Below are 56,737 nucleotides of genomic sequence, written 5' to 3' on the forward strand. Positions count from 1 at the left end.
GATGGGGCGGACGGCGCACCTTGGACCATTCGGAGCGCCCGGCGCGCGGGATCGGGCCGCGGCGGCACGGTCCCTCGACCGCCTTGGCCTCCAGGATCTAGCTGAGCATCCGTTCACACGCCTGTCGGGCGGGCAGCGGCAGATGGTGCTGATCGCCCGGGCGCTGGCGCAGGAGACGCCCTACATTGTGATGGACGAGCCGACCGCCAGCCTGGACTTCGGCAATCAGGTTCGGGTGTTGGCGCAGGTGCGTGCGCTCAAGGCCAGCGGCACCGGCCTGATCCTGGCCAGCCACGACCCAGATCAGGCGTTGCGTCTGGCCGACCGGGTGCTGGTGATGGCCGGCGGACGGATCGCGGCGTCCGGGCCGCCAACAAACGTGTTGACCGGTGATCTGCTCAAGCAGGTCTACGGTGTCGATGCGGCAGTCGCGGAGGTCGTCGCAGAAGGGCGGACGCTCGGGCGCACCTGCTTTCCGCTCCCCGGCGGTTGATCAGACCAGCGTCCAGGCGGCCCGTGCCATCAGGTAAAGTCCTACCAGCAGGAGCGCGGTCAGCAACACCTGTCGGAAGCGCGCTTCCGACAACCGGCGGCGCAATCCTTCGCCAAGCCGCATGCCGGCGAAGGCCGGTATCACTGCCAGCACCGACAAGAGGGCAAGGTCGGTCGACAGCAGGTGATTGCCGCCCAAAGTCAGGCCAAGCGTGATCGTCGCGGAGAGGAACAGGATACCCATTGCTTGGATCAGCTGGTCGCGCGGCAGTTGGATCGCCTGCAGGTAGATCACGCACGGCACCAGGAACGCCCCGGTCATGCCGGTTAGAATGCCGTTGATCCCGCCCACCAGCGGTGCGGTCCAGCGTTCGTGCCGCCGGGCCAGGACCGGCCGCCAGCCCGCCAGCGCCGATCCGGCGTAGACCACCAGCAGTAGGCCGAGCAATCCGGACAGCAGGTCCATATCCACGCGCGTCAGGGCGGTTGCACCAAGCGGCACTAGCGCAACGGCCGCGATCAGATAGGGCCATAGACGCCTGAGAATGGTACGCGCCTGGCCACCGCGCAGGGCTTGGCGGGCATTGCTGGCGAAGGCCGGCACTAACACCAGCGCCATCGCGGTATGCAGATCGCTCGCAAGTGTCAGCGCGGCGAGGCCAATGGTCGGCATGCCCAGCCCCACCAAGCCCTTCACGATCCCCGCGCAGACGAAGACCAGGACGGCAACAAGAAGCAGGTCAGGATCGGTCATGGGAGTCTTGTTGTTCGCAGGCTAGTTTGCCTGCTCCAGAAGCCGCAGAATCTCGGTGTCGCCTAGCATCTGCGCAGCCTTCTGCGGGGTCCAGCCGTCTTTCGCCTGGGCCGTTGGGCTGGCGCCGGCGTCCAGTAGCCGGTGTACCGCACCGGCCGCGCCGCGGTTGGCCGCCCACATCAGCGCGGTCGACCCATCAGCCCCCGGCTGGTCGGGATCGACGCCGGCGGCGAGCAAGCGGTCGACCAGCTGCGCGTCGCCCAGCTTCGCCGCGCGGGCGATCGGCGGCAGGCCATCGCGGCAGCGCGTGGTCAACACCTCGTCTTCGCCGGTCGCGATCAGCTGGTCGACGCTCTGCCGCGCGCGGCTGTCGATCGCCAGGCAGATCGCTGTGTTGCCCTTGGCGTTTTGGATCGATGGATCGGCTCCTGCTTCAAGCAGCCGATCGAGGGCGGCCGTCTGGCCGCTGGCGGCGGCCAGCATCAACGCGGTCTCGCCGGAGGTGTTTTGCCGGTCCACCCTGGCTTCGGCCGCGAGCAACTGGTCCACCATCGCGAGCGAGCCGGTGCGGGCGGCCGCCATCAGGGGCGTGAAACCGTCATGTGCCGCAACGTCCGGGGCGGCGCCGGCCTGAAGCAGCGTGTCGGCGATGCTGGCGGCCAAGCCGAACGGCGCGCTCGCCGCATTGATCAGCGGCGTGTTGCCATCGGCGTGGTCCTGGACGTTCGGGTCGGCACCGTGGTCGAGCAGAGCGACCACCGTGCGGTCGGCGCCCCGGCGTGTGGCAATCAGGAGGGCTGTGTTTCCGTACTTGTCCTCGCGCAAATCGGTCGCGGCGCTGGCATCAAGCAGGACCCTCGCAACGTCGCCGTGCCGACCGTAGGCTGCCTGCATCAGCGCGCTCCAGCCGTCGCCGCTGCGCCCGTTTACATCGGCTCCGGCCTTCAGCAACAGGGATGCCAACTTGGCGTGACCATGGTCCGCGGCGACCATTAGCGCCGTACGCCCGTCGGGGCGGACGCGCGCGTTCGGGCTTGCCCCGGCCTTGAGCGCTGCGGCGGCCCTACCGGGTTTGCCGGCCGCGACAGCTTCGATCAGGTCACGGTCGATCTGTGCTTCGAACGACGTTGCGCTATCGTCTCCGAGCACGGGCGTCGCAAGCGCTATGAGGAAGGTGATCAGCAATAGGATAAGACCGCGCCGCGCGGGCGCGGGTCCGCGTGCGCTCGGATGGGTCGCGGTCGAAGTCAGGAAGGCTGGCGACGTCATGTTGTTGGGCACGGCTTCACCAAACAGGTCTGGGATCATGTTCCTGGTGAAGCCATAGCAGGAACGCCAACCGTTTTGGGACTTTCTATGAGCCCATTTGTACGGCGGGCTATGCTTGCCGCGAACGCCAACTGGGATGGCTCCCAGTGCGGGGGCTTCACCGATCGTCCGGAGACCCTGAGCAACGACTTCTTCGCGAACCTGCTGGACCTTGGCACGAAGTGGCAGGCCGCCGACGAGAACCGGGATGTGTTCGAGGTCCACGGCGCCAACGACGGCGAGGAGAAGTTCGTTCAGGACTTCGTGGCGGCGTGGAACAAGGTCATGAATCTGGACCGTTACGACCTCAAGCAGGTGTAGTCGCTTGCACCCCATGGCATGCGCAAAGCAGCCGTTGGGGCGGATGAGCTGACCGAAAACCCGATAGGGGCCTGCGCTCTACCGGGCTTTTCTTACCTGTGATGCCGCGATCGAGAGCGTTCGTACCCTGGCGACGGCTAGGCGCTCATCGGCCCTGATCCAGCCAGGGTTCAAGCGCGTCGATGCTGGGCAAGACGGTGTGCGCTTTGGTAGCCAGTTCCGCCTCGCTGCCCGTACCGGTCAGCACGCCAAGCGCCGCGGCGCAGCCGGCGGCTGTGGCCATCTCCATGTCATGCAGGTTGTCGCCGACCACGATCACCTCGGTGGGGGCGAGCCCGGTGGCCGCGCAGAAGCCCCAGACCATCCCCGGTTCCGGCTTGCCGCCGAAACCGCTGTCATAGCCGGCAACGAACAGCCCGTCCGTGTCAATGTCGAGCCGGGCGAGGGTGGCACGGGCAGCCTGGGCACCGTCGCTGGTCGCCACCCCGAGCGCGAACCCCCGAGCGCGCAGCCGATCGAACAGGCCGGCCACGTTGGTTACCGGAACGGCATTGCGTGCGCCTTCGGCGAACGCGGAATCCATCTGCTGGCTCAGGTCGTCGAGGGCAAAGTCCGCCCCCGCCTCGATCCAGGCCTGCGCGATCTCACGCGTGTGGGAGGCGGCGAGTAAACTACCGCCACGCACCCGGTCAGCGGCCGGATCGTGCCCGCCGATTTCGAGCAACCGGTGGGCAAGCGTCGGGTCGCCGCGCGCGGCGATCTCGGCGACCCGGCGGTTGATCGGTGCCCAGGTCGCTTCGTAATCGACCAGGGTGCCGTCCTTATCAAAAAGAATGCCGCGAAGCGCGGTCCGGTCGGGCGTCATATAGCTCAGCCAACGACCTGCAGAACCAGCGCGCGGCTGGTGGACTGACCTTCCTGGTTGGGCATCGACAGGTAGCTTGGCGTGGTTTCGATCACATGGCAGCGGCCGTCCTTGACCAGCTGCTCCAGATGGTCCTTGAAACCGCTGTCCCAGAGCTTGTCCTTCACCGTCGTAATGATGTGGCCTCCCTTGCGCACCACGCGCAGCAGGTCGTCCAGACCATGGGGATCGGCATGGCCGATCGTGAAGACGCCCGCGCACACGCAGGCGGCGAAACGGGCGTCGGGGTAGGGCAACGGTTCGCCGCCCAGCGCCGCCTTTTGAAGGTCGTCGTAGACGCCGCGTTGTTCGGCCCGGTCCAGCATGCCCTGCGAGACGTCGCAGCCGAACACTTCTTTGTAGCCCAGGATCTTCAGCCATTCGCCGACCAGGCCCGTGCCCTGACCGGCATCCAGGACGCCGCCGGCGTGCGCCGGAACGTGCCGGGTTAGCAATCCGACGCAGATCATCGGATGACGGTAACCAGCCTGCAGCATGCTGGAATCGTAGTCGGCAGCCCAGTCATCGTAGGTTTTCGCAATCTGATCGACCGACTGTGCACTGTAAACGTCGTTGAGCTGGTCGACTTGATTGGTATTGGCCATGATTCTCTCCTGGTCGATACAGGACGATCCGGGCCGTGCGGCAGCTCCGCAGCCGCCGGATCGGAACCTGTAAAGTGTGGGGTTGCCGATGAAGCTTCCATAGAGTACCACAAAAAACCACAAAAACCTACATCGGATCGGCCAAAAGCCGAAACCGAAGCCCTGAAAATGGCCCTCACGCGCCGCTGACGGCTATCAGGATCGCATATTTTGGACAGGGAGTGCAGACGGCCATGGATGATCTCGCCGGCTATTTTGCTCGGATTCCCGAACTCAAAGACCTGCCCGCAAGCAAGATCCAGGCGGAGCGTCTGGGCGGGCTGACCAATCTGGTCTACCGGATCCAGACACCTGATCGGGACTATGTGCTGCGGGTCGCGGGGCCGGGTACGGAGAGCTTCATTGACCGCAAGGTGGAGGCGCACAACGCGCGTGCCGCGGCAGCCGCCGGCGTGTCACCGGAGGTGTTGTTCGTCGACGAGTCTGACGGATTGATGCTGATGCCGCACATCCCGGCGACCACGATGAGCCCGGAGTCGTTCCGCACCACCGAGGGGGCGCCGGCCCGCGCCGGGGCAGCGTTCGCCCGGCTGCACGACAGCGGCCAGACATTCGAATTCCGCTTCGAGCTGTTCCAGATGATCGATGGCTACCTGAAGCTGCTGGGGGATCTCGGTGCGACCCTGCCGGAGGGCTACCATGACGTTGTGCGGGAGGCTGAAGCGGTCCGCGAGGTGCTAGATGCCAAGCCGGCCGAGCTCGCGCCCTGTCACTGCGATCCGCTGTGCGAAAACTTCCTGGATAGCGGGGAGGCGATGTGGATCGTCGACTGGGAATACTCGGGCATGAACGATCCCCTGTGGGATCTGGGCGACCTCTCGGTCGAGGCCGGCTTCACCCCGGAACAGGATCTGGAGATGATGCGTGCCTACCGCGGCGGCGAGGTTTCGGAGGCCGACTTCGGCCGCATGGTCGTCTACAAGGCGATGTGCGACCTGCTGTGGACCCTGTGGGGGCTGATCCAACACGCGCAGGGCAATCCGGCGGAAGACTTCTGGGCCTACTCGATCGAACGGTTTGAGCGCTGCAAGATTCTGATGGGTCAAGCCGAATTTGCCGAGCGTCTGGCGGCCGTGCGGGCCGGGTGAGCTGACCCGATTAGTCCGGCGCCGTCAGAGAATCATCGCCGGCATCGAGATCCGTGCCGTCGTTCTGGTCAAGCGGAGGACGGCCGGTCTCGTCGGCGACCAGCAAGCGGACCTCGTTCTCGCGCAGACGCTTGAGGAAGGGTTCCGGTGGCCGACGATCGGTGATCAGGGTGTCGATGCGCTGCAGGTCGCAGACCTTAACCGGCGCCTGATGTCGGAACTTGCTGGCGTCGGCGACCGCGACCACCTGGGCGGCCTGATCCAACACGGTCTGGCAGAACTCCGCCTCCTGCAGGTGAAAGTCCATCACGCCGCCGTCGCTGTGCAGCGCGCCGACCGAGATGACGGCGTAGCGGGTGCGGAACCGGCGGACGAAGTCATAGGCTGTCTGCCCGAAGGTTGCGCCGTCATCGCCGCGTAGCTCGCCGCCGGCAAGGTAGATCTTGTTGCCCTTCTTGGCATTGGCGAGCGTGCGCGCGATGTCGGCGCTATTGGTGACGACGAACAGGTCGGTGTGATCCTTCAGCGCCCGCGCTACATAGGCGGTCGTGCTGCCGGTATCGAGCATCAGAGAATCGCCGTTGGCAATCAGTTCCGCGGTCTTGCGGGCGATCGCCCGCTTGGCCGTGGCGTTCTGTTGCATGCGGCTCTGGAAACCCGGTTCGCGGTTGAGGTCCGGCAGCATGACACCGCCGTGCACGCGCTCGACCAGTCCCTTGCTGGCCATCGCCTTGACGTCACGGCGTACGGTTTCGTCGGAGACCCTCATGCTGCGTGTCAGCTCGCTGACAGTGGCGGAGCCATGGGTGCGCAACACTTCCAATATGGCGTTCTGTCGGGCGGCGCGGTGCACAGCGGCAATCTCCTTCAACCTCGAGTCGTCGCGCAATTATAGCTGCCTGCATGTGTGCACAACAGCCCGAAACTGTGGAGTTTTGTGGAAATCAGTTGACAGCTAGGCCTGCTTGCCCGCTTACTGGCCTGGGGCGTGCGCCGACCTATCGGGCGATGCGATCAGATCGCGGCCAACTAAAACTTTCGGCAGCGCAAATCCGTCGCCCCCGACATTGGGGTGACGCTCAATCGTACCAACGCCTTGCGACGTACGCCAAAAGACAGCGCGCCAAACGACACCCGCCGGGCGCATCCTGATCGAATGGCCGGCTGTTCCGGCCGCATAAGACCCGACGCATCGTAGCCGATCGGGCATCAACACAAAGACAAGCAGTTACAGGGAGACCGGAAAGACATGCACTCCGCTTTCAGCAAGCTGGCCGGCCGCACGGCGATGCTCGCCGGGGCCACGGCGATTGCCCTGTCGGCCGCGCCGATTTCGGCGGACGCCGCAGACTATCCGGAGTCCGACGATCCGATCCGGATGACCATCCACGACTGGACCGGCCAATACCTGACCACCCACATCATGGGCAGTGTGCTGGAGGAAATGGGCTACAACGTGGAGTACGTGCAGGCCGACTATCTTGCCCAGTTTGCCGGGCTTGAATCCGGTGACCTGCATGTCGCCATGGAGATCTGGGAAACCACTGGCAAGGACGCGCTCCAAGCCTCGCTCAAGACCGGCGACACCGTTGACCTTGGCGAGACCGGCATGAAGGCCATCGAAGAGTGGTGGTATCCCAGCTACGTCAAGGAAGAGTGCCCCGGTCTGCCGGATTGGAAGGCGCTGAACGATTGTGCGGAACTGTTCGCCGCGCCCGAAACTCACCCCAAGGGACGCTACCTGGGTGGCCCGGTCACCTGGGGCGGCAAGGACGACGAGCGGGTCGAGGCGCTTGGCCTGGACTACGAGGTCGTGCACGCCGGCACCGACGCCGCGCTGTTCGCTGAACTGCAGTCCGCGATCCAGCGCAAGGAGCCGATCCTGGCCTGGGTCTATACCCCGCACTGGGCACCGATCAAATTCGAGGGCGAGTGGGTCGAGTTCCCGCGCTACACGAAGGAGTGCTACGAGGACCCGAGTTGGGGCGTGAACCCGGACATGGCCTATGACTGCGGCAAGCCACGCGGTTGGATCAAGGCCGTTGGTTGGGCCGGTGGTGAAGAGAAATGGCCGGCTGCCTACCAGGCGATCCGCAACTTCGAGATCACCAATCAGCAGATGGGCGAGATGATCGGCAAGGTCGATCTCGACGGCATGCCGCCGGAAACGGTGATCGACCAATGGATGCAGGCCAACAAGGATACTTGGCAAGCCTGGATCCCGGCGGAGTAGGCGTCGCTTCCCGCCTACTACCGACCGGTAAGGCGGCGGCCGGACCCCTCGCGCGGTGGGATATCCGGCTCAACCCGGAACGCCTGCTCGCGCCGGCCGCCGCCACTTTAGCTGTTTCGATGTGATCTGCCGCCCAACCTCTGGACGAGTCCGACATGACGCATGGCCCTATCCCTCAGAACGGGCCCACGCCTGTTGCCCAACCGACAAGCGGTGCGCGACGTCCCGCCAAGCTGACCTGTCGCGGCCTGTGGAAACTGTTCGGTCCTGATGCTGAGCGCTTCCTGGCGCGCAGCAACGGCCAGCCGACCGGTCAGCAGATCGCGGACGCTGGCCTGATCGGGGCGGTGCGCGATGCCGAGCTTGAGGTCGGCGAGGGCGAGGTGTTCGTGATTATGGGCCTGTCCGGGTCGGGCAAGTCCACGATCGTCCGTTGCCTGTCCCGGCTGGTCGAGCCGACGGCGGGAGAGCTGGTCTTCGAAGGGCAGGACCTGCTGCAAGCCAACGCGCGCCAGCTGACCGAAATCCGGCGGCACAAGATGGGCATGGTGTTTCAGCACTTCGCGCTGCTGCCGCATCTGTCGGTTTTGGGCAACGTTGCCTTTCCGCTGGAGATCCAGGGCGTCTCCCGGGCCGAACGCGAAGCGCGTGCCATGGAGGTGATCGAACTGGTCGGTCTGAGCGGTCGTGAGACCTATTTCCCGCGCGAGCTGTCCGGTGGTCAGCAGCAGCGTGTCGGCATCGCCCGTTCGCTCGCGGTAAAGCCGGAGATCTGGTTCCTGGACGAGCCGTTCTCCGCGCTCGATCCGCTGATTCGTCGGGAAATGCAGGACGAGTTCCTGCGCCTGCAGCGGGTGCTGCACAAGACGATCGTGTTCATTACCCACGACTTCGACGAGGCCATCCGCCTGGCCGACCGGATCGCCATCATGAAGGACGGCGAGATCGTCCAGATCGGCACGCCGGAAGAGGTCGTGACGGCGCCGGCGACCCAATACGTCGCCGAATTCACCCGCGACGTCCCGCGCGCCAAGGTGATGTCCGTGCGCGCGTTGATGACCCCGGGCGATGCCGACGGTACCGAGGGGCAAGTCCACGCCGATGCGCGCGTTAACGAGGTGGCGCATCAGGCCGTGCATGGCCATAAGCCGGTTGCGGTGGTCGACGATGACGGCACGGTGCTCGGCCGGCTCGAGCGCGCGGCGGTGGTCGAGGTGCTCGCCCCCGACGGTCCGGACCCGGCGACCTCCAAGGCTGCGGCGGCATCATGACGGCCCTTAGCGAGTCCGGTTTGACGGCGCGCCCGCGTCATCTGCGGCCCGCCGGTCTGCTTCCCTGGGCGGGCGCGCTTGCCGTCTTGGCCGCGCTGTGGCTGGCGGGCAGTCAGGCCGGTTGGCTCAACAGCTATCCGGACGCTTGGATCCTGCCGCTGCGCGACTGGATTTCCGAGGCGATGCGCTGGTTGGTCAAGGACGCGACCTTCGGCCTGTTCACCTTCAAGGAACTGACCCGCGCCTTTGCCTGGCTGCTCGATCTGCCACTGCAGGCCTGTCTGATCCTGCTGGCGCGTGGGGTGACGATCCCACTGGGCGGACAGGCGGAGTTGCTGATCCCGCCGCTGTCCTGGCTGGGGGTGACGGGCGCGCTGGTCTGGACCGCCTGGCGTGTGGGCGATGCCAAGCTTGCGGCTCTGATCGTCACCTGCTTTGGCTATCTCGCGGTGTTCGGGCAGTGGCACAGCGCGATGGTGACGCTGTCCTCCATCCTGGTCGCCGTACCAGTCGGCATCCTGGGCGGTGCCGCGTTGGGGATCCTCGGCTATCGCAGCCGGACGGCGGAACGCGCGCTGACGCCGGTGCTCGACCTGATGCAGACGGTGCCGGTGTTCGCCTATCTGGTGCCGGTGTTGTTCCTGTTCGGCTTCGGCCCGGTGTCCGCGATGATCGCGACGATCATCTACGCCATGCCGCCAATGGTGCGGGTTACCATGATGGCGCTGCGCGCCGTTCCGGCGGAGGTCCTGGAATTCGGTCGGATGGCCGGCTGCACGCAGCGGCAGATGCTATGGAAGGTGCTGCTGCCCTCCGCCCGGCACAGCCTGATGGTGGGCGTGAATCAGGTGATCATGCTGTCGCTCAACATGGTCATCATCGCCTCGATGATCGGCGCGGGCGGTCTGGGCCACGACGTCTTGACCTCGTTGCGCCGGTTGCAGATCGGCGATGGACTGGAGGCCGGCGTGGCGATCACGGTGCTGGCGATCTCGCTCGACCGGCTCAGCCAGGCGATCGCCAACCGCACCTCGACCCCGGTACACCTGCAGGCTGGACAGTCGTTCGCCCGTCGCCACGCCACCTGGCTCGGCATCGCCGGCGTCCTGGGCGCCACCTATCTGCTTGCCTTCTTCGTGCCGGCGCTGCGTAGCTATCCGGACTGGTTGACGCTCGATACCGGGCCACTGTTCGACAACCTGGTGCAGTGGATCAACGTTCACGCCTACGCCTATTTGGATGCCGTCAAATCCTGGTTGTTGATCCATGTGCTGATCCCCTTCAAGCGCCTGCTGATCGATGCCCCATGGCCTGGCGTGGCGCTGTTGCTGGCGGTTGCCGGCTGGCGGATCGGGGGGCGGCGCTTAGGCGTCATGGTTGCGTTGCTCGCGGTTTTTATCGCCGTCACCGGCAACTGGGAAAAGGCGATGGTGTCGGCCTACCTGTGCGGCATCTCCGTCTTGCTGGCGATGGCGATCGGGGTCCCGATCGGCGTGCTGGCCGCGACCAGCGACCGGATGCACCGGATCGCCCAAAACGCCGCGGACACGCTGCAGACGCTGCCCAGCTTCGTCTATCTGATCCCCGTGGTGATGCTGTTCCAGGTCGGCGACTTCTCCGCAATGATTGCAATCACCGCCTACGCCCTGGCTCCGGCCGTGCGCTACACCGACCACGGCCTGCGTGGGGTACCTGACGAGGTGATCGAGGCTTCGCGGATGTCCGGCTGCCGTCCTTGGCAACTGCTCTGGAAGGTCCGTCTGCCGCTGGCAATGCCGGAGATCATGCTGGGCGTGAACCAGACGATCATGATGGCGCTGTCGATGCTGGTGATCACCGCCTTGGTGGGCACGCGCGACCTGGGCCAGGAGGTCTACATCGCCCTGACCCGAGCAGACACCGGTCTTGGCCTGGTCGCGGGCGTGTGCGTTGCCTTCCTGGCAATCATCGCGGACCGGCTGATCGGCGCCTGGTCCCACAAGCGCAAGCAGGAACTGGGTCTGGCGTGAGTGATCGCACCAGATCAGGGAGGAAAGGCATGAGCGAGACTGCCGACCAGCCGGCCGCCCGCGTTGCCGGTCTGGACATTTGGCGCGGCCCCGTCGAACCGAAGCCGATCGACGGCGGCATCACCAACACGAACTTTCTGGTCGACGACCGGGGCGAACGCTTCTTCGTCCGGATCGGTGCCGACATCCCGGTCCACGGCGTGATGCGGTTCAACGAGTTGACGGCCGCGCGCGCCGCCGCCGCGGCCGGCGTGTCGCCAGACGTCGTGCACGCCGAACCGGGCGTGCTGGTAACCCGCTTCGTCGAGGGGCGCACGCTGGAAGAAGCCGACGTGCGCGACCCCGCGATGCTGGAACGGATCGTCCCGCTAATCCGGCGCTGTCACGACGACATGCAACAGCATCTGCGTGGGCCGGTGCTGATGTTCTGGGTGTTCCACATCGTCCGCCATTACGCCGGCGTGCTGCGGGACGCGGAAAGCGACTGGATCGGCCAGCTGCCGGATCTGGTCGCGCGTGGAGAGCGGCTGGAACGCGCGGTGGGCGCGATCGAGGTGGCCTTCGGGCACAACGATCTGCTTGCCGCCAACTTCATCGACACCGGCGACCGGCTATGGTTGATCGACTGGGACTACGCCGGCTTCAACACGCCGCTGTTCGATCTGGGCGGGTTGTCCTCCAACAATCAGCTTTCGGGCGCGCAGGAGGATGATCTGCTCACGCTCTACTTCGGCCAAGCGCCGGACGATCGCCAGCGCCGCGGGCTCAAGGCGATGAAGGCCGCCTCGCTGTTGCGCGAGAGCATGTGGTCCATGGTCTCCGAGGCGCATTCCGACCTCGATTTCGACTTCCGGGCCTATACCCAGGAGAACCTGGATCGCTTCGAGCGCGCCTGGGCGGAGTTCGCGCCCTTGGAGACCGCTTGAGGCTTCAGACCACATCCACATAAGACTGGACGGCGCCAAGCCGCCGCCCCAAAGACCGGGGACACCAACATGGGCCAACTTCCGGCGGCTGCGCAGGTCGTCATCATCGGCGGCGGCATCATCGGATGCAGCACTGCCTATCATCTGATGCACGAAGGGGTGCGCGATGTCGTCGTGCTGGAGCAGGGCCGCCTGACCAGCGGCACCACCTTCCATGCCGCTGGGCTGGTCGGCCAGTTGCGGTCCAGTGCGAATATCACCCGACTGCTGAAGTATTCGGTCGACCTGTATGCGCGCCTTGAAGCGGAAACCGGGCAGGCGACCGGCTTTAAGCAGAACGGTGGCCTGCGTCTGGCGTGCAACGCCGAACGCATGACCGAGATCAAGCGTCAGGCGACGACCGCGCATTCCTTCGGTTTGGAGATGCATCTGCTAAGTCCGCAGGAAGCCAGCGACCTCTGGCCCCTGATGAGCCCGCAGGACCTGGTCGGTGCCGCCTATTTGCCAACCGACGGGCAGGCCAATCCTTCCGACCTGACCCAGGCGCTCGCCAAGGGTGCGCGGATGCACGGTGCCCGGTTCGTCGAGGGGGCACGAGTCACCGGCATCCACCAGAAGGACGGTCGCGTCACCGGCGTGACGACCGATCAGGGCACGATCGCTTGCGAGACGGTGGTGAACTGCGCGGGCCAATGGGCGCCGGAGCTAGGCACGCTGGCCGGGGTTTCGGTGCCGCTGAGTTCGATGCAGCACCAGTACATGGTGACCGAGACGATCGACGGCGTCGCATCGGACTTGCCGACGCTGCGCGACCCCGACGGCCTGATCTATTTCAAGGAGGAGGTTGGCGGTCTGGTGATGGGCGGTTACGAGCGTCAGCCGCTGTCCTGGGCCGAGGCCAGTGTTCCTGACGGGTGGAGCTTCTCGCTGCTGGATCCGAACTACGAACAGTTCGAACCGCTGATGGAAAGCGCGCTGCACCGTGTCCCGGCACTGGCTTCCGCGGGCGTGCGGCAACTGATCAACGGTCCGGAATCGTTCACCCCCGATGGCAATTTCATCCTGGGCGAAGCCCCCGAGCTTTCCGGGTTCTTCGTCGGGGCTGGCTTCAACGCCTACGGGATTGCTGCGGCTGGCGGCGCGGGCTGGGCGTTGGCGGCTTGGATCGCCGAAGGGCATCCGCCGATGGACCTGAGCGTGGTCGATATCCGCCGGTTCGGTCGTCCGCACCGCGACCGCGCCTGGGTCCGCGCGCGGACGGTCGAGGCGACCGGCAAGCACTATACCATGGCCTGGCCGGGAGAAGAGCATGACAGCGGCCGCCCCGCGCGGGTCTCGCCGCTCTACGGCCGGCTCCAGGAAGCACGCGCCTGTTTCGGCGAGAAGCTTGGCTGGGAGCGGCCAAACTGGTTCGCGCGGGAGGGGCAGGCGCCGGTCGACGAGTACAGCTACGGCCGGACCAACTGGTTCGACAATGTGGCGGACGAGCATCGGGCGGTACGCGAGCGGGTTGGCCTGTTCGATCAGTCGTCCTTCGCCAAGTTTCTGATGATCGGCCCGGATGCCGTGACTGCGCTGTCCTGGATCTGCGCGGGCGACGTGACCCGACCGGTCGGTCGGATCACTTACACCCAGATGCTGAACGCGCGCGGCGGAATCGAATGTGACCTGACGGTTACTCGGCTGGCCGAGGACCGGTTCTACATCGTCACCGGCACCGGGGCGGCCACGCGCGATTTCGACTGGATCCGTCGGCACATTCCGAAAGGTCTGAACGCGCATCTGGTCGACGTGACCAGCGCCTATGCCACGTTGTCATTGATGGGGCCGTGCGCCCGCGACGTGCTGCAAGCCGTGAGTGAAGCCGACGTTTCGAATGCGGCTTTCCCGTTCGCCACTTGCCAGGAAATTCCGATCGCCGGCGCGCCGGTTCGTGCGTTGCGCGTTACCTACGTCGGTGAACTCGGCTGGGAACTGCACATGCCAAGCGAGACCGCACCGATCGTCTATGATCGGTTGGTCGCCGCCGGTGCAGCACATGGGCTCGCCAATTGCGGCTATCGGGCGATCGAGACGCTGCGCCTGGAAAAGGGTTATCGCGCCTGGGGCAGCGACATCACCGCCGACGATACGCCGTTGGAGGCCGGGCTCGCGTTTGCGGTGAAGCTGAAATCGAACTTACCGTTCCAAGGTCGCGACGCCCTGTTGATGCAGCGTGAGACCGGCGTCCGCAAACGCTTGGTCTGTTTCACCGTGGACGATCCGGATGTCGTTCTGCTGGGGCGCGAGACAGTGTACCGCGATGGCCAGCGCATCGGGTATCTGGCAAGCGCCGGGTACGGCCATACGCTCGAACGGGGAATTGGGTACGGTTACGTCCGTGCCGACCATCCGATCGACAAGTCCTACATCGAGACCGGTCGCTACGAGCTGGAGGTCGCGGGGGCCCATGTACCGTGCCAAGTCCATACGCAGGCGCTCTATGATCCGACAATGGCGCGGGTGAAGGCATGACCTGGTCAGCCGACCTGCAGGAACTGGCCGCTTTCGCAGAACAGCTGGCCGATGGCGCCCGGTCGGTCTCCTGCCGGTATTTCCGTACATCCACCGAGGTCGACACCAAGGCGGACGATAGCCCGGTGACCCGCGCCGACCGGGAGACCGAGACCTTCCTGCGCGAACGCATCCAAGCACGCTATCCCAACGCCGGTCTGTTCGGGGAAGAGCAGGGCGCCGGCGGTCTGGAGGCGGACTTGGTGTTCGTGGTCGATCCGATCGATGGAACCAAGTCCTTCATCACCGGCTCGCCCCTGTTCGGCACGCTGATCGCGGCGCTGCGGCACGGCAAGCCGGTGGTCGGGGTGATCGACATGCCGGTCCTGAAGGAACGTTGGGTGGGCGTTGCCGGACAGCCCACCGTCTACCGCTGGGCCGAGCGTACAGTTCAGTGCCGATCCCAAGGCGCAGCGACACTTGCGCAGGCGAGTGTCTCGACGACCTCGCCAGACATGTTCACAGCCACCGAATGGTCCCGCTTCGAGGCGGTGTCTCAGCGGGCACGGGTGCGCCGTTTCGGCGGCGATTGCTACCAGTACGGCCGTGTTGCCTGCGGCGAGCTGGATCTGGTCGTCGAAAGCGACCTCAAGCCTTACGACTACCTCGCGTTGGTGCCGGTGGTAACGGGGGCGGGTGGTCGGATCACCGACTGGCAGGGCGCCCAACTGAACCTCGACAGCGATGGCTGTGTGCTGGCCACTGCGAACGCAGCGTTGCATGCCGAGGCGGTGGCGATGCTCGGCCGTTAGGACGTGTATCCAGCTTGCTAGATGCTCGCGTGGAACGTGTGCCGCATGATCGGAGCAGCTATGCAGCGTGAGCGGGGCTTGTGCGGCGGTTATGGGCGTTTTGATGTCGCTTTCTGACGGATTGGCGAATCGCCGCGACGACGCTGTTAATGCGCGTGAAACGGGTGACGTGCGATAACGGGGGCATCGTCAACGCCCAGCCTTGGATCTGGCCCCATGAACATGCTCACCGCCCGTGCTGGTGTGGACCTGCGGCAGGTCCACAGCCGTTCTTTCCGGAACGCCTTCGCCCCCGCCGCCGTGACCGGCGTCGTGCACACCGGTCTTTTCGCCCGTTTGATTGATCGGCTGGAAGCGTTTCGCGCCGCCGCAGCCTTCCGCCACCAACTGGAGATGCTCGGCGATACCGCGCTTGCCGATCTCGGTCTGACGCGGGCGGAGATTCCGGCACACGTGCGCCGTGCGATGGCTCGCCGCCGCCATGCCCGCCGGTCGCAGTCCCCCGCACAGTTGAGCGCGCATCTGCTGCAGGATCTCGATGTCCAACTGGATCATGCCGGTACTCGCGTGTACACCGACGTGCCGTTGGGTGTGATTACCCGCGGCCCGATCGCTCGGACCCCGGCCAACGTCGAACGGCTGCGTCGGACCGCCTAAGCGGCTTTCCTTCGCCTGACGGGGATCTTCATCGGCCCCACCGGCTTTCCGGTGGGGCCGATCGCGTTTCGACGTCTCGATCCAGACCAGCTCGACGCTTTCTGCTGCCGGTATGCTGGCAAGCGCGCTATGATCGCGGACATCGTGTGCCTGCGTACCGGCCGGGAGGTCCTGCATGTCGCTCCGCCACGTCGAAACCCGCGAGACCCCGGCGGATTGCCGGGCCGAAAGTCGGCTGGATGTCTGGCGGGCTGGTGACAAGCCATTCTACGTCTTGAGCCAGCGCGGGCGCTTCCGCGACCTCTGCTACGATCATGGTCGTTTGCTCGCCGCCGAGTTGGAGGACGGCGTTTTTCCCGAAATTCTCGCGACCATCGCGGGCGATGTCGACGCCAGCCCGTCGTTGGAGACCGGTTTGGTCGACAGCCTTCAGGGGGCTTTCTTCAACCGATTGAGCGAGGACGTCCTGCGGTCTTGCAGTGACGAGTTCCGGCGCGGCGTGGAGGCGCTGGAGACTGGCTATCTGCGGGGGTGCGACCGGCCACGGTTCGGCGGCAAGGCGGTGCAGCACGCATGTGTCGCGATCGATGGCGGCAACATCGCCACTGGCTTCACCCGCATCCGTAATTACCGTGCGCGCAGCCGGGAATACGCTTTCTGGCGCAACTACGTCACCACCGCGCTTACAGATACGCCAGCGGGTCGATCCTATGCCGACACGGCGGCACACAGTCCGCATGAAGCGGTTCCGTTGGCCGATTGGTTGGCGCGCCATACGGGCGCTCGTGGGCGCCGGGCCGGCATGGGCTGCACTGGCTTCTGGGCCGCGCCGGATCTGACGGCGGATGGCTTGGGTCTGCACGCCCGTAACTTCGACGGCGCGTTCTTCGATTGGAACCGCTATCCCGTCGTGAGCTTGATCGACGAACGGCCGGACGATCCATCCTATCTGCGCTATGCCGCCGTCGGCACCGCTGGTCTAATTTACCCGGGCGGAATCAACGGCATGAACGAGGCCGGTCTCGCCGTATCGCTGCACCAGATGTCGACCGTGAACTTCACTGTCGGCGATGGCAGCGGCGCCTACGACCTGGCGCCCTACGTCCAGCAGCGTATCCTTCGGCAAGCGCGCACACTGGACGAGGCGGTCGATATCGTGCGCGACCGACGGCACTTCGCTTCCTGGACGATCTTCGTCAGCCACGCGCCCAGCGGTCGCGCGCTGCGGATCGAGATCAACGGTGCGGAGAGGCCGGCTGACGAATTCCAACGTCTGTTCGGCGACACCTACGTCAAGCGGATCGAGGCCAGCGCCCCGGCCGAGCGGATGGTGCAGACCAACCACTTCCTGGCCGACAAGTTGAAAGAGCGGCACGCCTTTTTCGACGATGCGCACTTCACCTCCTCGGTCGGCAAATGGCTGGAAACGCGCGCGCGCATGACCACCGCAACGACGCGTTTGACCGAAGCGACGGATGCCAAGACGCTGGATACGCCGAACGCACTGGCACTGCTCGCGGACCACCATGATGCCGCGGCCGGCGGCGCCCAGCGCAGCTTCGGCCGGACGATCTGCAAAGCCTACAGTCTGATGAGTAGCCTGATGCGCGCGCACCCGGACCGAGACGCTGGGGGCGATGAATTGTGGTTCACGGTCGGGGCCACGGGTGGTGTGACACCGGGGCCGCATACCCCGCTGGTCGGCTTCGGCATCGACTGGGAGAAGCTGCAGGTCACCGGTAAGGGCGTGGAGGTCGCGACCACCGCGTCGGAGGGCGAGCTGACAGCGATGCGCGCCTACGTCTCGGCCTTCCAGGCCCATGACCGGCCGCGCCAGCCCGATGGCCAGTTCTTTCGGCGTCAACCGACGGCCGCGGAGATGCAAAAGATTCGTCATGTCGCGCTCGCCGAACTGGACCGCGCGGTGGCCGCGGCCGAGGCTACGGGCCTGAGCGATCCGACTTTCCGTTATATCCGTGCCCGTCTGCGCCACGCGGCCGCGCTGGCGAGTTCTGGCACAGAGCGCACGCAGTTGCTGAACGGCGCGGGCGAGGACTGGGCCCGTTTGCGGGGCATGTCGGCCGACAACGGTGTTGCGATGACGGATTGGGAGCGCGCGCTGATCCACCTGCTGTCCGCCGCAACGGCCGCGGCTGGAGATCGCGGCCAGCAGGACAAGGTGGCGGACTGGCTGGAGGCCGGCGGCGCTTACCTGAAGCAGGTCGCACAGGCGGAATTCGGCGATGGCCCCGTGCACCAGGATATCAAGACCTGGCGTAAGGTCATGGCCAGCATCGATGCGGACGGGCCCGACGCCGAACTGCCGGAGATCGATTTCGTGACAGTGGAGTAGGGGGTGCAACGTCAAATGGTTGCGAGCGCTCGCTCCTCCACCCGGATGCGCCAGGCCAGCATCGCGAGGTTGGCCGCGCCGAACGCGATTGCCAGCGGCCAGAGACCGAAGACCAGCGGCAGCAGCGGAATCTCCAGCGCCACGATCAGGTAGTTGGGATGACGCAGGATGCGGTAGGGGCCGCGCGATACGCGCGCACTTCCCGGGACCACGATCACCCGCGTCGTCCAGAAACGCCCCAGGCTGATCAGGGTCCAGACACGAAAGCCCTGCAACATCAGGAAGAGCACGAGCGGCACGGGATAGATTGGCGCATCTTGCGGCACGCTGACGGCGAGGGTCGCCAGCCAAGCGGCGTGCAGCCCGACGATCAGCGGATAGTGGCGTGCCCCGTATTCCATGCCACCGGCGGCGCGCAGCCGCTGGTCGTTGCGCCGGGCATGAATCAACTCCGCAAGACGCTGCAGGGCGACCAGCAGAAGCAGGGCATGCGGCCAGTCCACGCTCATAGACTGGCCGCTCATGGGTCGGCTGAGCTTGGATCGAGCAGGGCGAAGCCGGCGCTGAAACCGGGGCCGAGCGCGCTCGCCAGGATCGGACCGCGCGTGGCGTCCTGTAGCACCTCGCGCAGTACGAACAGCACGGTCGGCGCGGACATGTTGCCATAGTCCCGCAGCACCCGGCGTTCCGCAGCCATGGCGCCTTCCTGTAGGCCGAAGACCGTCTCGAGTGCCGCGACCACCTTGGCCCCGCCGGGGTGACACGCGGTTGCCGCGATCCCGGCGCGCGTCAGATGGTGGCGCGCCAGAAAGGTATCGAGCACGGATCCGTACGCGGTACCAACCAAGCTTGGGATGTCGCGGGAAAACAGCACGCCCAGGCCGTCGTCCTCGACGGTCCAGCCCATGACGTCGAGGCTGTCCTGCCAAGTGTGCTCGCCCCAGCCTATCAGGCGGGTTCCTACATCACCCGGCACCCCGCTGATCACCGCCCCGGTGGCCCCGTCACCGAACAGCGCCGTGGCGACCAGGTTGCTTTTCGAGAAATCACCGGCGCGGAAGGTCAGGGCACACAGCTCAACGGTCAGCAGCAGGACCCGTTTGCCGCTGCTTGCCAGATCCGCAGCCCGTCCAAGCCCCAGGATGCCACCGCAACAACCGAGGCCGAACACGGGTAGCCGCGCGGTATCGCGCCTGAACGCCAATCGGTTCATCAGCCGGGCGTCCAGGCTCGGGGTGGTGATCCCGGTCGTGGAGACGGTGAGGATCGTGTCGATCTCGCCAGCTCTTAGATCGGCCTGCGCCAGGGCGCGCTCTGCGACATCGGTCAACAGGTCGAGGGCGTGGCGTTCGTAAAGATCGTTTCGCGCTTTCCAACCGATCGACTGCCCGTACCAGTCGATCGGCACGCAGGAGTAGCGTCGACGGATGCCCGCATGGTCATAGACCGGCATCAGCCGATCGAGATCGATGTCGGGGCGGTTGAAGATGCGCCGCGCGCGGGCGCGCACATCCGCCTGATCGAGCGGGTAGGGCGGGACGGCCGTGGTGAGCGCGGTCAAGCGCGGCGGCTCGGACATCCGCGGCTCCGTCGCGGTTTGCTTTTTTAGCAAATGGTGCGGAGCGCGGTGTCAGCAAGCCGCTGACACGGTGTTAGGTGAACTTCTTGAATAGCCGGGCTTCGTCGAACAGGCCTTCGAGCTCGTTGAACCGGTCCCGGGTTGTTTCCCAACGCTGGGTCTGCACCGCGGCGATCAACGCCTCCACCACGAACAGCATGACCATGGTGGAATCCCAGGCCGACGGAACTTCGATCCGACAGGGGAAGACGTACTGCGCGTGCTTCACCGCGGGCGAGCCCCACTGGTCGGTGAACAGCACAATGGTCACCTCGCGCGCCCGCGCCATCTCGACAAAGCGGATCAATTCCGTCTCATAGCGGCGGATGTCGAAGACCACCAGGACATCGCCGGGGCGCATGCTCAGCAGATAGTGCGGCCACGTACTGCTGGTCGATGGCACGAGGGACAGGCCGTCGCGAATCACCTGCATGTGAGTGAAAAGGTAATCGGCGAGCGATCGGGTAATACGCCCGCCCACCATCGCGATCTGCCGGTTCGTATCGGCAAGCAATTCGGCAACCGCATCGAATGACTCGGTGTCGAAGCGGCTGAGCGTCCGGTGCAGGTTATCGATCGCCGCATCCGCGAAACGGTTCAGGATATGCGCTTCAGGCGCTGTGCCGGCCCAGCGTTCATGCTTCGCGACTGGGCTGGAGATCGTCTCCGCCAATTCCGCGCGCAGGCGCGCCTGGAACTGCGGATAGCCGGAGAAGCCGAGCTTCTTGACCAGCCGCACGACCGTCGGCGTGGACACCTGCGCGGTCTCAGCGAGCGCGGTGATCGATGACAGACCGGCGACGGGATAATGCGCTAGCAGGGCGTCGGCCAGCTGTCGTTCAGCCCGGGTGAACTGATCGAACTGGCCACGCAGCGCCTCCGCGACTGTGGGCGTTGCTTCGGCGATGAGCGTGTCCTCCAAGCTGTTACGCGCCGCCTACGCCAGCTACGCGGTTTTATCTTTGATTTAAAGTTTGGGCGTCGGTGCGCAACAGGGTCAAGAAACTTTCTTGACAGCGTGTATCGTTCTGAAAAAATCGCTACGAGGCGAGGCCGGCAGGGGAGCAGGGCGGCACGCCGAAACCGACTGGGGAGGGCGGTACGTGGCCTCGGAACGGACGATCCTGTCGGATGATGACGGGCCACCGGTCGAGACGGTCAATCCGGATGGACAGGCCGATGTCGTGCTGATCTGCGAGCACGCCGCCAACCGGATACCTGAAACGCTCGAAGGTCTGGGCATCGACGCCGATACGCGCACCAGCCACGTCGCCTGGGACCCGGGCGCCGCGGAAGTCGCGCGCGAGATGGCGAAGCGTCTGGACGCGCCTCTGTTCCTGCAGCGCTTCTCTCGGCTGGTTTACGATTGCAATCGGCCTGTCTTCGACGCCAGCTCGGTACCGGCGGTCAGCGAGCGTTACACGATTCCCGGTAATGACGGGCTCGACCGTGCTGCGCGTGCCGATCGCCAAGCGGCGATATACCTGCCGTTCCGTGACACGGTCGCAGCGTTCGTGCGCAAGCGGATCGATGCGGGCCGGCCGCCGGCGATCATCACGGTGCATACCTTTACCCCGGTGTTCCAAGGCAAACAGCGGACCACCGAGCTTGGCGTGTTGCACGATGCCGATGCCCGGCTGGCCGACGCGGCGCTTTCACTCCTGCACGAAACAAGCGACCTGACCGTCCGGCGCAACGAGCCCTACGGCCCGGCGGATGGCGTGACGCATACACTCAAGGTGCAGGCGCTCGGTCACGGATTGCCGAATGCGATGTTCGAGATCCGCAGCGACCTGGTCGCCGATGCCGAGGGCCAATGCGCTATGGCCGACCGGCTAAGCCGGACGGTAACGGCTGCGCTGACGTTGCTGCATCATTGGTTCGGACCAGGGGCCGACGTCGCGCCGGCCGAAGCGATACCGAATGACGTAAACGGGGTGGGCGCGCATGTTTGAAGCGATGCGCTTCTACATCCGCTGGGTCGAGCGGACGAATAAGATCGTGGGCACGATCACCATGTATGGCATCTTCGCGATGCTGTTCGTATTGGGTTGGTCGATCGCCGCCAAGTCACTGGCGTTGCCGGCGCTTTGGACGCTGGATATCTCGCAGTTCCTGATGGTGTCGTACTTCCTGCTGGGCGGCGGCTATTCGCTGCAGCAGGACGGCCACGTCCGGATGGACCTGCTGTGGGGGACGCTGCCACCGCGCAAGCAGAGCTGGGTCGATACGCTCACCGTCTTCTGCATGATCTTCTATATCATCATACTGCTCTACGGCGGGCTTGGCAGCACGATGTACTCGATCGAGTACGGCGAGCGCGGCTTCTCAGCGTGGCGGCCGCTGATGTGGCCGATCAAGGTCACGATGTGCGTGGGCATTACGCTGATGCTGCTTCAGGCCTTTGCGATGTTGTTCCGCGACATCCTGCGTATTTCCGGGCGGGAGACGACCGCGTGAGCTATGACCTGATCGCGATTACGATGTTCGCGTCGATGATGCTGATGCTGCTGACGGGGCAGCGGGTGTTCGGCGCGATCGGCTTCGTGGCGGTGGTTTCGGCGCTGTCGCTGTATGGGGTCGGTGGCTCCGACATGGCCTTTTCGGCGGCGATGAAGGTCATGAAGTGGTATCCGCTCCTGACCCTCCCGCTGTTCGTCTATATGGGCTACATGCTCTCGGAGAGCGGCATCGCCGACGACCTGTACCGGATGTTCCACGTCTGGTTCGGGGGCATGCCAGGCGGATTGGCGATCGGCACGATCATGTTGATGGTCGCGGTCTCCGCGATGAATGGCCTGTCGGTCGCGGGCATGGCGATCGGCGCTTCGATCGCGTTGCCGGAGTTGCTGCGCCGGGGCTACGACAAGATCATGGTGACCGGCGTCATCCAGGCGGGCAGTTCGCTCGGCATCCTGGTGCCGCCCAGCGTCGTCCTGGTGCTCTACGGCATGATCGCCCGGGCGCCGGTTGGGCAACTGTGGATGGCCGGCGTGTTCCCTGGGCTGCTGATGGCCAGCCTATTCGTCATCTACATCTGGGTGCGTTGCCGCCTGCAAGGTCACATGGGCCCGCCGCTGTCGGCCGAGGAGCGGGCGGAGATCACCTGGGGCGAAAAGCTGCGCCTGCTGCAGGCCGGTATCTGGCCGCTGTTGATCTTCTTCTTCATGACCGGGCTGTTCCTGATGGGCGTGACCAGCCTGGTGGAAAGTTCGGCGGTGGGCGCCTTGGCGGCGACGCTGGCGGCGATCTTCAAGCGGCGGCTGAGCTTCTATGTGCTGCACGAGACGTTGCGCAAGACGCTCACCATCACCTGCATGTTCATGTGGATCATCATGGCGGCGCTGTGCTTCGGCGCGGTGTTCGACGGCCTGGGCGCGAGCCGGGCGCTGGAGGGCTTCTTCACCGGCGACCTCGGGCTGGGGCCTTGGGAGATCCTGATCCTGATGCAGCTGTCCTACCTGATCATGGGCACGTTCCTAGACGACACGGCGATGCTGGTGATCGTCGCGCCGCTCTACGTGCCACTGGTGGGCGCGCTCGGCTTCGATCTGGTCTGGTACGGCGTGCTTTATACGATCACCTGCCAGATCGCCTACATGACGCCGCCGTTCGGCTACAATCTCTTCCTGATGCGCGCGATGGCGCCGCCGGAAGTCACGCTTGCCGATATCTATCGATCGATCATTCCTTTCGTCGCGGTCATGGTGCTTGGCCTCGCGCTGGTCATGATCTTCCCCGAGATCGCGCTATGGCTGCCGGAGAATTACTACAAGAACTGAATTTCGACTTACTTATAGCAACGGCTGACTCGGGCGTAAGCTGGCGGAAGATCGGCAACGACGCCCGTAACGGGAGAGGCGCCCTTGGGCGTGCTTTCTAGGGACTGGAACGAAAACCGCCAGGGCTGGCCGTGCCATATGCCGCGCCGGACCCGCATTTAGAGCAGGGAGTTGCCCAATATGACCGATAGCTCGAACACCCCGAAAGCGACCGGCCCGGCCAAGTCGGCCACCCGTCGCCAATTCATCCGTACCGCCGGCGCGACGGCCGCGGTCGCCGGCACGGGCGCGATTGCGGCCCCGGCCATCAAGGCGCAAGAACCGATCCGCTGGCGCTTCCAGACCTATGCCGGTCCGGCCCTGGGCGCCGAGGTGACCAAGCCGATCATCGATCACTTCAACAAGGCGGCGAACGGCGAGATGGAAATCGAGCTGTACTACGCCGATCAGTTGGTGCCGACCAGCGAGCTATTCCGCGCCCTGCAGCGCGGCACGATCGATGGCGTGCACTCCGACGACGACAGCATGTCGGCGCCGACCGACGTGCGCGTGTTCGGTGGCTACTTCCCGCTCGCGACCAAGCACATTCTCGATGTGCCCGTGCTGTTCCAGCAGTACGGCCTGGCCGAGATCTGGAAGGAAGCCTACGACGAGGTCGACGTCGCGTGGCTGTCGGCGGCCGGGCAGGACCCTTGCCACTTCATCACCAAGAAGCCGATCAACTCGCTGGCCGACATGGATGGCCTGCGCCTCTACACCTTCCCGACCGCTGGCCAGTTCCTCGCCAAGTTCGGCGTGATTCCGGTCTCGATCCCTTACGAGGATGCCGAGGTCGCGGTGCAAACCGGCGAACTGGACGGCATGGCCTGGTGCGGCGCGACCGAAGCCTACGCCGTCGGCTGGGCGGACGTTACCGACCACTTCCTGACCAACAACATCTCGGGCGCCTGGATCGGCTCCTTCTATGCCAACAAGAAGAGCCTGGCCGATCTGCCGGATCACCTGCGCGAACTGCTGATGGCCTCGATCGAAGCGGGCCACCAATACCGCAACCAGTGGTACTGGGGCGGCGAAGCGCGGCTGCGTGCCAGCGGCGACAAGCTCAAGCTGACCTCGATCCCGCAATCGGAATGGCGCGAGGTCGAGAAGGAAGCGGATAAGTTCTGGAACGAGATGGAAGAGCGTAGCGAGCGCTCGGCGAAGCTGGTCAAGATCTTCCGCGAATACAACGCGACCCTCGCGAAGGCGGGCACGCCCTATTCCTTCGAGTAGGACGACCCGCTCAATGCACGGCACGGGCCGTCCGGTGCGTAGCGTCCAGAACTGGACACCACCGGATGGTCCGGGCCGCGGCTTTCTTACCTCTCCTGACTTACGGACGGTTCGGTTATGACCGGCAAGCTATCGCTCGACGACTTGCGCCAAGAAGTCCAGACAGGCGCCATCGACACCGTGATCGCCGCCCAGGTCGACATGCAGGGCCGGCTGGTGGGGAAGCGCTTCCACGCCCAGCATTTCGTCGATTCCGCCTGGGAGGAAACGCACAGCTGTAACTACCTGCTGGCCACCGACATGGAGATGGAGACGGTCCCCGGCTACAAGGCGACCAGCTGGGAGACCGGTTACGGCGACTACACGATGTGTCCCGATCTGGAGACACTGCGCCGGATTCCCTGGCTCGAGGGCACCGCGCTCGTGCTGTGCGACACGATCGATCACGACACCCACAAGCCGGTGCCGCATGCCCCGCGCAGCATGCTGAAACGTCAGGTCGAGCGGCTGGAGGGTATGGGCCTGAAGGCCATGATGGCCTCCGAGCTGGAGTTCTTCCTGTTCAAGGAATCCTTCGAGGAGGCGCACGCCAAGGGGTACCGCGACCTCTCCCCGATCAGCCCGTATAACGAGGACTATCACATCTTCCAGACGACCAAGGAAGAGAAGGTGATGCGCGCCATTCGCAACGGGCTGCACGGCGCGGACATACCGGTCGAGAACTCCAAGGGCGAAGCTTGTCAGGGACAGGAGGAGATCAACGTCCGCTATGACGAGGCGTTGGCGATGGCGGATCGGCACGCGCTGATCAAGAACGGCTGCAAGGAGATCGCCTGGCAGCAGGGCCACGCGCTGTCGTTCATGGCGAAGTGGAGCTATGCGGCCGCCGGCAGCTCCTCGCACATCCACCAGTCGCTGGTCGGACTCGATGGCACGCCGGTGTTCTACGATCCCGATCGGCCGTACGGCATGTCGGCGATGATGCGCCATTACATGGCCGGACTGCTGTATCACGCGGATGCGATCACCTTCTTCCTGGCGCCGCACATCAACTCCTACAAGCGCTTCCAGGCCGGCACCTTCGCGCCGACCAAAGCGATCTGGAGCCGCGACAACCGCACGGCGGGCTATCGCGTCTGCGGTCCGGACACCAAGGCGGTGCGTGTAGAATGCCGGGTCGGCGGCGCGGACCTGAACGGGCATCTTGCCTGCGCCGCGCTGCTCGCCGCCGGGATCGACGGGATCGAGCGGGGCCTGGAGCTGGAGCCGGAGTTCCAGGGCAACGCCTACGACGGCGATGACGTACGCGAGATTCCGAAGACGCTACGCGACGCCGCCGAGTTGATGAACCAATCGGAGATGCTGCGCACCGCCTTCGGTTCGGAAGTCATCGACCACTATGTTCACGCCGCCCGTTGGGAACAGTTTGAATACGACCGTCGGGTGACCGACTGGGAAACCGCCAGAGGATTCGAACGCGCATGAGTTCTAAAGACGCGGCCGGGCAGCCGGCCGTCATTCGCTGCATTTCGCCGATCGACGGCTCGGTCGCCGCCGAACGCACCGCCGTCACCCGCGATCAAGCCGATAAGGCCGTCGCCGCGGCTCGCGCTGCACAGGCAGATTGGGCTGCCCGCCCGATTGCCGAACGGGTGCGTCTGGTCCAGGCCGGGGTCGCGCGCCTGGGCGAGATGAACGACGAGGTGGTGCCAGAGCTGGCCCGCATGATGGGGCGGCCGGTCCGCTACGGCGGGGAATTCGGCGGCACCAAGGAGCGCGCCGACTACATGGCAGAGATCGCGGAGAGTGCGCTTGCGCCCTACGTGGTCGAAGCCTCGGACACCTTCGAACGGCGGATCGAGCGGGAGCCGCATGGCGTCGTCTTCGTGATCGCGCCATGGAACTACCCCTATATGACCGCGATCAACGTGCTGGCCCCGGCCTTGATGGCCGGCAACGCGGTGATCCTGAAACACGCCGCCCAAACCCTGCTGGTCGGCGAGCGGATGGTCCGCGCGATGGTCGAGGCCGGCGTGCCGGAAGCGGTCTGCCAGAACATCTTCCTCGATCACGGCACGACCGAGGGTCTGCTGCAGGATCGCGCCTTCGACTTCGTGAACTTCACCGGGTCGGTGAACGGGGGGCGCGCGATCGAACGCGCGGCAGCTGGAACCTTTGTGCCGCTCGGCCTGGAGCTTGGCGGCAAGGATCCGGGCTATGTCATGGACGACGCCGACCTGGACGCGGCCGTCGACGGGCTGATGGACGGCGCGATGTTCAACAGCGGCCAGTGCTGCTGCGGCATCGAGCGGATCTACGTCCACGAGAGCCTGTACGAAGCCTTCGTCGAGAAGGCGGTCGCGCTGATGTCCAAGAGCGTCCTCGGCGATCCGCTGGACGAGAAGACCACGCTGGGCCCGATGGCTAACCAGCGCTTCGCCGACGAGGTCCGCGCCCAGATCCGCGAGGCGGTCGCCCAGGGCGCGACCCCGCAGATCGACCCCAAGCTGTTCCCGGCGGACGACGGGCAGGGGACCTACCTCGCCCCGCAGATCCTGACTGGCGTCAGCCATGACATGCGGGTGATGCGCGATGAGAGCTTCGGCCCGGTGGTCGGCATCATGCCGGTCAAGGACGACGCGAAAGCCGTGCGGCTGATGAACGACAGTCCGTTCGGCCTGACCGCCTCATTGTGGACGCGCGATGCCAAGCGTGCGGCGGCGATCGGCGCCCAGATCGAGACCGGCACGGTGTTCATGAACCGCTGCGACTATCTCGACCCGGCGTTGTGCTGGACGGGCTGCAAGGACACCGGACGGGGCGGGGCGCTCTCGGTGATCGGCTTCCATAACCTGACGCGCCCCAAATCCTACCATCTGAAGAAGGGCTAATTTCCCCATGTCGTCTACTGGGCCGCTTACCGGGAACTGGAGCTATCCGGCCAACATCCGCTTCGGCGCCGGGCGGATTCAGGAACTGGCCGATGCCTGCCAGGCCGCCGGCATCAAGAAGCCGCTACTGATCACCGATGGCGGCTTGAAGGACAACCCGATCACCCAGCGGGCCCTGGATCTGCTGGAGGCCGGCGGTTTGGGCCGCGCGCTGTTCGCGGACGTTCGCCCGAACCCGAACGAACTGGACCTCAAGGCCGGCATCGAGGCGTTCAAGGCCGGCGGGCACGACGGCGTCGTTGCCTTTGGCGGCGGTTCCGGCCTGGACCTCGGCAAGCTGGTCGCCTTCATGGCCGACCAGACCTTGCCGGTCTGGGACTTCGAGGACATCGGCGACTGGTGGAAGCGGGCCGATTGGGACGCGATCCATCCCAACATCGCCGTGCCGACAACCGCCGGCACCGGCTCCGAGGTTGGCCGCGCGGGCGTGCTGACCAACTCCGAAACCCACGTGAAGAAGATCATCTTCCACCCGAAGGTGTTGCCGAGCGTGGTGATCTGCGATCCGGAACTGACCTGCGGCATGCCGCCCAAGATCACGGTCGGCACCGGGATGGACGCCTTCGCCCACTGCCTGGAGGCCTACTGCTCGCCGCACTACCACCCGATGAGCCAGGGCATCGCCCTGGAAGGTATGCGGCTGGTGAAAGACAACCTGCCCAAGGTGGTCGCCAATCCGAACGACGTCGACGCCCGCGCGCACATGATGAGTGCCGCGGCGATGGGCGCGGTCGCCTTCCAGAAGGGCCTGGGCGCGATCCACTCGATCAGCCACCCGGTGGGGGCGATCTACGACACCCACCACGGCACCACCAACGCCGTTGTGATGCCGATGGTGCTGCAGTTCAACAAGGCCGAGATCGCCGACAAGCTGGCGTTGGCCGCGAAATATCTGGAAATCGACGGCGGCTTCGACGGCTTCTACGACTTCGTCGTGGCCTTCCGTCGCGAGCTGGGTGTGCCGGACAAGCTGGGCGAGCTTGGCGTCGGCCGCGACCGCTTCGACGAGATCGCGGCGATGGCCGTCGAAGACCCGAGCGCCGGCGGCAACCCGGTCAAGCTCACGGTCGAGAACGTCAAGCAGCTGCTCGACGCCTGCGTGTAGACGCAGGCATTAACGGGCACAAATAAATCCCCCTCCTCCCGTGGGAGGAGGGGGATATTGCGATGTCCCGGCAAGGATGTTCTGGCGAGAATGCCCTCAGTCCTCCTTGCCCTGCTCCTTCGGCTTCTCGCTGCCCTGATGGGTCAGCGGTTCGGCCGTATCGAGGCGCGGGTGGTTGTTGCGGAACTGGGCGCGCAGCTTCTCGCGGCCGTCGTCGCGGGCGTCCAGCGCCAGGATTGATTTGGCGACGGCGTGGGCCGCGGCGAGCGTGTCCTTGGTGTTTCCGGTTTCCGAGATCGTGTGCATGTTGCGGATCGGGAAGCCGATCGAGGTCGCCGCGCAGTCGACACTCGCGAGCACGCCGGCCATGCCGTCGGTTCCGGTATCGGCCCCGCAAACGTCGCGCTGCATCGGGATATCATGGTCTTTGGCGGTCTGTTCGATCACCGCGTTCAGCTGCTCGCTGGCAATCGACCCGACCGAAAGCGTGAACCCCTTGCCCATCTCCAGCGGGTTGAACTTCTTGTCGCCGACACCGGGCGCGGCCTTGTAGTCGTGGTTGACGTCAACCGCGATGATCGCGTCCGGCTCCAGCTCGCCGGCCATCACCCGGCTGCCCATCCGGCCGATCTCCTCGTAGCTGGCGATCGCGGTCAGCATGCGCACGTTGTTCGGGCCACCGGCCTCGGCGACCAGGCGCGCGGCCTCCGCGGCGACGAAGCAGCCCAGGCCGTTGTCGAGATAGGCGCCGTAGAAGGTGTCCGGACTGAAACCGTGCCGGATCGGGCGGTTCAGGATGATGGAATCGCCCGCGCGCACGCCCAGGTTCTCGACCTGCTGCTTCTTGTTCTCACCGTGGATCTGCAGTTCGACGTAGAGCTGCTCCTTCTTGATCCCCTTGTCGCCGGCGCGCACGGCCGGGTCGGCGAAGTGGATCGCGCCCACGGCCTCAACCGTGCCGCCCTCGATCTTGCGGTACTGGCCGGGCGTCTTTGGATTCTCGCTGAACAGCGTGACCTCGTGGCCGATCAGGGTGGTGGGCAGGAAGCTGTCGCTGTTGATCCAGATCTTGCCGTCCTCGCCGACTGAGCGTACCTGCATGCGGATCTTGTCGGCGTGGCCGATCACCATGATCTTGAAACGCTCGTCCTCGCCCGGATGGCTGTCCAGGACGATGCCGGCGTGACCGGTGAACTGATGCACGGCCCAGCTCTGCGGTGCGAAGGACTCGAAGTACGGCTTGAGCACGCCATAGGTCATCGCGCCCTCCAGCCCGACGGGGCTGGGCGCGGCCAGGATGTCGCGCATGCGCTGGAATTGCTCCTGGGGCATCGGCTGGGTCCAGGGCGCGTTGCTTTCGCTCATTTTGCTCATTGGTCTCCGGATCGTGGATGTGTCGTATCTGCGCTGCCACCCGGCTTAGGGCATCCGGGGCGGGCCTGTCATCCCTCGTGCACACGGGACCCAAGGCCCGGTGGTATGGGTCAGCGCGCCGGACGCGGGCGCAGACCGGGCCGACTGCCGCGTGGATGGGCCGCGCGGCTGGCCTCCGCGCGTTGGCAGATGCGCGCGACCATGCCCTGCAGCAGCACCGCATGTGGCGGCCCCAGTTTGTACCAGTAGAGCAGGCCAGGCGCGCCGGCCGGGTGCCAGTACATCGTCGCGGTCAGGCGGCTATGGCCGTCCTGCGTTTCGTCGATCTCGAACTCCAGCCCGCCGCGCCCGGGGACGACCGCACGAATCTTGAGCGTCAGGCGCTTTGGCCGTTCGGCCGCCAGCACTTCCCACATATCGAAACGCTCGCCGGGTTCTGGGGCGCGGCCCGGACGGCGATGGCCGGCGGGCCGGCCGCCCAGCAGCCGGTCGAGACCCTTGCGCACCTCCCACAGGCCGGAGAGGAAGAAGTAGCCGGCCTCCCGCGTGCCGACGTCCGACAGCGCCCGCCAAAGCGTTTCGACGTCGACCGGCGTGGTCGCGGCACGCGACATCTTTTTGGCGTAGTAGCCGATGTCTTGGCGCTCGCCGCGCAGGTTGAAGGCGCCCTCGCGCCAGCGCGTGTGGGCCACGAACGCCTTCTCCTTCTCGAACGCCCGGCGAACCGCGGCGTCGAAGGGCATGGGATCACGCGGGATGCGCTGACGCAGCGGCCCGTCGTCGGCCGAGAGGTCGTGCTTCAGCCCGCCGATCAGGGCGCGCGCGACGTCGGTGGGCGTAGCGGAAACGAACGCCAGCCAGTAACTCGACAGCTCCGGCGAGACGAAGGGAACCGGGATGATGATCGGCGCTGGCCGGCCCAGTTCGCGGGCGATCGTGCGCAGCATCTGCTCGTAGCTTAGCTGCTCGGGACCCCCCGTCTCGTAGATCGTGTTGTCGGCCGGGGTGCGCTGGGGCAGGGCAACCAAGTCGCCCAGAAGATCATCCAGCGCGATCGGGGGTGACTCCGCCCGGACCCATTTGGGCGTCACCATGATCGGCAGGTAGGCGGCCAGGTCGCGCATCACCTCAAAGGCGATGGAGCCGGGGCCAACGATGACCGGTGCGCGCAGTTCGCTCACCGGCACCTGACCGCGGCGCAATTCCTCGCCTGTGGCGACGCGGGAGGCCAGGTGCATCGACGCCGTGTCCTTCGGCGCCAGACCGCCCAGGTAGACGATCCGCTCTACACCGGCCTGTTCCGCCGCCTGGGCGAAGGTCGCGGCGGCCCGCCGCTCGCGTTCCGGGAAATCGCTGCCGTCGGCCATCGAGTGGACGAGGAAATAGGCGGTCGAGACGCCATTCAGGGCTTTGGGCAGCGTGTCGGGGTCGTGCGCATCCGCCTGCACGAGTTCGACGCTATCCCATCCCTCGGCTTCCAACGGCGCCAGCCGGCGGGCGGCGGCGCGCACCTTGTAGCCTTCCGCGCGCAGGGCTGGCACCAGATGCCGCCCGATGTAGCCGCTCGCGCCGAACACCAGGATGGGGTTGTGCCGCTGTGGCTCAGCCGAACCGCTTGTCTTCGTATCGCTATCCGCCATGGCGTTGAGCCCTTCGGTCGTGGCCCATCAGCGTGTCGTCTTACGTTCAAGTTTAGCCTAGCTGGCCGCGCCGCCCAGGGGCATGAGCGCGGTTTTTGTATCGATCACCCGGCCGGACACGCGTCCGCGCCGCGTTCGCGCAGGTCCTTACGCTTGATCTTGCCGGTGGCGGTCAGGGGCAGGGCGGGGACGTAGGCGATTTCGCGCGGGTATTCGTGGGCGGCGAGCCTGGTCTTCACATGGTCTTGCAGTGCGCAGGTCAGCGTGTCCCCGGCGTCGTGACCCGGGTTCAAGACGATAAACGCCTTGATCCGCTGCCCACGCAGTTCGTCCGGCACGCCGACCACCGCGACCATGGCCACGGCCGGGTGCGCGCCCAGGCAGTCCTCGACCTCGCCGGGGCCGATCCGGTAGCCGGCGGAGGTGATGACGTCGTCATCCCGGCCGACGAACCAGAGGTAGCCGTCTTGATCTGTGGTCGCGGTGTCGCCGGTCAGCAGCCAGTCGCCCGTGAACTTGGCCCGGGTCGCCTCCGGCTTGTTCAGGTATTCCAGGAACATCACCGGGTCGGGCGCCCGGATCGCTACGCGGCCTTCTTGGCCAGGCGGGAGCGGGTGCCCGTCGGCGTCCAGTACCGCAACCGTATGCCCAGGGATCGGCCGACCCATCGCGCCGGGGCGCACCGCCATCTGCCCGGCACAGTTGCCGACCACCAGATTGCATTCGGTCTGACCGTAAAACTCGTTGATCGTGAGCCCGAAGGCGTCACGCCCCCAGTCCAGCAGCTCCGCGCCCAGCGTCTCGCCGCCGCTGCCGATCGAGCGCAGGCGCACGCCGAACCGCTCGGCTGGTCGGTCGACCTGGCGCAGCATCTTGAGTGCGGTGGGCGGCATGAAGGTGTTGCGCACTTCCGTCGCCGCCATCAGGGCCAACGCCTGTTCCGGATCGAACTTGGCGAAGCGGTGCGCCACCACCGGCACGCCGTGGGCCAGCGCGGGCAGCAGCACGTCGAGTAGTCCGCCGATCCAGGCCCAATCCGCCGGTGTCCAGAAGCGGTCGCCCGGCTTGGGAAACATCTCGTGTGGAAACTCGACGCCTGGCAGGTGGCCCAAGAGTACCCGGTGAGCGTGCAGCGCCCCCTTGGGATTGCCGGTGGTGCCGGAGGTGTAAATCACCACGGCCGGCTCGTCGGCGGCCGTGTCGGCCGTCTCGAACCGGTCGCGCGCCCGTGTGAGCAGAGCTTCGTAGCCGTGCGCGCCCGGCGCGTCGCCGTGGACGGCGATCCAGTGGCGTAAGTCCGGGACCTGGTCGGCTATGGCCTGGACTGTCCCCAGCTCCTCGGCCGTGCCGATCAGGGCCTTGGCGCCACTGTCCGCCAGGCGGTAGGCCAGCGCGTCAGGGCCAAACAGAGTAAACAGCGGGATCGCGACCGCGCCCAGCTTGTAGACCGCGAGGTGCGCTTCCGCCGCCTCGACGCACTGCGGGAGTAGGATGCCCACCCGGTCACCGCGTGTGACGCCAAGCGCCTGCAGCGCGTTCGCCAGCTTATCCGCACGTTGACGCAATGTGCGGAAGCTGACCGCCTGCACTCCCGCATCGCGACATCGAATCAGCGCCGGCGCATCCGGTGTCGCCGCCGCCCAGCGGTCGCAGCAGGCTTCCGCGATGTTGTAGCGCGCGGGCATGTTCCAGCGGAAATCGCGCACCAGGGCGTCATACCCCTGCACGTCGGGCAGCATGGCGCGAGGCCTCCCCAAGGCCGGATCGTTCGTGTTCTTGGGGACAGGTCTAGCACCGGGGCGGGGCAGGTGGCGAGGTTAGGCGCATGGGCACAGCTTGCGTGCCGGCCCAGCCGTTAACCTGCCGCGCGGGCCCGGCGCCGACGGTTGGTGCGGGGCTCGCCGCCTTCCGGCGGGGCCGCTTTCTTGACCTCGGGCAGCGGCACGGACTGGCGCAGCTTGGGGTAGGGGGCGGTTGAGTGGGGGAAGCCCATCGCTTCCACAAAGTGCGCCTGGAACGCCGGCTCGACCGCCGTTTCGATCTTCTCGATCTGGCGCACCACCCGTTCGATCTCGGGTCGGGCGTTCTTGTTCAACAATGCGATCCGCGCGCCCGTACCGGCGGCGTTGCCGGCGGAACTGACTTTCGACAGGTCACAGTCCGGGATCAGGCCCAGGATCATCGCGTACTTGACGTCGATGTGGCTGCCGAACGCGCCAGCGAGCACGATCCGGTCGACGGACTCGATCTCCAACTGGTCCATCAGCAGGCGCGCGCCGGCGTAGAGCGCGGCCTTGGCGAGCTGGATCGCCCGGACGTCATTCTGGGTGATCCGGACTTCCGGCTCGCCCGCGTTGAGTAGGTAGGACCAGGTGCGTCCGTCCTTCTGGACCCTGTCGGTGCGTTCGGCGAGCGCGCCGTCGATCGTCCCGTCGGGCGCGATCACGCCGGCCAGGTACATCTCCGCCAACGCCTCGATGATGCCGGAGCCGCAAATGCCGGTGACGCCGATCTTGCGCACGGCCCGGCCGAAGCCCTCCTCGTTCGACCAGAGATCGCAGCCGATCACCTTGTAGCGCGGCTCCAGCGTCTCGGGATCGATGCGCACACGCTCGATCGCGCCGTTGGCGGCGCGTTGACCGCCGGAGATCTGCGCACCTTCGAACGCCGGGCCTGTGGGAGAGGAGGCGGCCAGCACGCGGTACTTGTTGCCAAGCAGGATTTCCGCGTTGGTGCCGACATCGACGATCAGCACCGTGTCCTCCGACAAGTGCGGACTTTCCGACAGCGCGACGCCGGCGGTGTCCGCCCCGACGTGGCCAGCGATGCACGGTAAGACGTAGACGCGGGCGTCACGGTGCAGGTTGATGCCCATCTCGCTTGCCCACAGCGTCAGCCCGGCGGAGGTCGCGAGCGCGAAAGGCGCACCGCCCAGTTCCGTTGGATCGATCCCGAGCATCAGGTGATGCATGATCGGGTTGCCGACGAAGGTCGCGTTCAGGATCTCCTCGCTCTTGATGCCGGCTTCGGCAGCCGTCTCGGCGATCAGTTCGTTCATCGCCTCGCGGACCGCGACGGTCATCTCGCCCGCGCCGCCTTCGTTCATCATGGCGTAGGATACCCGGCTCATCAGGTCCTCGCCGAAACGGATCTGCGGATTCATGATGCCGTTGGAGGCCAGCACCTCGCCCGACTGCAGGTCGCACAGATGGGCGGCGATTGTGGTCGAGCCGACGTCGACCGCCAGGCCGTAGGCACGGTCGTGGAAGCCGGGCCAGATCGCAGTGATTCGCTTGCCCATGTGGACCGCGACCGTGACCTTCCAGTCGCCTTCGCGCAGGACCTTCTGCAGCCACTGGATTGTATAGAGGTCGCAATCCTCCAGGTCGTGCAGGTCCCACTGCGCTTCCAGCGCGGCGTAGAGCCGTTCCAGGTCGCCCGTGGGCTTGTGCATGTCCGGCTGCTCGACCTCGACGTAGTGCAGCCGCACCGCCGGATCGAGCACGATATCGCGCGCCTCCGCCCGCTTGCGCACGACCTGCTTGTGCACCTGCGCATCGGCCGGAATGTCGACGACGACATCGTCCAGGATCTGCGCCTGGCAGGATAGGCGGCGTCCCGCCTTGATCGGCCGGCGGCGGGCACGCGCGTTGTATTGCGTCTCCGTCTCGGACCAGGCGGAGACGTGATCGGCCGAACTTTCGATGCCGTGCTTGGCGAACCGACCCTCGCCGATCGTGCACTGACAGCGCCCGCATAGGCCGCGCCCGCCGCAAACGGAATCGATGTCCACGCCCAGCTGACGTGCGGCGGTCAGCACGGGCGTCCCCTTCTCGAACCGGCCGCGCCGGCCGGATGGAGTGAACACGATCAGCGCGGTGTCGGTCTGTACGCTTTCGGCCATCCTGGTTCTCTCGCGTCGATTGGCGCCCGCGACGGACGCGCGACCACCTCACCCTTTTCCTCGCTTCCCAGCGGCGCCAAGGACCCGGCCGAGACATCGATGCTGGTTTTTTTCAGCAGGGATGGCGGCAGCCAAAGTTGGTGCCCCCTCATCCAAATGGGAGGAGAGGGCTCGGGAAGGGGGAGGTGGCCCGCAACGTTGTCCGCAAGAACGGCCGGCTTAGCTCGCGCGGCGGCGACGGCGTTCGCGACGGTCCTCACGACCTTCGCCACCGCTGGCTTCGGCTTGCGAGGGCTCGCGGTAACGCTTGATCCAGCGCAGGCAATCCTGGTCCGTGCCCATCAGCACGTCCGCGGCCAGGATGCCCTGCATTTCCGGCTCGTGCAGCGGGTTCATGATCGCCGAGGTCATGCCGTTACTGGACGCCATCGCCAGGAACGCCGCGTTCAGGCCGTGCCGGTTGGGCAGACCGAACGAGACGTTCGACGCGCCACAGGTCGAGTTGACATCAAGCTCGTCGCGCAGGCGGTTGAGGATGTGGAACACCTGCCGGCCGGCCTGACCCAGCGCGCCGATCGGCATGACCAGCGGGTCGACCACGATATCCTCTTTCGGGATCCCGTGGTCCTGGGCGCGCTGGACGATCTTCTTGGCGACCTCGAAGCGCACGTTCGGGTCTTCCGAGATGCCGGTCTCGTCGTTTGAGATCGCCACCACCGCGGCATTGTATTTCTTGATCAGCGGCAGGACCTGTTCAAGGCGCTCGTCCTCGCCGGTCACCGAGTTCACCAGCGGCTTGCCCTGATAGACCTCGAGCCCGCGTTCTAGCGCCTCGACGATCGAGCTGTCGATCGACAGCGGCACATCGGTCAGCTCCTGTACCAGCTTGATTGTCTGCGCCAGAATGGCCGGCTCGTCGGCCAGCGGAATGCCGGCGTTGACGTCTAGCATGTGCGCGCCGGCCTGGACCTGCGCGGCGACATCGCGTTCGACCGTGGAGAAGTCGCCGTCGGCCATTTCGGCCGCCAGCTTCTTCCGGCCCGTCGGGTTGATCCGTTCGCCGATGATGCAGAACGGCTGATCGTTCCCGATCACGACCTTCTTTTTGTGGGAGGTGACGACGGTGTGGGCCATCTGTGGGGCGGCTCCATGGCTTGGGGCGCGTGTCTAGGGCGTGTTGGTGCAGCCGCGTGACCGGATAAGGTCGCTGCAGCTACACCTATCAGGCGCCAGAGATCGCCCTGCGGCTTCCATGGGTGCGACATCTTCTCGCTAAAGACCGTCGCGGGACAGCGTTTGCGTGAGTCAAAACAGGCAGCGCCGAAGACATCGATGCCACGCGCCGTCAGGCACACATCGACATGCCGGCCCGTCGATACGCTTAGGGCCGCCGGCTCAGAACGCGGCCGTCGGACTTACCGAAAGATGTCTATAGAGGCTGAAGCGCCAGGTGCCTTATCGCCGCCGGGCCCCGGCTTCGCCGTAGTACACAGACAGGGCCGTTTCGCGCGTTGACCCTTCCTGGACCACGCCGTCGACACCGGCGTCGCCGCCAAGCTGCTTCGACTCATCGGGGGAGACCCGCTGCACCCAATACAAATTGGCATCGGCGAAACCGCCGCGGAAGCTGCGGGTTTCGTTGCCGACCGAGCCGTGAACGGCGCTGGGCACCTCGCGGTCTGCGATCACGCGCGCCATCGTCGACGACGGGGCGCGGACGACCAGGCCATCGCGAATCTGGCGGTCCTGCCAGCGGCTGTCCCGGGGATCGGCAACGGGGATGAAACGCCAAAGCGGCATGGGCTGCGGCTCCTCGGCTGGACCGGGTGCGCCCAGTCGGTTGGCGACGGGCGCGGCGGGACGCCCCCTGCGCATAGCGTGCTTACGCGCGCGGAGCAAGCTGTGTAGTCGCGTTGGGCGATGCGACCGACTGTGCTGACCGCATTGCACGTTGGCGGGTGCGACAACGCATGCCGGGCGAAAAACCCCTGTCAGAGCCGCGTCTGATCGCTAGTCTTCGGCCCATGGAGTTCCTCTTCGTGCAGTTTCTGACCGGCTTGGCCAGTGCATCGGCCCTGTTCCTGGTCGCCTGTGGGCTGTCGATCATCTTCGGCGTGACCCGAATCGTGAACTTCGCGCACGGCTCCTTCTTCATGGTCGGGGCCTACGGCGCGTACTCGCTCTCGGGCGCGTTAATGCCGTTGCTGGGCGGGCTTGGCTTTTGGCTGGCGCTGCCGCTGGCGGCACTTGGTGTCGGGCTGCTCGGCGCGCTGGTCGAAGTCACGGTGTTGCGCCGGCTGTACCGCTCGCACGAGCTGTTTCAGCTGCTGGCGACCTTCGGCCTGGTGCTGATAATCAAGGACGCGACGCTAATCACCTGGGGACCGCAGGACCTGTTGGGCCCGCGCGCCCCCGGGGCGGGCGGTGCGATCGCCGTGCTGGGTGAACGGATCCCGGAATACGACCTGGTGCTGATCGCCCTCGGGCCGCTGGTGCTCGGGCTGCTGTGGCTGCTGTTCCATCGCACGCGCTGGGGCGTATTGGTCCGCGCGGCGACCCAGGATCGGGAAATGGTGGGCGCGCTCGGCGTCGACCAGAAGAAGCTGTTCACCGGCGTGGTGTTCCTCGGCTCCGCGCTTGCGGGTCTGGGCGGGGCCGTGCAGATTCCGCGCGAGGCCGCCAACCTCAACATGGACCTCAACATCATCGCGGAGGTGTTCGCGGTGACGGTGGTGGGCGGCATGGGCTCGATCGTCGGGCCGTTCCTGGCCGCGCTGCTGGTCGCGCAGTTGAACGCTTTCGGCATCCTGATCCTGCCGGAAATCTCGATCGTGCTGCTGTTCCTGGTGATGGCGATCGTGTTGGTGCTGCGCCCGCAAGGCCTGCTGGGCCGCAAAGAGCTCGCCGGCAGCGCCACCCACGGTGCCCCGGAAAGCCCGCTGCGGCCGGAAGGGTGGGGGCTCGGCCTAGCCGGCCTGAGTATCCTGCTGGCGCTGGCTGCGTTGCCTGCGGTCGCTGGCGGCTATGTCCTGTCGGTGGCGAGTGAGATCTTGATCTTCGCGCTGTTCGCCGCCTCGCTGCAGTTCCTGATGGGCGTGGGCGGGATGATCTCGTTCGGTCACGCCGCGTATCTGGGTCTTGGCGCTTATGCGGTCGGCCTGTCGGTGACCCACTGGGATGCGCCGATGACGGGGGCGCTCGCCCTGGCCCCGATCGGTGGGGCGATTGGGGCGCTGTTGTTTGGCTGGTTCTGCGTGCGTCTGTCTGGGGTTTATCTGGCGATGCTAACACTCGCCTTCGCACAGATCGCCTGGTCGGTCGCCTTCCAGTGGGTTGACGTGACGGGCGGCGACAACGGCCTGCTCGGCCTTTGGCCGGCGCGCTGGGCGAGCGACCCGGCCGCCTTCTACTGGCTGACCCTTGGACTGGTCGCCACGGCGGTGGTGCTGCTGCGCCGGATCGTCTTCGCGCCGTTCGGCTACGGTCTGCGCGCGGCGCGCGACAGCACGCTTAGAGCAGAGGCGGTGGGCATCCACACCCGCCGGCAGCGCTGGGGAGCCTTTACGCTCGCCGGCGCGTTCGCTGGACTCGCGGGCGGGCTCTATGCCTTCGCCAAAGGCAGCGTGTTCCCGGAAGTGCTCTCGATCCCGACCTCGCTCGACGCGCTTGTGATGGTGCTACTGGGCGGCGTGCAGACGCTGGCCGGTCCGCTGGTCGGCGCGGCGGTGTTCGATGGCCTGCAGACCTGGCTGATGAGCGAGACGGACTATTGGCGCGCGATCGTCGGGACCGGTGTGATCGCATTGTGTATCGCCTTCCCGCGTGGCCTTGTCGGCAATCTGCGCGCGCTCCAGGAAAACCGGCGCGAAGCCGGACAAGGGGCTTCCGCATGAGCCAGCCGGTGCTGGAAGCGGAAAACCTTGCCAAGCGGTTTGGCGGCGTGCGCGCGGTCGACGACGTCTCGCTCGCCCTTGCCGCCGGCGAGGTGCTGGCGATGATTGGCCCGAACGGAGCCGGCAAGTCGACCTGCTTCAACTTGCTGAACGGACAGGTGCGCGCGGATGGCGGACACGTCCGTTTGCATGGCCGCGAGATCACCGGCCTGCCGCCACGCAAAGTCTGGCGCCTGGGGGTTGGCCGAACCTTCCAGGTCGCTGCGGTGTTTGCTTCCATGACGGTTCTAGAGACGGTGCAGGTGGCCTTGCTGTCGCGCGACCGGCGGCTCTGGCGCTTATGGCGGCGCGCGAACCGCCACATGCCGGGGCGCGCGCGCGAGCTGTTGCGCCAAGTCGGCATGGACTGGGCGGCGGAGCGCACCTGCGGCACGCTTGCCTATGGCGACGTCAAGCGGGTCGAGCTCGCCATCGCGCTCGCCAACGATCCGACCGTCCTGCTGATGGACGAGCCGACGGCCGGTATGGCGGCGGAGGAACGCGGCCAGTTGATGGCGCTCACCCAGCAGATCGCCCGGACCCGCAAGATGGCGGTGCTGTTCACCGAGCACGACATGGACGTCGTGTTCGGTCATGCCGATCGCGTGCTGGTGCTGCACCAGGGTCGGGTGCTGGCCCACGGAACGCCGACAGAGGTCAGGGGGGAACCGGAGGTGCAGCGGGTTTACCTCGGTGAGCCCAACGCTGCGGAGATTCCAGCATGCTGAAGGTGCGCGACCTCGATGTCTTTTACGGCCGGGCGCAAGTGCTGTTCGGTGTCGGCTTCGAGGTGCCGGCGGGCGGCGTGACGGCGCTGATGGGCCGCAACGGGGCGGGCAAGTCGACGACGATGAAGGCGCTGATGGGGCTAGTGCCGTCAGCGCGCGGGGAGGTCTCGCTGGATGGCCGGCGGATCGACGGTTGGCCGCCGTTCCGGATCGCGCGCGCCGGCCTCGGTTATGTCGCGGAGGAACGACGCATCTTCCCGGACATGACGGTTGCGGAGAACCTGGAGGTCGGTCGACGCGATCCAGCCGACGGCCGCGCACCCTGGACGGTCGCGGAGGTCGAGCGGCTGTTCCCCAATCTGGCGCAGTTGCGTGACCGCCGGGCAGGGCAGACCAGTGGGGGCGAGCAGCAGATGCTGGCGGTCGCACGCACGCTGATGGGCAATCCCCGCCTGCTGCTGCTGGACGAGCCGTCCGAGGGGTTGGCGCCGGTGATCGTGCAGCAGATGGCAGCGGCGGTGCGCGCCCTGAAAGCCGGTGGCGTCACGGTGTTGCTGAGCGAACAGAACCTACGTTTCGCCGGCGCGGTGGCGGATCGGGCGGTGGTGCTGGAGAAGGGCGCGGTGCGTTTCTCGGGCGTGATGGCAGAACTCGCCGAGGATGCGGAACTGCGCCGGGCGTATCTCGCCGTGTAATCGTGCTCTTCGAATCCAGAACGGTGCGGATGGATTAACAGGTTGTCTTCGATCGCCCATGTATTGTTAATGCGATATTAAGGTGCAATGCCCCGGCGTGCACGGTCACTTGCGTGTCTATGTCACCCGCCAGGGTCATGAGTCGCGCGCATCTGCCGCATTGCATTCCGGAGCGGGCGGAAACCTGCGGTTTGTCGCTTTTCGAATACGCAAAGTCGCGGCAACGCCAGCCACGCGACCCGCTTTACCTGCCAAATACAAATAAGGTCGTCGGATGATGCACGACCAGCAACTGGCGAACCACGGGGTTTGAGGATGAGCGACGCTGATGATCTCGATCTGCGCGAGCTGGACGACGAAGAGCTGGTCAAGCAGATCCAGGACGATCTTTACGACGGCCTGAAAGACGAGGTCGCCGAAGGGGTCAATATCCTGCTCGAGCGCGAGTGGGAACCCTACAGCATCCTGACCACCGCGTTGGTCGAGGGCATGCGCATTGTCGGCGTGGACTTCCGCGACGGCATCCTGTTCGTGCCCGAGGTGTTGATGAGCGCGAACGCCATGAAGGCGGGCATGAATATCCTGCGCCCGCTGCTGGCGGAGAGTAACGCGCCCAAGATGGGTAAGATGGTAATCGGCACCGTCAAGGGCGACATCCACGACATCGGCAAGAACCTCGTCACCATGATGATGGAGGGCGCCGGCTTCGAGGTGATCGACATCGGGATCAACAATCCGATCGAGAACTACCTCGACGCGCTCGAGGAGCATCAGCCGGATATCCTGGGGATGTCGGCGCTGCTGACCACGACGATGCCGTACATGAAGGTTGTCATCGACGGCATGAAGGAGCGCGGCATCCGGGACGATTACATCGTCATGGTCGGCGGCGCGCCGCTGAACGAGCAGTTCTCGGAGGCGATCGGCGCCGACGCGTACTGCCGCGATGCCGCGGTCGCTGTCGATACCGCGAAGCAGTTGATGCACCGCCGGCATAACCAGATGGCGGCCGCGCAGTAAGCGTCATTCCCTCGACTGGCCGTCGTGTCCGGATAGACCGGCGCGACGGCCGGTCACCCGGCTCCCTAACATGATATTCAGCCGCCCGCGGCCCCGTGGGCGGTCCGCGAGGCAGGTCATGATCGACGCCGCCACCGGGACAGTGCATGCCAGCGCCGGCCAGGATCGGCCGCGCACGCTGCTGATCGGGTGCGGGGCCTTGGCCCGCGAAATCCTGGCCCTGATCGAGCGCGAGGGCTGGGATCACATGGAGCTCACCTGCCTGCCGGCGATCTGGCACAACACGCCGGGCAAGATTCCCGGAGGTGTGCGCGAGAAGATCCGGGCCAACCGCGATGTCTATGACCGGATTTTCTGCGTCTACGCCGACTGCGGTACCGGCGGGGAATTAGACCGTGTTCTCGAAGAAGAGGGCGTCGCCCGCCTGCCAGGTCCACACTGTTATGCGACCTATGCCGGACAGGGCAGTTTCGCGGCGATGGCCGAGCGCGACCCGGCCTGCTTCTACCTGACCGATTATCTGGTTCGTCACTTCGATCGGCTGATCGTCGAGGGGCTCGGCCTCGACCGGTTCCCGGAGTTGTCGGAGATGTACTTCGGGAACTACACGACACTGGTCTACCTGGCGCAGCAGGACGATAGCGCGCTGGACCGCCAAGCCCAGGCAGCGGCGGCTCGCCTGGGGCTGGCCTACCGCCGCGAGATGACCGGCTACGGCGAGCTCGAACGCGAACTGACAAGAGTTTCTTAAGAAAAATGAGTCCCCTACAAGGACTCGGGAAGTCGAAAGGCGACGCAATGGCGCAAATGACAGTCGTCTATTGGCGGGATATTCCTGCCCAGGTGATCGTTAAATCGGGGCGTAAGTCGGCGAAGCGCCAGCTGCCGGAGCGGTTTGAAACGGCAATCGACCGCGCGGCGATGAAGGCGAAGCTGCGCGAGACCGACGACTATCTGGCCCACTGGGCGCGCGGCGCACCACACGAGGTGGGCGACGACCTGGAGGCGGAAGCCGCTGCGGCGGCGGCACGCCTTGATGAGACTTACGACGAAGATCGACTGAAAGCCCTAGTCGCCGCCGGCGGCGTCGAACCGCAAGCGTGAAGGACCGCGCGCCATGACCCTTCTGGAGACCAGCACCGCCTCCGATGCCGCCACGGCGACCTACAGTTCGCAGGCCCCGCGCTCGCGCCGTGAGCAGATCGTCGACTTCATGACCAACTATTCGATCGAGACGACACCGGGCGGTGCCTCGAAGATCGACGACTTCCGCGACCACTTGCCGGTCGGAACCAAGGTCGCCGTAACGTTTCTGCCGGGCAGCGACTGGCGCGACACGGTCGCGACCGCCAAGCGCCTGCGCAACGAGGGGATGGAGCCGGCCCCGCACGTGGCCGCGCGCTCCCTACCGGACACCAAGACCTTGGACGAATACGTCCGGCGGCTGGTCGGCGAAGCCGGGGTGAAACAGGTGGTTGCGCTTGCCGGCGCGGTCGACCGCCCGATCGGCGATTTCGTTGACTCCATGCAACTGCTGGAAACCGGGGTTTTCGACAGACACGGGATTTCGAAGATCGGCGTTGCCGGCCACCCGGAAGGCAGTCCGGATATTCCGGAACAGGCGATCTGGCAGGCCCTGCGTTGGAAGCAGGGGTTCGCCGAGCGGACAGATGCCAGCATGTACATCTGCACCCAGTTCGTTTTCGAGTCCCAGCCGATCATCGACTGGGACCGCCAGATCCGCTCTGAGGGCATCCATCTGCCGGTGCACATCGGCGTGCCCGGCCTGGCCACCCTCAAGACACTGATCAACCACGCCCGGGCGTGCGGCATCGGCGCCTCGATGCGCTTTTTGACCCGGCAGGCGAAGAACGTCACCAAGCTGATGACGGTGAACGCGCCGGATACGCTGGTATCCAACTTGGCGCACTATGCCGAGACCGATCCTGAGTGCGGGATCAAACGCGTCCACATGTATCCGCTGGGCGGCCTCAAGAAGTCTGCCGCCTGGTCCAACGCGGTCGCCGACGGCGACTTCCAGATGCACCGCGACGGCGTCGGCTTCACGGTCAACCGCGAAGTGGCTTAAGCAAGCGCCCACGCCTGTTGGGGCCTGCGACTAAGACGAGGGGAGAACTCCGCGGCGCTGTCCGAGGGGGCTCCCCTCATCTGTCGTCCTCTCAAAAGAGAGGCATCCGCTGGTACCGATATATCGGCCAGCGGTTTCGGTTTGTTGTATGAACCAAAACAAGCCAACAACTTACCAGCCCGCGCGAAGGATATCCGGCGGGCCAGAAAAGCTGTTGGCTTGGTTCGAAGCCGTTACGGCCGCAGCCGAACCGGGCGGACTTACTGGTCGCTGCCCTGGTCGTTCGCGGCCCCGTTGGCGTTGTTCGTGCCCTCTTCCCCAGGGGTCAGGCTGAACACCGCGTCGGTGGCCTGCGGCTCGTGCGCCTGCAAGGCATTGCGGTTCTCGTCCGTCCACTGCGCGACCTGGACCGCTGTGGCCTGGCTTTGGGCAGTGTCTTCCTGCGGGGTTTCGAGGATGTACAGCCCGCGGTCGTCGACATAGAAGGTGTGATCGCCGAAGTTTTCCTTCAGCTGATCCATCGCGGGATTGTCCTCGGGGATCGGCTGCAGGCCGGTCTGTTCCTCGACCGCCTTCACCTGGTTATCGGACAGCTTCATCGCGTGCTCCGGAGCGTTCTCTTGGATCGGGATTGGAGCGCGTCACGCGTTGCCGGCACACGCCGCGCCTATGCCAAGGATGAGGACGTGACCGGACGGTTTCAACCGGGCACGGGATAGAAATTCCGCGCCCGGGGATCGACCGTCAGCTGCCCTGTGGTCGCCACTCCTTTACCTGATCGGCTGGCGGGAGGTAGTCCGCGCCGTCCTTGTATGTCCAGTCGATAAGCTGACCGCGGCTGTCCAACGCCTTCGTCTTGCCGACGAAAGTTCCCATGGTGGATTGCTGGTCGCTCGCCCGGAAGGTGATCTCGCCGAATGGGGAGGGTAGGGACAGGCCGCGCATCGCTTCCGCGACGGCCGCACTGTCGGTCGTCCCGGCTTTTTCAATCGCCTTGGCGAGAGCCTTGAGCGATGTGTAACCGACTACCGAGCCCATCCGGGGCGGCGCGTCGAACCGCGCCTCGTAAGCTTCGCGAAAAGCGGTGTGCCGCTCGGTATCGAGCGTGTCCCAGGGATAACCGGTCACGATCCAGCCCTCGGGCACGTCGCTGCCCAGCGGGTTCATCCACTCCGGCTCCCCGGTCAGCAGCGAGACCACCTGGCGATCTTCGAACACGCCGCGGGTGGTGCCCTCGCGCACGAACTTCACGAGGTCGGATCCGAAGGTGACGTTGAAGATCGCATCCGGTTCCGCGCGGTCGATCGCCTGCGTGACCGCGCCCGCGTCGATCTTAAACAGCGGTGGCCATTGCTCGGCGACGAACTCGACGTCGGGGCGCCGTTCTTTCAACAGCTTCTTGAACGCTTCGACCGCCGATTGGCCGTATTCGTAGTTCGGCGCGACCACCGCCCAACGCTTGGCGTCCAGCTTGGCGGCGCGCTCGGCCAGCATCGCCGCCTGCACATAGGTGCCCGGGCGCAGACGGAACGTGTAGGCATTTCCTTTCTGCCAGGCGAGCGCGTCGGTCAGGGGTTCGCTGGCCAGGAACAACGTTTCGTGCTGGGCAGCGTAATCGCTGATCGCGAGCCCGACGTGGGACAGCAGTGCGCCCATCAGCATCGACACGCCTTCCCGGCGGACCAACTCGTTGGCGACCGTCAGCGCGTCACCGGGGGCACCGCCATCGTCCCGGCTGATCACCTCGATCGGCCGGCCCAGAACGCCGCCGCTTTCGTTGATTTCCGTCAGCGCCAGCCTCCAGCCCTGACGATAGGGGATCGTGAAAGCCGGCAGATCGGTGTAGCTGTTGAGGTCACCGATCTTGATCGGCTCTTGCGCGCCCGCTGACACGGGGCTGAGCGCCAGCGGGGCGGCCAGGGCTAGCGACGCGACCCTCGAAAGAGCACGTCCCAACGCACGACGACGGGTGATTCCGGCCAACTGTCAAACCCTCCCAGAGTTTTTCCAGAGTTTTCCCGTGGAAAACGGAATTGAGGACAAAGCTGGATTGCCCGGCACACCGGCGTCAAGCGCCTGTGACACAACAGCGCGCGCGTTGATCGGCAGCGATCGGATTCTTGCATGCTCAGATGTGCGCTTCGGCGCGGTCAGCGAAGCTGGACTCGCCTTGGGTGCGGCAAGCATTCTGTTTTGCTGTTCGGACTGAATCTTTCAGCTCAGCGCAAAGGCGTCATCTGTACGGCCGGAGTGGCGCCAACCTTCAGCAAGGGGACCTTCAGCCATGCGCGTGCGAACTGGCGGCTGCCTGTGCGGGGCGGTGCGCTATCAGATCGAAGGGCCGATGCGCCCGGTAATCGCCTGTCACTGCCGCGAATGCCGCAATCACAGCGGCCATTATCTTGCGGCGTCTCAGGCCGTTCGTTCGAACGTCGAGATTGTCGGGATCGACGCCGTCACCTGGTACCGGACGAGTGCGCTCGGCGAGCGCGGCTTCTGCAGTCGTTGCGGCAGCCCGCTGTTTCTGGATTGGGACAACAGCGACCGGCTGTCGATCGTGGCCGGCAGTTTGGACCAGCCGAGCGGCCTTGCCCTGATTGGCCACATCTACACTTCGGAACAGGGCGACTACTACGAGATCGCCGACGGTCTGCCGCAGCGTGAGAAGGGCTGCGACGGCGATCCCACAACCGATCTGTCCGGCAGTCCAGAGTGGGAGGCTTGAGCGTCTATCGCGAGCTGGCCGACGCGCTCGAAGGCCACGGACTGCTGCTGCGTGGCGGGTTCCAGGCGGCCCCGGACGATAGGTTGCCGGAAGGTTCCGGCACGGTGCTGATGGTCGGCAACGCCGGCCCGGCCCTGTGGCAGGTTTTTACGCAAGCACCTGAGGCGACGGACGGCCAGCCGGATGGCCTGGACCGCTGGACCCGTCGGGTGATGCACGAGTTCGCGACGGCGTTCGGCGCCCGCCCGGTCCTGCCGTTCGAGGGGCCGCCCTACGTACCGTTCCAGCGCTGGGCCCAACGGGCCGAAGCGGTGGCGCCATCCCCAATCGGTATCCTGATCCACCCGGATTACGGTCTTTGGCATGCCTACCGCGGCGCGCTGGTGTTCGCCCAAGCGCTCGACCTGCCGCCGGCGGACAAGCGGGGACGGCCGTGCGACAACTGTCCGGACGCGCCGTGTCTGAACACCTGTCCGGTGGGCGCCTTCACGCCGGACGGCTATGACGTCCACGCCTGCGCCACCCACATCGGGCAGCTGGACGGTCGTGAATGCGTCGATGGCGGCTGTCTCGCGCGTCGGGCCTGTCCGGTCGGGACCTCATACCAGTACACGCCTGCACAGGCGTCGTGGCACATGCAGGGCTTTCTCGGGGCCACCGGCTCGGGCTAGGGTGCCTGCGTTCCTCCCACAAGCCGAAGGACACTACGCGGGCATGCCCGGAAAAGCACTGCTGGTCATCCAGATGGACAAGGCGCGCGACGACCGCGTTTCCGCGTGGCTCACCCGCCATGGTTACGAACTGGACTACCGCTTCGCCGCCCACGGGGACGCGCTGCCAGATCCCGCCACGGCCGACCATGAGCTTGCGGTTGTCTACGGCGGCCCGCAGAGCGCGAACGAGACGGACGAGAAACCCTATCTCCAGGACGAGATCGAGTTCATCCGTGGCTGGTGCGACCGGGAGCGGCCGCTGCTCGGCCTTTGCCTAGGCGCGCAGCTTCTGGGCAAGGCGTATGGCGGGCAGGTCGGCCCGCATCCCGATGGGCTGAACGAGATCGGCTATGCCGACATCGCGCCGACCATGGCCGGGCGCGAGCTGATCCCAGAGCCGATGCGCGTGTTCCACTGGCATACCGAAGGCGTGGAGACCCCGCCCGACGGCGAGCGGCTGGCGGAAGGAGCGGTGTTCCCGAACCAGGCCTTCCGCCTGGGCGCGCATGCCTACGGCCTGCAGTTCCACCCGGAAACGACGGTCGAGATCTTCTCCAATTGGATTCAGGAAGCCGGTCACATGCTGGAGTGGCCCGGCGCCCAGCCAAAGGACGCGATCTTCGCCGACGCCAAGCAGTACGACCCCAAGCTTGCGCAGTGGCTGGACGGCTTTATGCAGCGGTGGTTGGGGGAGCGATAGCCCCTGAGCAGGCCCAGGCCGAGATTAGTACCTTAGGTTCAGAGTGTTACGGCCCGCACCCTAACGCCAACATTAAGCCGCATTTGGCATCGGCATGCGGCAGATCGGCCAGCGATTGCCAGCCCAGACCTGGAAACGACGACGCTGTCGGCGCAGCAGATGGACCTCATCCGACAGCACGATCAGACCAAGCGGCAGCATCCAGATGCCGAGTACCGGCAGGAACGCCAACAACCCGCCGATCACCAGCCCGATACCCAGACTGCGGCGGACCCAAGGATTGCGGTGGCGCTTCAGCCGGTAGACGAGGGCCACCACGCGGGTGGTGAGCTGCTCCAGCCAGCGCCCCATACGGGAGTGGCCGAACGGCATACGCCCCCAGACGAGATGGGCATTATTTTTCGAATCGCTCATATAGGAAGTCTGTTCCGAATAGCGGCGCGTGTGAAGATGGGGCGGGGTGAAAATCCTGTGTCATGGCGCAGTTGCCAGCGCTGGCAGACCCTTTTGTTCAGGCGCGTAACGACTCCGCCAGATGGGAAATAGACCGCGCATAGCACGGGCGCACAGCGGGGTATTTCGTCCACCGCCCCTTCACGCGCGTGTCCCGCTGGTCTATCACCGCGCCCGCCCGCAACCGCATCCGCAAGGACCCACGCCCATGGTCTACAAGGCCGTCGAAGGAACCGGCCCGCTCGTCGTCTCGATGCCGCACGCCGGCGCGCTGACGCCCGAGGAGGTGGCCGAGCGCATGACCGATGCCGGCCGTGCGGCGGCCGACACGGACTGGCACGTTAACCGCCTGTACGAGTTCCTGGACGAGCTCGAAGTCCCGCATATCCGCTCGATCTACTCGCGCTACGTCTGTGATCTGAACCGGCCGCCGGACGGATCACCGTTGTACGACGGCCAGGGTGCGAGCGAGCTGGTGCCGACCCGTACGTTCGACGGCGCGGCGATCTATCAGGACGACTGCGAACCGGGAGAGGACGAGATCCGCTCGCGCTGGCGCGACTACTGGCAGCCGTACCACCTGGCGCTCGCCAACCTGATGCTGCAGGCCAAGGATCGTTATGGCGTCGTGGTGCTTCTGGAGGCGCATACCACCCGCAGCCAGATTCCGGGCCTGTTCGACGGCACGCTGCCGGACTTCAACCTCGGCACACGCGATGGAGCCAGCTGCGCGCCCGACCTGCGGGACCGCGTGGTCGCGGCGGTGCAGCAGGCCGAAGGCTACAGCCACGCGGTCGACCATCCCTTCAAAGGCGGCTTCATCACCCGCAGCTATGGCCGACCCGACGAAGGGACGCACGCCCTGCAGTTGGAGCTTGCACAGCGCACCTACATGCAGGAAAGCCCGCCCTGGACCTACAGCAACAAGGGCGGCGGTCTGGTCCGTCCGCACCTGCGCCGGATCGTCGAGACGATGCGTGACTGGGCGGAGGCTCAAGCGCAGGGGTAGCGCGGAGCTTTACCGTTGCCTTCTTCCCGCTGCAGGAGCCGGGGCTCTCAGCCGTCGACCATTATCCCCGTGCGCGGCCCTGCTTCACGACATAGGCGATCGGGTTGAAGCCGACACGGTAGGCGAGTTCGGCCGGGCGGTCGATTTCCCAGACGCACAGATCGGCCCGCTTGCCGATCTCGAGCGTGCCCCGGCTCTCCAACAAACCCAGCGCGCGGGCCGCTTCGCGGGTCACACCGGCCAGCGCTTCTTCCGGCGTCAGGTCGAACAGCGTGCAGCCCATCGACAGCATCAGCAGGATCGAGGTGACCGGCGCGCTGCCGGGGTTGCTATCGGTTGCGATCGCCATTGGTACACCGGCCTCCCGGAACGCCGCGATCGGCGGCTTGCGTGTGCCGCGCAGGCAGTAGAAGGCGCCCGGCAGCAGGGTGGCGACCGTTCCGGAGCGTGCCAGCGCGGCCACGCCATCGGCGTTGGCGTATTCCAGATGGTCGGCCGACAGGGCGCCGTAGCGCGCGGCCAGTTCCGCGCCACCGCTGTCGGAGAGCTGGTCGGCGTGCAGCTTGACCGGCAGCCCGTGGCCGCGCGCAGCGGCCAGCACCCATTCGCACAGCTCGGCATCGAAGCCGCCGCGCCCGCAAAACACGTCGACCGCATCGGCCAGTCCCGCCTCGACGATCGCAGGCAGCATCTGCTCCGTGACGGCCCTGATATAGGCGGCGCAGTCGTCTTCAAACTCCGGCGGCACGGTATGAGCCCCCAGAAAGCTGGTGACCACATCCAACGGATAGTCACGGCCCAGTTGGCGGGCGACGCGTAGCTGTTTCATCTCCGACTCCGCGCACAGGCCGTAGCCGGATTTGATTTCCAGTGTCGTGACTCCCTCCGCCAGCAGCGGTGCCAGGCGTGCGCTGCTGGCCTCATACAGCTCGTTATCGCGCGCCGCGCGGGTGGCATCGACGGTTGCGGAAATGCCGCCACCGTCCGCCTGAATGCGCGCGTCGCTGTCGCCGAGCAGTCGACGCTCGAACTCGCTGGCCCGGTTGCCGCCGTGGGCCAGATGGGTATGGCAGTCGATCAGTCCGGGCGTGATCCACCGCCCCTCGACCCAATGCACCTGCTTTGCGAGCTTCTCGGGAGCGCCCTGCAGCTCGTCACGCTTGCCGAGCCAAGCGATCCGGCCGTCCTCGATGGCGAGCGCGCCGCCTTCGATCGCGCCGTACGGCCGGTCGGTGCCAGGCGCCATGGTCGCCAGGCGCGCGTCCAGCCAAAGGGTATCCCACATCGCCCGTGCTTCCCTGGAGCGCCGTTGGGGAGAGTGGCAGGCGGCTTGCGCGGTGGCGCGCATTGTATGCCGGCCAGACTCCCCCTTAAGCTGCCCAGGGCCCGAGGTGCAAGGCGGGGAACGATGCCTGCGTATTTTGCCGACCGCGTGTGGTTGCCGCAGGGCTGGGCAACCAACGTAAGGCTTAGCGTCGATTCTGACCCAGGACTGCTGACGGCCGTGCAGCCCAACACGGTGTCTGACGATGCGATTCGTCTGTCCGGTCCGGTGATCCCGGGCGTGCCCAACGCCCACAGCCATGCCTTCCAACGTGCGCTCGCCGGTCTGGGCGAACGGGCGGGCAGGTTCGCCAACTGGCGCACGGCGATGTACCGGCTGGCCAACGCGTTGACCCCCGAACAGTTGGAGGCGATCAGCGCGCAGGCTTATGTCGAGTTGCTCAAGGGCGGCTACACCAGCGTGGCCGAGTTCCACTACCTGCACCACGGTCCGCACGGCCAGCCCTACCGCGATCTGCCGGAGTTGTCCTGGCGCGTGCTGTCCGCCGCCCGGCATGCCGGGATCGCGATGACGTTGTTGCCGGTGCTCTACGGCCACAGTGATTTCGGCGGGGAGGCCCCGGAGCCGGGACAGCAACGCTTCGTCAATGAGCCGGAGCGTCTTCTGCACCTGATCCAGCGGATCCAGGAAGGTACCCGAGATCAACCTGATGTGCAGCTCGGTTTGGCGCCGCATTCGCTGCGCGCGGTGACGCCGGAAACGCTGCACAGCGCTGTCCACGGCTTCCGCCAGTTGGCTCCCACCGCGCCGATCCACATGCATGTCGCCGAGCAACCGGGGGAGGTGGATGCCTGTCAGGACCGGTTCCGCCAGCGCCCGGTGGCTTGGCTGCTCGATCAGACTGACCTGGTCGATGACGGTTGGACCTTCGTTCACTGCACCCAGGCGCTCGACGGGGAGCTGGAGCAGCTGGCTCGGCGCGGTGTGACGGTCGCGCTCTGTCCAACGACGGAGGCGAACCTGGGCGATGGCGTGTGCGCGGCGGATCACTTTGCCGCCTGGCAGGGGAGATTGGCGATCGGCAGCGACAGTCAGGTTTGCCGCGACGCTTTCGCCGAGTTACGCGCGCTCGACCACAGCCAGCGCCTGCGCCACGGCCGTCGTCCAGGGATTACGCCGCGGCAGGGCCAGGAGGGGCCAGGGGCGGACCTGCTGACGCGGGCGGGGCTGGGCGGTCGAAACGCCCTGGGGCAGAAGGTCGGTCAGCTGGTCCCGGGGGCGCGCGCCGATCTGCTGGTGCTTGATCCAGAGGTTGCGGCACTGGCTGGCGTGCCGGACGAGCGTCTGCTCGACGCCCTGCTGTTCCAGCAACCGACCGGGGCGGTGCGTGACGTCATGGTGGGCGGCAGGTGGGTCGTGCAGGCGCGCCAGCACCACGCGGAAGAGCGCATCCTGAGCGACTACCGCACGGTCATGGCGGAACTGATGCCGCAGTTGGGCTAGTTCCCTGGTCCGTTCCATCTACGGGCGGTAGTTTCTAACTGCGTGCAATGGACGGCACAGGTGACAGAAGGGCAAGGTTGGCATCATGGCCCCGAAGGACGGCGAAATGACGGGCAGCGACGCGACCGAGGGCAAGACCGCCTTGTGGACGCCGGACATCGGCGAGGCCGCGCCGCGCGACCTGTGCACCGATTGCGGCATCTCGCGCACCGACACGCCGAGTCGGTGCGGTCGTGCCTGCCAGTTCATCGCGCCCGACTACCCAACGATGGAAGAACAGGTGCACGGCCGCGCCCGGGACCTGAGCCGCGGTGACGAGAAGTTCTTCGGTCCGTTTCAGCGTATGCTCCGCGCGTCCTTGAAAGCCAAGCGCGACGGCGCGCAGTGGACCGGTATCGCCACCCGTCTGGGCGAACGGCTGCTGGAGACCGACGCGGTCGATGCCGTGCTGGCGATGAGCCACCAGGACGACGACATCTGGGCCCCCAAGTCGGTGATCGTGACCGAGCCCGAGGGCATGGCGCAATGCCGGGGCATGAAGATGGGCTACGCGCCGCTGCTGGCGCTCCTGGAACCCGCGCTCAAGGCCGGCCACAAGCGCGTCGCGGTGATCGGTATTCCCTGCCAGGTCTATGCCCTGCGTGCGCTGGAACGCGAACTCGGCTTCGAGCGGATCTATGTCATCGGCACCCCGTGCTCGGACAACACGACGACCGAGAAGTTCCACGAGTTTCTGTCGCATCTGACCGATACGCCGGGCGAGGTCACCTATTTTGAGTTCCGCGCCGACTATTACTGCGAGATGCGCTTCGCCGATGGCAGCAAGCGGGAATTCCCCTTCCTGCTGCTGCCGATCTCCAAGCTGCCGAACGACTTCTGGCCAACCACCTGCCGAACCTGCGTCGATTACACCAACGTCCTCGCCGACATCACCGTCGGGTACATGGCGGGCGAGGGGGAGCAATGGCTGCTGGTGCGCAACGACCGCGGGCAGGAGCTGGTCGACCTGTTGGGCGACGAACTGAAAACCGGCACCCCCGGCGACAAGGGCAAGCGCGGCAAGCACGTCGAGGGGTTCAAGCTGAACACCGAGAAGGCCGCCGGCGGTATGCCGGTGCGCGGTATGCCAGACTGGCTGCGCCCGATCGTCGGCCGGATTATGCCGCTGGTCGGCCCCCGCGGAATCGAGTTTGCCCGCGCGCGCCTGGAAATGAAGGCGGTCGAGACGATCATCCACCTGCGTCTGAACGAACGCCCGCGGATCAAGCACATGGTCCCCAACCACGTCTGGGAACTGGCCAAGCCCTACGGCCTGGAACCAACGGAGCATGAGAAGCCGCGGGATAAGCGACGGGATACGGGCTGACAGTCGTGATGGACTCTTAGTATTAAGTAACAACCCTAACGGACTGATAAAATTATATAATCAGGTCGTGCAGAAGCCGGGGGCACCGTGTTGACGCCGAAGCGATGGGTGTTTGACTACCTACCACTCCCGTGCTCGCGGCGATGTTAGTTGCGTGGGTCCCGCCAACGCGCGGTATTGTGTACGACCGACATTGGCAGCCAACAAGAGAGCAGCGCGCCCGTGACGCCTTCCGATAGCCAGGTGAAGAGCAGCCGGCGCGATCCGCGCATCGACGTGCTGCGCGGGGTAGCGATGTTCATCATCTTCGTCGCTCACATCCCCGGAAACCCCTGGACCGGGTATATTCCGGCGCGCTTCGGTCCGTCCGATGCGACCGAGTGGTTCGTATTCTGCTCCGGCTTTGCTTCGGCGATCGCGTTCGGCGGGGTGTTCCTGCGCGTTGGCTGGGTTTTGGGGATCGCACGGGTGCTGCACCGGATCTGGCAGATCTACTGGGCGCAGATCGGCATGTTCCTGGCCACTGCAGGGGTCTGTGTACTCGGCACCTGGGCACTCGACACCCGGAACTATGTGCAGGACCTCAACCTCATACCCTTCTTCGAAAATCCCAAGGAAGGGCTGCTCGGGCTGCTAACCCTGACCTATGTGCCGAACCTGTTCGACATCCTGCCGATGTATATGGTGGCGTTGCTGCTGATCCCGGTGATGGTGGCCTTGTATCGCCTGAATCCGCTGATCGGGCTGGCCGCGCCGGTCGTGCTCTGGGCGGCCAACCGGGCGATCGGCTTCGACCTGCCAGCGGAATGGTGGTCGGAGCGGTCCTGGTTCTTTAACCCGTTCGCTTGGCAGTTGATCTTCTTCACCGGCTTCGCGATTGCGCGGGGCTGGATCACCATTCCGCCGCCGCACCGGGCGTGGGTATGGCTGTCGGCGGCCTACCTGATCGTCATGGTGCCGATCTGCTACGGCCCGATCTTCAACAACGTGCCGTTCTTCGACGCGATCGGGCTGGCGATCCTGCCGACTTTTGACAAGACCGATTTCGGTCTCGCCCGTTACCTGCACTTCCTGGCCATGGCCTACGTCATGCGGGCCGCCCTCTACGGCCGGGAGGACATCCTTTACGCCCGCTGGATCGCGCCGATCCGCAAGGTCGGGCAACAGGCGCTGGCGGTCTTCATGACCTCAATCGTGCTCTCGCGCGTCGGCATGATGGCGTTCGATATCTGGGGACGCGACGGGCTGACGGCGTTGATCGTCAATGCCGTGGGGGGCGCGGTGCTGATTGGCGTTGCCTACGGGGTTGGCTGGATCAAGAGCGAACCGTGGCGCCGCCAGCCGCAGCCGGCGTCGACTGTTGCCGTATCGGATGCATCTAACCCGGCCCCCGACGTGCAGGGGAGGCGGCGCGTCTCGCCGGCTGAATAGAGGAGGCGTGGCGGCCCTTGTTCATCTCAACGGATCGAGGCTTGTAGGCCCGGAATTCGGGGCGATTCGGGGCTACAGGAGCGCCGCCGTACCGGGCCTATAGCTTGACTTTTCCGGTGCTTCTGCCAATGTGAGGCACGTTATCAGGCGGCACTTTCCGCCCTGCGCGAGCCAATAATCTTAAGACCAACGCAGGACCAAGGACCGCGCCGTAATCGCTTGAGACGATCCATAACCCCGGGCGCACCTCCACCTTCAAGGTGGCGCACCAATCGACCTCTTGGCTAGCGAGGCGTCTCATGCTGGTTAGGGTGGGTGGCGCCCGCATTCTAAGCTTCGAAAACGCTCGCTGCACCGACGAGCAGGTCGCGGCGCGAGGGTTGAGAAAAGCCGAATTCGGTTCGACGTCATTCCCACGCAGCCGCCCGGAACCTCGGGCGGTGGCACTCAAGATCGCCGCGGACCGCTTAAACCCTGCGGCAGGAGGCAACAGCCATGGATATCATCGAGAAATATGAATCCGCCGTGCGCAGCTACAGCCGCGGCTTTCCCGTCGTCTTCGAGAAGGCGAAGAACTATACCCTGACCGATACCGACGGAAACACCTACATCGACTTCTTCGCCGGCGCCGGCGCCCTGAACTACGGGCACAACGACGACGCCATGAAAGCAAAGGTGCTGGAGTATATCCAGGGCGACAACATCACCCACTCGCTCGACATGGCGACGGTGGCTCGCCAGAACTTCCTGAAGGCGTTCAACGAGATCATCCTTCAGCCGCGGAACATGGAATACAAGATCATGTTCCCCGGGCCGACCGGCACCAACACGGTGGAAAGCGCGCTTAAGCTGGCGCGCAAGGTAACCGGCCGGCGCACCGTGGTGTCGTTCACCAACGCCTTCCACGGCATGACGCTGGGCGCGCTCGGTGTCACCGGTAACCAATTCAAGCGCAAGGGCGCCGGCAAGTCCCTGGGCGACGTGGTGTTCGTGCCCTATGACGGCCTGATGGGCCTCAAGAGCGACAAGGGCGAACTCGACACGCTCGACTACTTCGAGGCGATGCTGAACAACGGCGCTAGCGGCATGGGCCATCCGGCCGCCGTGATCGTCGAGCCGGTACAGGGCGAGGGCGGCATCAACGCCGCCAGCATGG

At 65.7% G+C, this 56,737-nt stretch carries 51 protein-coding genes (2 of these 51 only partly in view); 33 read left to right on the top strand and 18 right to left on the bottom strand.

Annotated features, from left to right (window positions below; translation table 11 throughout):
* A protein-coding gene (locus RHOSA_RS0111140) for an ABC transporter ATP-binding protein (RefSeq protein ID WP_027288728.1) crosses the window boundary here: on the top strand, positions 1–493 show its 3' portion. It extends 293 nt beyond the left edge of the window; 493 of the gene's 786 nt are visible here — the last part of the coding sequence; the start codon falls outside the window, past its left edge; the stop codon is at positions 491–493.
* On the opposite strand, the gene RHOSA_RS0111145 is transcribed toward RHOSA_RS0111140, so the two are convergent.
* Together RHOSA_RS0111145 and RHOSA_RS0111150 are read right to left on the bottom strand one after the other, a co-directional pair.
* On the bottom strand, positions 494–1,246 hold the full coding sequence (locus tag RHOSA_RS0111145) for a sulfite exporter TauE/SafE family protein (protein ID WP_027288729.1): 753 nt from the start codon (positions 1,244–1,246) through the stop codon (positions 494–496).
* Between the two features lie 21 nt (positions 1,247–1,267).
* A complete protein-coding gene (locus RHOSA_RS0111150; RefSeq protein ID WP_027288730.1) occupies positions 1,268–2,554 on the bottom strand; it encodes an ankyrin repeat domain-containing protein in 1,287 nt (428 codons plus the stop codon).
* 48 nt (positions 2,555–2,602) lie between these two features.
* Here RHOSA_RS0111150 and RHOSA_RS0111155 point away from each other — a divergent pair, with 48 nt between their 5' ends.
* The gene (locus RHOSA_RS0111155) at positions 2,603–2,875 is read left to right on the top strand and encodes a peroxidase (protein WP_200372037.1); all 273 of its coding nucleotides are present in this window, start codon (positions 2,603–2,605) and stop codon (positions 2,873–2,875) included.
* A gap of 145 nt (positions 2,876–3,020) precedes the next feature.
* Here the strand turns inward: RHOSA_RS0111155 and RHOSA_RS0111160 are convergent, their stop codons facing one another.
* Both RHOSA_RS0111160 and RHOSA_RS0111165 read right to left on the bottom strand, forming a co-directional pair.
* Positions 3,021–3,740 (bottom strand): HAD family hydrolase, encoded by a 720-nt coding sequence (locus RHOSA_RS0111160; RefSeq protein WP_037256138.1) that lies wholly within the window; start codon positions 3,738–3,740, stop codon positions 3,021–3,023.
* 5 nt (positions 3,741–3,745) lie between these two features.
* A complete protein-coding gene (locus tag RHOSA_RS0111165; RefSeq protein WP_027288733.1) occupies positions 3,746–4,384 on the bottom strand; it encodes a class I SAM-dependent DNA methyltransferase in 639 nt (212 codons plus the stop codon).
* Between the two features lie 233 nt (positions 4,385–4,617).
* Between RHOSA_RS0111165 and RHOSA_RS0111170 the strand changes: the two genes are divergently transcribed.
* The gene (locus RHOSA_RS0111170; protein ID WP_156092700.1) at positions 4,618–5,532 is read left to right on the top strand and encodes a choline/ethanolamine kinase family protein; all 915 of its coding nucleotides are present in this window, start codon (positions 4,618–4,620) and stop codon (positions 5,530–5,532) included.
* 10 nt (positions 5,533–5,542) lie between these two features.
* Here the strand turns inward: RHOSA_RS0111170 and RHOSA_RS21980 are convergent, their stop codons facing one another.
* Positions 5,543–6,385 carry a DeoR/GlpR family DNA-binding transcription regulator gene (locus tag RHOSA_RS21980; RefSeq protein WP_081728664.1) on the bottom strand — a complete coding sequence of 281 codons (843 nt, stop codon included), beginning with the start codon at positions 6,383–6,385 and terminating at the stop codon, positions 5,543–5,545.
* Positions 6,386–6,781: 396 nt separating this feature from the next.
* On the opposite strand from RHOSA_RS21980, the gene RHOSA_RS0111180 reads away from it, so the two are divergent.
* The 8 genes from RHOSA_RS0111180 (at position 6,782) to RHOSA_RS0111215 (ending at position 18,286) form a co-directional block, all read left to right on the top strand.
* Complete coding sequence (locus RHOSA_RS0111180) at positions 6,782–7,765, top strand: ABC transporter substrate-binding protein (RefSeq protein WP_242468791.1); 984 nt, start codon at positions 6,782–6,784, stop codon at positions 7,763–7,765.
* Between the two features lie 155 nt (positions 7,766–7,920).
* The gene (locus RHOSA_RS21985) at positions 7,921–9,036 is read left to right on the top strand and encodes a quaternary amine ABC transporter ATP-binding protein (protein ID WP_081728665.1); all 1,116 of its coding nucleotides are present in this window, start codon (positions 7,921–7,923) and stop codon (positions 9,034–9,036) included.
* The gene (locus RHOSA_RS0111190; RefSeq protein WP_037256141.1) at positions 9,033–11,045 is read left to right on the top strand and encodes an ABC transporter permease; all 2,013 of its coding nucleotides are present in this window, start codon (positions 9,033–9,035) and stop codon (positions 11,043–11,045) included. Before RHOSA_RS21985 ends, RHOSA_RS0111190 begins: the two co-directional genes overlap by 4 nt.
* A gap of 29 nt (positions 11,046–11,074) precedes the next feature.
* Positions 11,075–11,971 (top strand): choline kinase family protein, encoded by an 897-nt coding sequence (locus RHOSA_RS0111195; RefSeq protein ID WP_027288737.1) that lies wholly within the window; start codon positions 11,075–11,077, stop codon positions 11,969–11,971.
* A 69-nt stretch (positions 11,972–12,040) separates the two neighbouring features.
* On the top strand, positions 12,041–14,485 hold the full coding sequence (locus RHOSA_RS0111200; RefSeq protein WP_027288738.1) for a GcvT family protein: 2,445 nt from the start codon (positions 12,041–12,043) through the stop codon (positions 14,483–14,485).
* Positions 14,482–15,276, top strand: coding sequence for a histidinol-phosphatase (gene hisN / locus RHOSA_RS0111205; protein WP_027288739.1), 795 nt, complete (start codon positions 14,482–14,484; stop codon positions 15,274–15,276). Before RHOSA_RS0111200 ends, hisN begins: the two co-directional genes overlap by 4 nt.
* A 216-nt stretch (positions 15,277–15,492) precedes the next feature.
* Entirely contained in the window at positions 15,493–15,933 is a 441-nt protein-coding gene (locus tag RHOSA_RS0111210; protein ID WP_027288740.1) for a YjiS-like domain-containing protein, read from the top strand.
* 175 nt (positions 15,934–16,108) lie between these two features.
* Positions 16,109–18,286, top strand: a complete 2,178-nt coding sequence (locus RHOSA_RS0111215) for a C45 family autoproteolytic acyltransferase/hydrolase (protein WP_027288741.1) — start codon at positions 16,109–16,111, stop codon at positions 18,284–18,286.
* A gap of 11 nt (positions 18,287–18,297) precedes the next feature.
* On the opposite strand, the gene RHOSA_RS0111220 is transcribed toward RHOSA_RS0111215, so the two are convergent.
* The 3 genes from RHOSA_RS0111220 to RHOSA_RS0111230 all read right to left on the bottom strand — a co-directional run bounded on the left by RHOSA_RS0111220 (position 18,298) and on the right by RHOSA_RS0111230 (position 20,826).
* Positions 18,298–18,810 (bottom strand): isoprenylcysteine carboxyl methyltransferase family protein, encoded by a 513-nt coding sequence (locus RHOSA_RS0111220; RefSeq protein WP_242468790.1) that lies wholly within the window; start codon positions 18,808–18,810, stop codon positions 18,298–18,300.
* The gene (locus RHOSA_RS0111225; protein WP_027288743.1) at positions 18,807–19,865 is read right to left on the bottom strand and encodes a type III polyketide synthase; all 1,059 of its coding nucleotides are present in this window, start codon (positions 19,863–19,865) and stop codon (positions 18,807–18,809) included. The genes RHOSA_RS0111220 and RHOSA_RS0111225 overlap by 4 nt, the downstream gene beginning before the upstream one ends.
* A 73-nt stretch (positions 19,866–19,938) precedes the next feature.
* On the bottom strand, positions 19,939–20,826 hold the full coding sequence (locus RHOSA_RS0111230) for a MurR/RpiR family transcriptional regulator (RefSeq protein WP_200372036.1): 888 nt from the start codon (positions 20,824–20,826) through the stop codon (positions 19,939–19,941).
* Positions 20,827–21,007: 181 nt separating this feature from the next.
* Here RHOSA_RS0111230 and RHOSA_RS21990 point away from each other — a divergent pair, with 181 nt between their 5' ends.
* From RHOSA_RS21990 to RHOSA_RS0111270, 7 genes are all read left to right on the top strand, one after another.
* The gene (locus RHOSA_RS21990; protein WP_200372035.1) at positions 21,008–21,859 is read left to right on the top strand and encodes an N-formylglutamate amidohydrolase; all 852 of its coding nucleotides are present in this window, start codon (positions 21,008–21,010) and stop codon (positions 21,857–21,859) included.
* The gene (locus RHOSA_RS0111245) at positions 21,852–22,364 is read left to right on the top strand and encodes a TRAP transporter small permease subunit (protein ID WP_027288745.1); all 513 of its coding nucleotides are present in this window, start codon (positions 21,852–21,854) and stop codon (positions 22,362–22,364) included. Before RHOSA_RS21990 ends, RHOSA_RS0111245 begins: the two co-directional genes overlap by 8 nt.
* On the top strand, positions 22,361–23,686 hold the full coding sequence (locus RHOSA_RS0111250) for a TRAP transporter large permease (RefSeq protein ID WP_027288746.1): 1,326 nt from the start codon (positions 22,361–22,363) through the stop codon (positions 23,684–23,686). Before RHOSA_RS0111245 ends, RHOSA_RS0111250 begins: the two co-directional genes overlap by 4 nt.
* 180 nt (positions 23,687–23,866) lie before the next feature.
* On the top strand, positions 23,867–24,958 hold the full coding sequence (locus RHOSA_RS0111255) for a TRAP transporter substrate-binding protein (protein ID WP_051432060.1): 1,092 nt from the start codon (positions 23,867–23,869) through the stop codon (positions 24,956–24,958).
* Between the two features lie 117 nt (positions 24,959–25,075).
* Positions 25,076–26,443: a glutamine synthetase family protein gene (locus RHOSA_RS0111260; RefSeq protein ID WP_027288748.1), complete on the top strand. Its 1,368-nt coding sequence runs from the start codon at positions 25,076–25,078 to the stop codon at positions 26,441–26,443.
* On the top strand, positions 26,440–27,849 hold the full coding sequence (locus RHOSA_RS0111265) for an aldehyde dehydrogenase family protein (RefSeq protein WP_037256146.1): 1,410 nt from the start codon (positions 26,440–26,442) through the stop codon (positions 27,847–27,849). The genes RHOSA_RS0111260 and RHOSA_RS0111265 overlap by 4 nt, the downstream gene beginning before the upstream one ends.
* Before the next feature lie 7 nt (positions 27,850–27,856).
* Positions 27,857–29,014, top strand: a complete 1,158-nt coding sequence (locus tag RHOSA_RS0111270; protein WP_027288750.1) for an iron-containing alcohol dehydrogenase — start codon at positions 27,857–27,859, stop codon at positions 29,012–29,014.
* Between the two features lie 96 nt (positions 29,015–29,110).
* On the opposite strand, the gene RHOSA_RS0111275 is transcribed toward RHOSA_RS0111270, so the two are convergent.
* From RHOSA_RS0111275 to RHOSA_RS0111300, 6 genes are all read right to left on the bottom strand, one after another.
* Positions 29,111–30,379: a M20/M25/M40 family metallo-hydrolase gene (locus RHOSA_RS0111275; RefSeq protein ID WP_027288751.1), complete on the bottom strand. Its 1,269-nt coding sequence runs from the start codon at positions 30,377–30,379 to the stop codon at positions 29,111–29,113.
* A gap of 119 nt (positions 30,380–30,498) precedes the next feature.
* Complete coding sequence (locus tag RHOSA_RS0111280; protein WP_027288752.1) at positions 30,499–32,028, bottom strand: DUF2867 domain-containing protein; 1,530 nt, start codon at positions 32,026–32,028, stop codon at positions 30,499–30,501.
* A 104-nt stretch (positions 32,029–32,132) separates the two neighbouring features.
* Entirely contained in the window at positions 32,133–33,767 is a 1,635-nt protein-coding gene (locus RHOSA_RS0111285) for an acyl-CoA synthetase (RefSeq protein WP_027288753.1), read from the bottom strand.
* 116 nt (positions 33,768–33,883) lie between these two features.
* Positions 33,884–35,932, bottom strand: a complete 2,049-nt coding sequence (locus RHOSA_RS0111290) for an ASKHA domain-containing protein (protein WP_027288754.1) — start codon at positions 35,930–35,932, stop codon at positions 33,884–33,886.
* A gap of 219 nt (positions 35,933–36,151) precedes the next feature.
* Positions 36,152–37,066, bottom strand: coding sequence for a methyltetrahydrofolate cobalamin methyltransferase (locus RHOSA_RS0111295; protein ID WP_027288755.1), 915 nt, complete (start codon positions 37,064–37,066; stop codon positions 36,152–36,154).
* 321 nt (positions 37,067–37,387) lie between these two features.
* Positions 37,388–37,732 (bottom strand): hypothetical protein, encoded by a 345-nt coding sequence (locus RHOSA_RS0111300; protein WP_027288756.1) that lies wholly within the window; start codon positions 37,730–37,732, stop codon positions 37,388–37,390.
* Between the two features lie 239 nt (positions 37,733–37,971).
* On the opposite strand from RHOSA_RS0111300, the gene RHOSA_RS0111305 reads away from it, so the two are divergent.
* The 7 genes from RHOSA_RS0111305 (at position 37,972) to RHOSA_RS0111335 (ending at position 44,396) form a co-directional block, all read left to right on the top strand.
* Entirely contained in the window at positions 37,972–39,825 is a 1,854-nt protein-coding gene (locus RHOSA_RS0111305) for an ABC transporter permease (RefSeq protein WP_437123668.1), read from the top strand.
* The gene (locus RHOSA_RS0111310; protein WP_027288758.1) at positions 39,822–40,592 is read left to right on the top strand and encodes an ABC transporter ATP-binding protein; all 771 of its coding nucleotides are present in this window, start codon (positions 39,822–39,824) and stop codon (positions 40,590–40,592) included. Before RHOSA_RS0111305 ends, RHOSA_RS0111310 begins: the two co-directional genes overlap by 4 nt.
* Complete coding sequence (locus tag RHOSA_RS0111315) at positions 40,586–41,287, top strand: ABC transporter ATP-binding protein (protein ID WP_027288759.1); 702 nt, start codon at positions 40,586–40,588, stop codon at positions 41,285–41,287. Before RHOSA_RS0111310 ends, RHOSA_RS0111315 begins: the two co-directional genes overlap by 7 nt.
* Before the next feature lie 315 nt (positions 41,288–41,602).
* Complete coding sequence (locus tag RHOSA_RS0111320; protein ID WP_027288760.1) at positions 41,603–42,307, top strand: corrinoid protein; 705 nt, start codon at positions 41,603–41,605, stop codon at positions 42,305–42,307.
* A gap of 118 nt (positions 42,308–42,425) precedes the next feature.
* Entirely contained in the window at positions 42,426–43,058 is a 633-nt protein-coding gene (locus RHOSA_RS0111325; protein WP_037256150.1) for a DUF1638 domain-containing protein, read from the top strand.
* A 47-nt stretch (positions 43,059–43,105) separates the two neighbouring features.
* Complete coding sequence (locus RHOSA_RS0111330; protein ID WP_027288762.1) at positions 43,106–43,411, top strand: virulence factor; 306 nt, start codon at positions 43,106–43,108, stop codon at positions 43,409–43,411.
* 13 nt (positions 43,412–43,424) lie between these two features.
* Positions 43,425–44,396: a methylenetetrahydrofolate reductase gene (locus RHOSA_RS0111335; RefSeq protein ID WP_081728666.1), complete on the top strand. Its 972-nt coding sequence runs from the start codon at positions 43,425–43,427 to the stop codon at positions 44,394–44,396.
* Between the two features lie 260 nt (positions 44,397–44,656).
* Here RHOSA_RS0111335 and RHOSA_RS21995 read toward each other — a convergent pair whose 3' ends face one another.
* Together RHOSA_RS21995 and RHOSA_RS0111345 are read right to left on the bottom strand one after the other, a co-directional pair.
* The gene (locus tag RHOSA_RS21995; RefSeq protein WP_051432061.1) at positions 44,657–44,995 is read right to left on the bottom strand and encodes a hypothetical protein; all 339 of its coding nucleotides are present in this window, start codon (positions 44,993–44,995) and stop codon (positions 44,657–44,659) included.
* 145 nt (positions 44,996–45,140) lie between these two features.
* The gene (locus tag RHOSA_RS0111345; protein WP_051432062.1) at positions 45,141–46,379 is read right to left on the bottom strand and encodes an ABC transporter substrate-binding protein; all 1,239 of its coding nucleotides are present in this window, start codon (positions 46,377–46,379) and stop codon (positions 45,141–45,143) included.
* 301 nt (positions 46,380–46,680) lie between these two features.
* On the opposite strand from RHOSA_RS0111345, the gene RHOSA_RS0111350 reads away from it, so the two are divergent.
* Genes RHOSA_RS0111350 through RHOSA_RS0111360 form a run of 3 tightly spaced genes read left to right on the top strand, consistent with a single transcriptional unit; the run spans position 46,681 to position 48,534 of the window.
* A complete protein-coding gene (locus RHOSA_RS0111350; protein ID WP_027288765.1) occupies positions 46,681–47,121 on the top strand; it encodes a GFA family protein in 441 nt (146 codons plus the stop codon).
* Positions 47,118–47,792, top strand: coding sequence for a 4Fe-4S dicluster domain-containing protein (locus RHOSA_RS0111355; protein ID WP_027288766.1), 675 nt, complete (start codon positions 47,118–47,120; stop codon positions 47,790–47,792). Before RHOSA_RS0111350 ends, RHOSA_RS0111355 begins: the two co-directional genes overlap by 4 nt.
* A 43-nt stretch (positions 47,793–47,835) precedes the next feature.
* Positions 47,836–48,534, top strand: coding sequence for a glutamine amidotransferase-related protein (locus tag RHOSA_RS0111360; protein WP_027288767.1), 699 nt, complete (start codon positions 47,836–47,838; stop codon positions 48,532–48,534).
* Between the two features lie 72 nt (positions 48,535–48,606).
* On the opposite strand, the gene RHOSA_RS25755 is transcribed toward RHOSA_RS0111360, so the two are convergent.
* Positions 48,607–48,948, bottom strand: a complete 342-nt coding sequence (locus RHOSA_RS25755) for a hypothetical protein (RefSeq protein WP_200372034.1) — start codon at positions 48,946–48,948, stop codon at positions 48,607–48,609.
* 247 nt (positions 48,949–49,195) lie between these two features.
* Between RHOSA_RS25755 and hutG the strand changes: the two genes are divergently transcribed.
* Entirely contained in the window at positions 49,196–49,996 is an 801-nt protein-coding gene (hutG, locus tag RHOSA_RS0111370; RefSeq protein WP_027288769.1) for an N-formylglutamate deformylase, read from the top strand.
* Positions 49,997–50,057: 61 nt separating this feature from the next.
* On the opposite strand, the gene hutI is transcribed toward hutG, so the two are convergent.
* Positions 50,058–51,281, bottom strand: a complete 1,224-nt coding sequence (gene hutI, locus RHOSA_RS0111375; RefSeq protein ID WP_027288770.1) for an imidazolonepropionase — start codon at positions 51,279–51,281, stop codon at positions 50,058–50,060.
* A 123-nt stretch (positions 51,282–51,404) separates the two neighbouring features.
* Here hutI and RHOSA_RS0111380 point away from each other — a divergent pair, with 123 nt between their 5' ends.
* The 4 genes from RHOSA_RS0111380 to ectB all read left to right on the top strand — a co-directional run.
* On the top strand, positions 51,405–52,784 hold the full coding sequence (locus tag RHOSA_RS0111380) for a formimidoylglutamate deiminase (RefSeq protein ID WP_027288771.1): 1,380 nt from the start codon (positions 51,405–51,407) through the stop codon (positions 52,782–52,784).
* A gap of 106 nt (positions 52,785–52,890) precedes the next feature.
* Positions 52,891–54,150 (top strand): Coenzyme F420 hydrogenase/dehydrogenase, beta subunit C-terminal domain, encoded by a 1,260-nt coding sequence (locus RHOSA_RS0111385; protein WP_037258147.1) that lies wholly within the window; start codon positions 52,891–52,893, stop codon positions 54,148–54,150.
* 222 nt (positions 54,151–54,372) lie between these two features.
* On the top strand, positions 54,373–55,581 hold the full coding sequence (locus RHOSA_RS22000; protein WP_156092702.1) for an OpgC family protein: 1,209 nt from the start codon (positions 54,373–54,375) through the stop codon (positions 55,579–55,581).
* Positions 55,582–56,076: 495 nt separating this feature from the next.
* Positions 56,077–56,737, top strand: the 5' portion of a protein-coding gene (ectB, locus tag RHOSA_RS0111395) for a diaminobutyrate--2-oxoglutarate transaminase (RefSeq protein ID WP_037256154.1). The gene runs 635 nt beyond the window's last position; 661 of the gene's 1,296 nt are visible here — the first part of the coding sequence; the start codon lies at positions 56,077–56,079; the stop codon falls past the right edge of the window.

The organism is Rhodovibrio salinarum DSM 9154 (assembly GCF_000515255.1).
GTDB lineage: Bacteria > Pseudomonadota > Alphaproteobacteria > Kiloniellales > Rhodovibrionaceae > Rhodovibrio > Rhodovibrio salinarum.

What these genes read in the sequence shown, in the direction of transcription:
- RHOSA_RS0111300 (WP_027288756.1), bottom strand. Translation starts at nt 37,732, where the DNA reads ATGCCGCTTTGGCGTTTCATCCCCGTTGCCGATCCCCGGGACAGCCGC.
- RHOSA_RS0111380 (WP_027288771.1), top strand. Translation starts at nt 51,405, where the DNA reads ATGCCTGCGTATTTTGCCGACCGCGTGTGGTTGCCGCAGGGCTGGGCA.
- hutI (WP_027288770.1), bottom strand. Translation starts at nt 51,281, where the DNA reads ATGTGGGATACCCTTTGGCTGGACGCGCGCCTGGCGACCATGGCGCCT.
- RHOSA_RS0111220 (WP_242468790.1), bottom strand. Translation starts at nt 18,810, where the DNA reads ATGAGCGGCCAGTCTATGAGCGTGGACTGGCCGCATGCCCTGCTTCTG.
- RHOSA_RS0111160 (WP_037256138.1), bottom strand. Translation starts at nt 3,740, where the DNA reads ATGACGCCCGACCGGACCGCGCTTCGCGGCATTCTTTTTGATAAGGAC.
- RHOSA_RS0111200 (WP_027288738.1), top strand. Translation starts at nt 12,041, where the DNA reads ATGGGCCAACTTCCGGCGGCTGCGCAGGTCGTCATCATCGGCGGCGGC.
- RHOSA_RS0111275 (WP_027288751.1), bottom strand. Translation starts at nt 30,379, where the DNA reads ATGAGCGAAAGCAACGCGCCCTGGACCCAGCCGATGCCCCAGGAGCAA.
- hutG (WP_027288769.1), top strand. Translation starts at nt 49,196, where the DNA reads ATGGTCTACAAGGCCGTCGAAGGAACCGGCCCGCTCGTCGTCTCGATG.
- RHOSA_RS0111385 (WP_037258147.1), top strand. Translation starts at nt 52,891, where the DNA reads ATGACGGGCAGCGACGCGACCGAGGGCAAGACCGCCTTGTGGACGCCG.
- RHOSA_RS0111195 (WP_027288737.1), top strand. Translation starts at nt 11,075, where the DNA reads ATGAGCGAGACTGCCGACCAGCCGGCCGCCCGCGTTGCCGGTCTGGAC.
- RHOSA_RS21995 (WP_051432061.1), bottom strand. Translation starts at nt 44,995, where the DNA reads ATGAAGCTGTCCGATAACCAGGTGAAGGCGGTCGAGGAACAGACCGGC.
- RHOSA_RS0111145 (WP_027288729.1), bottom strand. Translation starts at nt 1,246, where the DNA reads ATGACCGATCCTGACCTGCTTCTTGTTGCCGTCCTGGTCTTCGTCTGC.
- RHOSA_RS0111310 (WP_027288758.1), top strand. Translation starts at nt 39,822, where the DNA reads ATGAGCCAGCCGGTGCTGGAAGCGGAAAACCTTGCCAAGCGGTTTGGC.
- RHOSA_RS0111285 (WP_027288753.1), bottom strand. Translation starts at nt 33,767, where the DNA reads ATGCTGCCCGACGTGCAGGGGTATGACGCCCTGGTGCGCGATTTCCGC.
- hisN (WP_027288739.1), top strand. Translation starts at nt 14,482, where the DNA reads ATGACCTGGTCAGCCGACCTGCAGGAACTGGCCGCTTTCGCAGAACAG.
- RHOSA_RS0111325 (WP_037256150.1), top strand. Translation starts at nt 42,426, where the DNA reads ATGATCGACGCCGCCACCGGGACAGTGCATGCCAGCGCCGGCCAGGAT.
- RHOSA_RS0111260 (WP_027288748.1), top strand. Translation starts at nt 25,076, where the DNA reads ATGACCGGCAAGCTATCGCTCGACGACTTGCGCCAAGAAGTCCAGACA.
- RHOSA_RS0111350 (WP_027288765.1), top strand. Translation starts at nt 46,681, where the DNA reads ATGCGCGTGCGAACTGGCGGCTGCCTGTGCGGGGCGGTGCGCTATCAG.
- RHOSA_RS0111215 (WP_027288741.1), top strand. Translation starts at nt 16,109, where the DNA reads ATGTCGCTCCGCCACGTCGAAACCCGCGAGACCCCGGCGGATTGCCGG.
- RHOSA_RS25755 (WP_200372034.1), bottom strand. Translation starts at nt 48,948, where the DNA reads ATGAGCGATTCGAAAAATAATGCCCATCTCGTCTGGGGGCGTATGCCG.
- RHOSA_RS0111170 (WP_156092700.1), top strand. Translation starts at nt 4,618, where the DNA reads ATGGATGATCTCGCCGGCTATTTTGCTCGGATTCCCGAACTCAAAGAC.
- RHOSA_RS0111165 (WP_027288733.1), bottom strand. Translation starts at nt 4,384, where the DNA reads ATGGCCAATACCAATCAAGTCGACCAGCTCAACGACGTTTACAGTGCA.
- RHOSA_RS0111320 (WP_027288760.1), top strand. Translation starts at nt 41,603, where the DNA reads ATGAGCGACGCTGATGATCTCGATCTGCGCGAGCTGGACGACGAAGAG.
- RHOSA_RS0111210 (WP_027288740.1), top strand. Translation starts at nt 15,493, where the DNA reads ATGAACATGCTCACCGCCCGTGCTGGTGTGGACCTGCGGCAGGTCCAC.
- RHOSA_RS0111180 (WP_242468791.1), top strand. Translation starts at nt 6,782, where the DNA reads ATGCACTCCGCTTTCAGCAAGCTGGCCGGCCGCACGGCGATGCTCGCC.
- RHOSA_RS21985 (WP_081728665.1), top strand. Translation starts at nt 7,921, where the DNA reads ATGACGCATGGCCCTATCCCTCAGAACGGGCCCACGCCTGTTGCCCAA.
- RHOSA_RS0111280 (WP_027288752.1), bottom strand. Translation starts at nt 32,028, where the DNA reads ATGGCGGATAGCGATACGAAGACAAGCGGTTCGGCTGAGCCACAGCGG.
- RHOSA_RS0111255 (WP_051432060.1), top strand. Translation starts at nt 23,867, where the DNA reads ATGACCGATAGCTCGAACACCCCGAAAGCGACCGGCCCGGCCAAGTCG.
- RHOSA_RS0111295 (WP_027288755.1), bottom strand. Translation starts at nt 37,066, where the DNA reads ATGGCCCACACCGTCGTCACCTCCCACAAAAAGAAGGTCGTGATCGGG.
- RHOSA_RS0111150 (WP_027288730.1), bottom strand. Translation starts at nt 2,554, where the DNA reads ATGATCCCAGACCTGTTTGGTGAAGCCGTGCCCAACAACATGACGTCG.
- RHOSA_RS0111315 (WP_027288759.1), top strand. Translation starts at nt 40,586, where the DNA reads ATGCTGAAGGTGCGCGACCTCGATGTCTTTTACGGCCGGGCGCAAGTG.
- RHOSA_RS0111270 (WP_027288750.1), top strand. Translation starts at nt 27,857, where the DNA reads ATGTCGTCTACTGGGCCGCTTACCGGGAACTGGAGCTATCCGGCCAAC.
- RHOSA_RS0111290 (WP_027288754.1), bottom strand. Translation starts at nt 35,932, where the DNA reads ATGGCCGAAAGCGTACAGACCGACACCGCGCTGATCGTGTTCACTCCA.
- RHOSA_RS0111245 (WP_027288745.1), top strand. Translation starts at nt 21,852, where the DNA reads ATGTTTGAAGCGATGCGCTTCTACATCCGCTGGGTCGAGCGGACGAAT.
- RHOSA_RS0111225 (WP_027288743.1), bottom strand. Translation starts at nt 19,865, where the DNA reads ATGTCCGAGCCGCCGCGCTTGACCGCGCTCACCACGGCCGTCCCGCCC.
- RHOSA_RS0111155 (WP_200372037.1), top strand. Translation starts at nt 2,603, where the DNA reads ATGAGCCCATTTGTACGGCGGGCTATGCTTGCCGCGAACGCCAACTGG.
- RHOSA_RS0111360 (WP_027288767.1), top strand. Translation starts at nt 47,836, where the DNA reads ATGCCCGGAAAAGCACTGCTGGTCATCCAGATGGACAAGGCGCGCGAC.
- RHOSA_RS0111330 (WP_027288762.1), top strand. Translation starts at nt 43,106, where the DNA reads ATGGCGCAAATGACAGTCGTCTATTGGCGGGATATTCCTGCCCAGGTG.
- RHOSA_RS0111190 (WP_037256141.1), top strand. Translation starts at nt 9,033, where the DNA reads ATGACGGCCCTTAGCGAGTCCGGTTTGACGGCGCGCCCGCGTCATCTG.
- RHOSA_RS0111265 (WP_037256146.1), top strand. Translation starts at nt 26,440, where the DNA reads ATGAGTTCTAAAGACGCGGCCGGGCAGCCGGCCGTCATTCGCTGCATT.
- RHOSA_RS0111335 (WP_081728666.1), top strand. Translation starts at nt 43,425, where the DNA reads ATGACCCTTCTGGAGACCAGCACCGCCTCCGATGCCGCCACGGCGACC.